The organism is Mycobacterium sp. NPDC003323, assembly GCF_053589535.1.
The window spans coordinates 1-55727 of record NZ_JBSFSB010000019.1 but is presented as its reverse complement, the minus strand read 5'-3'; the positions used below and the strand labels follow the sequence as shown (position 1 = coordinate 55727).

58 protein-coding genes and 1 tRNA gene (1 of these 59 running past the window's edge) are annotated in these 55727 nt (G+C 67.0%); 39 read left to right on the top strand and 20 right to left on the bottom strand.

The window, feature by feature from the left end; all coding sequences use genetic code 11:
• The 6 genes from ACWDUN_RS26385 to ACWDUN_RS26360 form a co-directional block, all read left to right on the top strand.
• Nucleotides 1–312 carry the 3' portion of a cysteine synthase gene (locus ACWDUN_RS26385; protein WP_449933358.1) on the top strand. 672 nt of this gene lie to the left of the window's left edge, so 312 of the gene's 984 nt are visible here — the last part of the coding sequence; its start codon lies off the left edge, out of view; its stop codon occupies nucleotides 310–312.
• A gap of 10 nt (nucleotides 313–322) precedes the next feature.
• Nucleotides 323–982 carry a rhomboid family intramembrane serine protease gene (locus tag ACWDUN_RS26380; protein ID WP_449933357.1) on the top strand — a complete coding sequence of 220 codons (660 nt, stop codon included), beginning with the start codon at nucleotides 323–325 and terminating at the stop codon, nucleotides 980–982.
• 168 nt (nucleotides 983–1150) lie between these two features.
• Complete coding sequence (locus tag ACWDUN_RS26375; RefSeq protein WP_449933355.1) at nucleotides 1151–1918, top strand: cyclic nucleotide-degrading phosphodiesterase; 768 nt, start codon at nucleotides 1151–1153, stop codon at nucleotides 1916–1918.
• Between the two features lie 22 nt (nucleotides 1919–1940).
• Complete coding sequence (gene rph, locus ACWDUN_RS26370; RefSeq protein ID WP_449933353.1) at nucleotides 1941–2723, top strand: ribonuclease PH; 783 nt, start codon at nucleotides 1941–1943, stop codon at nucleotides 2721–2723.
• Entirely contained in the window at nucleotides 2720–3319 is a 600-nt protein-coding gene (gene rdgB / locus ACWDUN_RS26365) for an RdgB/HAM1 family non-canonical purine NTP pyrophosphatase (RefSeq protein ID WP_449933409.1), read from the top strand. The genes rph and rdgB overlap by 4 nt, the downstream gene beginning before the upstream one ends.
• A gap of 134 nt (nucleotides 3320–3453) precedes the next feature.
• Nucleotides 3454–4929, top strand: a complete 1476-nt coding sequence (locus tag ACWDUN_RS26360; RefSeq protein WP_449933351.1) for an MFS transporter — start codon at nucleotides 3454–3456, stop codon at nucleotides 4927–4929.
• Here ACWDUN_RS26360 and ACWDUN_RS26355 read toward each other — a convergent pair.
• Both ACWDUN_RS26355 and ACWDUN_RS26350 read right to left on the bottom strand, forming a co-directional pair.
• Nucleotides 4877–5230 carry a DUF3817 domain-containing protein gene (locus ACWDUN_RS26355; RefSeq protein WP_449933349.1) on the bottom strand — a complete coding sequence of 118 codons (354 nt, stop codon included), beginning with the start codon at nucleotides 5228–5230 and terminating at the stop codon, nucleotides 4877–4879. The genes ACWDUN_RS26360 and ACWDUN_RS26355 overlap by 53 nt on opposite strands.
• Nucleotides 5227–5610 (bottom strand): hypothetical protein, encoded by a 384-nt coding sequence (locus ACWDUN_RS26350; protein WP_449933347.1) that lies wholly within the window; start codon nucleotides 5608–5610, stop codon nucleotides 5227–5229. Before ACWDUN_RS26350 ends, ACWDUN_RS26355 begins: the two co-directional genes overlap by 4 nt.
• A 41-nt stretch (nucleotides 5611–5651) precedes the next feature.
• Between ACWDUN_RS26350 and ACWDUN_RS26345 the strand changes: the two genes are divergently transcribed.
• Both ACWDUN_RS26345 and ACWDUN_RS26340 read left to right on the top strand, forming a co-directional pair.
• Nucleotides 5652–5984, top strand: coding sequence for a hypothetical protein (locus ACWDUN_RS26345; protein WP_449933346.1), 333 nt, complete (start codon nucleotides 5652–5654; stop codon nucleotides 5982–5984).
• A gap of 460 nt (nucleotides 5985–6444) precedes the next feature.
• Nucleotides 6445–6527: transfer RNA gene (locus ACWDUN_RS26340), tRNA-Leu, on the top strand.
• A 36-nt stretch (nucleotides 6528–6563) separates the two neighbouring features.
• On the opposite strand, the gene ACWDUN_RS26335 is transcribed toward ACWDUN_RS26340, so the two are convergent.
• Entirely contained in the window at nucleotides 6564–6788 is a 225-nt protein-coding gene (locus ACWDUN_RS26335) for a hypothetical protein (protein ID WP_449933344.1), read from the bottom strand.
• A 425-nt stretch (nucleotides 6789–7213) separates the two neighbouring features.
• Between ACWDUN_RS26335 and ACWDUN_RS26330 the strand changes: the two genes are divergently transcribed.
• A complete protein-coding gene (locus tag ACWDUN_RS26330; RefSeq protein WP_449933342.1) occupies nucleotides 7214–9535 on the top strand; it encodes a hypothetical protein in 2322 nt (773 codons plus the stop codon).
• Here ACWDUN_RS26330 and ACWDUN_RS26325 read toward each other — a convergent pair whose 3' ends face one another.
• The 6 genes from ACWDUN_RS26325 to ACWDUN_RS26300 all read right to left on the bottom strand — a co-directional run bounded on the left by ACWDUN_RS26325 (nucleotide 9536) and on the right by ACWDUN_RS26300 (nucleotide 16050).
• Entirely contained in the window at nucleotides 9536–9871 is a 336-nt protein-coding gene (locus ACWDUN_RS26325) for a DUF4333 domain-containing protein (protein WP_449933341.1), read from the bottom strand. It lies immediately after the preceding gene.
• Nucleotides 9872–10304: 433 nt separating this feature from the next.
• Nucleotides 10305–11756, bottom strand: coding sequence for a neutral zinc metallopeptidase (locus ACWDUN_RS26320; protein WP_449933339.1), 1452 nt, complete (start codon nucleotides 11754–11756; stop codon nucleotides 10305–10307).
• Between the two features lie 43 nt (nucleotides 11757–11799).
• Nucleotides 11800–12825, bottom strand: coding sequence for an acyl-CoA dehydrogenase family protein (locus ACWDUN_RS26315; protein WP_449933337.1), 1026 nt, complete (start codon nucleotides 12823–12825; stop codon nucleotides 11800–11802).
• A complete protein-coding gene (locus ACWDUN_RS26310) occupies nucleotides 12822–13991 on the bottom strand; it encodes an acyl-CoA dehydrogenase family protein (protein WP_449933335.1) in 1170 nt (389 codons plus the stop codon). The genes ACWDUN_RS26315 and ACWDUN_RS26310 overlap by 4 nt, the downstream gene beginning before the upstream one ends.
• A complete protein-coding gene (locus ACWDUN_RS26305) occupies nucleotides 13988–14908 on the bottom strand; it encodes an acyl-CoA dehydrogenase family protein (protein ID WP_449933333.1) in 921 nt (306 codons plus the stop codon). Before ACWDUN_RS26305 ends, ACWDUN_RS26310 begins: the two co-directional genes overlap by 4 nt.
• Nucleotides 14905–16050, bottom strand: a complete 1146-nt coding sequence (locus tag ACWDUN_RS26300; RefSeq protein ID WP_449933407.1) for an acyl-CoA dehydrogenase family protein — start codon at nucleotides 16048–16050, stop codon at nucleotides 14905–14907. The genes ACWDUN_RS26305 and ACWDUN_RS26300 overlap by 4 nt, the downstream gene beginning before the upstream one ends.
• Before the next feature lie 60 nt (nucleotides 16051–16110).
• On the opposite strand from ACWDUN_RS26300, the gene ACWDUN_RS26295 reads away from it, so the two are divergent.
• Together ACWDUN_RS26295 and ACWDUN_RS26290 are read left to right on the top strand one after the other, a co-directional pair.
• Complete coding sequence (locus tag ACWDUN_RS26295; protein WP_449933332.1) at nucleotides 16111–16878, top strand: FadR/GntR family transcriptional regulator; 768 nt, start codon at nucleotides 16111–16113, stop codon at nucleotides 16876–16878.
• Between the two features lie 16 nt (nucleotides 16879–16894).
• Nucleotides 16895–17620, top strand: coding sequence for an SDR family NAD(P)-dependent oxidoreductase (locus ACWDUN_RS26290; protein ID WP_449933330.1), 726 nt, complete (start codon nucleotides 16895–16897; stop codon nucleotides 17618–17620).
• Here the strand turns inward: ACWDUN_RS26290 and ACWDUN_RS26285 are convergent.
• Nucleotides 17611–18189, bottom strand: a complete 579-nt coding sequence (locus ACWDUN_RS26285) for a TetR/AcrR family transcriptional regulator (RefSeq protein ID WP_449933328.1) — start codon at nucleotides 18187–18189, stop codon at nucleotides 17611–17613. The two genes, ACWDUN_RS26290 and ACWDUN_RS26285, sit on opposite strands and share 10 nt — an antisense overlap.
• A 35-nt stretch (nucleotides 18190–18224) precedes the next feature.
• Entirely contained in the window at nucleotides 18225–18617 is a 393-nt protein-coding gene (locus tag ACWDUN_RS26280; protein WP_449933406.1) for a nitroreductase family deazaflavin-dependent oxidoreductase, read from the bottom strand.
• 132 nt (nucleotides 18618–18749) lie between these two features.
• On the opposite strand from ACWDUN_RS26280, the gene ACWDUN_RS26275 reads away from it, so the two are divergent.
• On the top strand, nucleotides 18750–19388 hold the full coding sequence (locus ACWDUN_RS26275) for a TetR/AcrR family transcriptional regulator (RefSeq protein ID WP_449933326.1): 639 nt from the start codon (nucleotides 18750–18752) through the stop codon (nucleotides 19386–19388).
• 96 nt (nucleotides 19389–19484) lie between these two features.
• Nucleotides 19485–19751, top strand: a complete 267-nt coding sequence (locus ACWDUN_RS26270) for a hypothetical protein (RefSeq protein ID WP_449933325.1) — start codon at nucleotides 19485–19487, stop codon at nucleotides 19749–19751.
• A 30-nt stretch (nucleotides 19752–19781) separates the two neighbouring features.
• Here ACWDUN_RS26270 and ACWDUN_RS26265 read toward each other — a convergent pair whose 3' ends face one another.
• Genes ACWDUN_RS26265 through ACWDUN_RS26250 form a run of 4 tightly spaced genes read right to left on the bottom strand, consistent with a single transcriptional unit; the run spans nucleotide 19782 to nucleotide 23351 of the window.
• Nucleotides 19782–20684, bottom strand: a complete 903-nt coding sequence (locus ACWDUN_RS26265) for a DUF1295 domain-containing protein (protein WP_449933323.1) — start codon at nucleotides 20682–20684, stop codon at nucleotides 19782–19784.
• Between the two features lie 27 nt (nucleotides 20685–20711).
• Nucleotides 20712–21014 carry a hypothetical protein gene (locus ACWDUN_RS26260; RefSeq protein WP_449933321.1) on the bottom strand — a complete coding sequence of 101 codons (303 nt, stop codon included), beginning with the start codon at nucleotides 21012–21014 and terminating at the stop codon, nucleotides 20712–20714.
• Complete coding sequence (locus tag ACWDUN_RS26255) at nucleotides 21011–22504, bottom strand: class I adenylate-forming enzyme family protein (protein WP_449933319.1); 1494 nt, start codon at nucleotides 22502–22504, stop codon at nucleotides 21011–21013. Before ACWDUN_RS26255 ends, ACWDUN_RS26260 begins: the two co-directional genes overlap by 4 nt.
• A 10-nt stretch (nucleotides 22505–22514) precedes the next feature.
• Nucleotides 22515–23351 carry an SDR family oxidoreductase gene (locus tag ACWDUN_RS26250; protein WP_449933317.1) on the bottom strand — a complete coding sequence of 279 codons (837 nt, stop codon included), beginning with the start codon at nucleotides 23349–23351 and terminating at the stop codon, nucleotides 22515–22517.
• Between the two features lie 218 nt (nucleotides 23352–23569).
• Here ACWDUN_RS26250 and ACWDUN_RS26245 point away from each other — a divergent pair, with 218 nt between their 5' ends.
• The 4 genes from ACWDUN_RS26245 to ACWDUN_RS26230 are packed head-to-tail and all read left to right on the top strand — an operon-like array spanning nucleotide 23570 to nucleotide 27541.
• The gene (locus tag ACWDUN_RS26245) at nucleotides 23570–25147 is read left to right on the top strand and encodes a methylmalonyl-CoA mutase family protein (protein ID WP_449933315.1); all 1578 of its coding nucleotides are present in this window, start codon (nucleotides 23570–23572) and stop codon (nucleotides 25145–25147) included.
• Nucleotides 25147–25551, top strand: coding sequence for a cobalamin B12-binding domain-containing protein (locus tag ACWDUN_RS26240; RefSeq protein ID WP_449933313.1), 405 nt, complete (start codon nucleotides 25147–25149; stop codon nucleotides 25549–25551). Before ACWDUN_RS26245 ends, ACWDUN_RS26240 begins: the two co-directional genes overlap by 1 nt.
• The gene (locus tag ACWDUN_RS26235; protein WP_449933312.1) at nucleotides 25548–26504 is read left to right on the top strand and encodes an LLM class F420-dependent oxidoreductase; all 957 of its coding nucleotides are present in this window, start codon (nucleotides 25548–25550) and stop codon (nucleotides 26502–26504) included. The genes ACWDUN_RS26240 and ACWDUN_RS26235 overlap by 4 nt, the downstream gene beginning before the upstream one ends.
• Nucleotides 26501–27541, top strand: coding sequence for a CaiB/BaiF CoA transferase family protein (locus tag ACWDUN_RS26230; protein ID WP_449933310.1), 1041 nt, complete (start codon nucleotides 26501–26503; stop codon nucleotides 27539–27541). Before ACWDUN_RS26235 ends, ACWDUN_RS26230 begins: the two co-directional genes overlap by 4 nt.
• On the opposite strand, the gene ACWDUN_RS26225 is transcribed toward ACWDUN_RS26230, so the two are convergent.
• Entirely contained in the window at nucleotides 27529–27825 is a 297-nt protein-coding gene (locus ACWDUN_RS26225; RefSeq protein ID WP_449933308.1) for a 2Fe-2S iron-sulfur cluster-binding protein, read from the bottom strand. The genes ACWDUN_RS26230 and ACWDUN_RS26225 overlap by 13 nt on opposite strands.
• Before the next feature lie 71 nt (nucleotides 27826–27896).
• Between ACWDUN_RS26225 and ACWDUN_RS26220 the strand changes: the two genes are divergently transcribed.
• A complete protein-coding gene (locus tag ACWDUN_RS26220; RefSeq protein WP_449933306.1) occupies nucleotides 27897–29288 on the top strand; it encodes a class I adenylate-forming enzyme family protein in 1392 nt (463 codons plus the stop codon).
• Between the two features lie 59 nt (nucleotides 29289–29347).
• Here the strand turns inward: ACWDUN_RS26220 and ACWDUN_RS26215 are convergent, their stop codons facing one another.
• Nucleotides 29348–30112 carry an SDR family NAD(P)-dependent oxidoreductase gene (locus ACWDUN_RS26215; RefSeq protein WP_449933304.1) on the bottom strand — a complete coding sequence of 255 codons (765 nt, stop codon included), beginning with the start codon at nucleotides 30110–30112 and terminating at the stop codon, nucleotides 29348–29350.
• Between the two features lie 108 nt (nucleotides 30113–30220).
• Here ACWDUN_RS26215 and meaB point away from each other — a divergent pair, with 108 nt between their 5' ends.
• The 4 genes from meaB (at nucleotide 30221) to ACWDUN_RS26195 (ending at nucleotide 33703) form a co-directional block, all read left to right on the top strand.
• Complete coding sequence (gene meaB, locus ACWDUN_RS26210) at nucleotides 30221–31099, top strand: methylmalonyl Co-A mutase-associated GTPase MeaB (protein ID WP_449933302.1); 879 nt, start codon at nucleotides 30221–30223, stop codon at nucleotides 31097–31099.
• 78 nt (nucleotides 31100–31177) lie between these two features.
• Entirely contained in the window at nucleotides 31178–31591 is a 414-nt protein-coding gene (locus ACWDUN_RS26205; protein ID WP_449933301.1) for a Zn-ribbon domain-containing OB-fold protein, read from the top strand.
• A 14-nt stretch (nucleotides 31592–31605) separates the two neighbouring features.
• Nucleotides 31606–32751, top strand: a complete 1146-nt coding sequence (locus tag ACWDUN_RS26200) for a thiolase family protein (RefSeq protein ID WP_449933299.1) — start codon at nucleotides 31606–31608, stop codon at nucleotides 32749–32751.
• Nucleotides 32752–32797: 46 nt separating this feature from the next.
• A complete protein-coding gene (locus ACWDUN_RS26195; RefSeq protein ID WP_449933297.1) occupies nucleotides 32798–33703 on the top strand; it encodes an enoyl-CoA hydratase in 906 nt (301 codons plus the stop codon).
• A gap of 59 nt (nucleotides 33704–33762) precedes the next feature.
• Here ACWDUN_RS26195 and ACWDUN_RS26190 read toward each other — a convergent pair whose 3' ends face one another.
• Together ACWDUN_RS26190 and ACWDUN_RS26185 are read right to left on the bottom strand one after the other, a co-directional pair.
• Nucleotides 33763–35385, bottom strand: coding sequence for an FAD-dependent oxidoreductase (locus ACWDUN_RS26190; protein WP_449933295.1), 1623 nt, complete (start codon nucleotides 35383–35385; stop codon nucleotides 33763–33765).
• Nucleotides 35386–35406: 21 nt separating this feature from the next.
• A complete protein-coding gene (locus tag ACWDUN_RS26185) occupies nucleotides 35407–36129 on the bottom strand; it encodes an IclR family transcriptional regulator (protein WP_449933293.1) in 723 nt (240 codons plus the stop codon).
• A gap of 105 nt (nucleotides 36130–36234) precedes the next feature.
• Between ACWDUN_RS26185 and ACWDUN_RS26180 the strand changes: the two genes are divergently transcribed.
• The 17 genes from ACWDUN_RS26180 to ACWDUN_RS26100 all read left to right on the top strand — a co-directional run bounded on the left by ACWDUN_RS26180 (nucleotide 36235) and on the right by ACWDUN_RS26100 (nucleotide 55313).
• Nucleotides 36235–37110 (top strand): alpha/beta fold hydrolase, encoded by an 876-nt coding sequence (locus tag ACWDUN_RS26180; RefSeq protein WP_449933291.1) that lies wholly within the window; start codon nucleotides 36235–36237, stop codon nucleotides 37108–37110.
• Nucleotides 37107–38759, top strand: a complete 1653-nt coding sequence (locus ACWDUN_RS26175; RefSeq protein ID WP_449933289.1) for a bifunctional 3-(3-hydroxy-phenyl)propionate/3-hydroxycinnamic acid hydroxylase — start codon at nucleotides 37107–37109, stop codon at nucleotides 38757–38759. Before ACWDUN_RS26180 ends, ACWDUN_RS26175 begins: the two co-directional genes overlap by 4 nt.
• Entirely contained in the window at nucleotides 38713–39651 is a 939-nt protein-coding gene (locus ACWDUN_RS26170; RefSeq protein ID WP_449933287.1) for a 3-carboxyethylcatechol 2,3-dioxygenase, read from the top strand. The genes ACWDUN_RS26175 and ACWDUN_RS26170 overlap by 47 nt, the downstream gene beginning before the upstream one ends.
• Nucleotides 39648–41363, top strand: a complete 1716-nt coding sequence (locus ACWDUN_RS26165) for an FAD-binding protein (RefSeq protein WP_449933285.1) — start codon at nucleotides 39648–39650, stop codon at nucleotides 41361–41363. The genes ACWDUN_RS26170 and ACWDUN_RS26165 overlap by 4 nt, the downstream gene beginning before the upstream one ends.
• Nucleotides 41360–42670 carry an LLM class flavin-dependent oxidoreductase gene (locus tag ACWDUN_RS26160; RefSeq protein WP_449933284.1) on the top strand — a complete coding sequence of 437 codons (1311 nt, stop codon included), beginning with the start codon at nucleotides 41360–41362 and terminating at the stop codon, nucleotides 42668–42670. Before ACWDUN_RS26165 ends, ACWDUN_RS26160 begins: the two co-directional genes overlap by 4 nt.
• Nucleotides 42671–42672: 2 nt before the next feature.
• Complete coding sequence (locus ACWDUN_RS26155) at nucleotides 42673–43485, top strand: coniferyl-alcohol dehydrogenase (RefSeq protein WP_449933282.1); 813 nt, start codon at nucleotides 42673–42675, stop codon at nucleotides 43483–43485.
• 9 nt (nucleotides 43486–43494) lie between these two features.
• On the top strand, nucleotides 43495–44481 hold the full coding sequence (locus ACWDUN_RS26150) for a cyclase family protein (RefSeq protein WP_449933405.1): 987 nt from the start codon (nucleotides 43495–43497) through the stop codon (nucleotides 44479–44481).
• On the top strand, nucleotides 44478–45302 hold the full coding sequence (locus ACWDUN_RS26145) for an alpha/beta fold hydrolase (protein WP_449933280.1): 825 nt from the start codon (nucleotides 44478–44480) through the stop codon (nucleotides 45300–45302). Before ACWDUN_RS26150 ends, ACWDUN_RS26145 begins: the two co-directional genes overlap by 4 nt.
• Entirely contained in the window at nucleotides 45299–46105 is an 807-nt protein-coding gene (locus ACWDUN_RS26140) for an SDR family NAD(P)-dependent oxidoreductase (RefSeq protein ID WP_449933278.1), read from the top strand. The genes ACWDUN_RS26145 and ACWDUN_RS26140 overlap by 4 nt, the downstream gene beginning before the upstream one ends.
• Nucleotides 46106–46225: 120 nt before the next feature.
• A complete protein-coding gene (locus ACWDUN_RS26135; RefSeq protein WP_449933277.1) occupies nucleotides 46226–46876 on the top strand; it encodes a TetR family transcriptional regulator in 651 nt (216 codons plus the stop codon).
• Nucleotides 46873–47067, top strand: coding sequence for a ferredoxin (locus tag ACWDUN_RS26130; protein WP_449933275.1), 195 nt, complete (start codon nucleotides 46873–46875; stop codon nucleotides 47065–47067). The genes ACWDUN_RS26135 and ACWDUN_RS26130 overlap by 4 nt, the downstream gene beginning before the upstream one ends.
• A gap of 1 nt (nucleotide 47068) precedes the next feature.
• Nucleotides 47069–48286, top strand: coding sequence for a cytochrome P450 (locus tag ACWDUN_RS26125; RefSeq protein ID WP_449933273.1), 1218 nt, complete (start codon nucleotides 47069–47071; stop codon nucleotides 48284–48286).
• Between the two features lie 48 nt (nucleotides 48287–48334).
• On the top strand, nucleotides 48335–49504 hold the full coding sequence (locus ACWDUN_RS26120) for an amidohydrolase family protein (RefSeq protein WP_449933271.1): 1170 nt from the start codon (nucleotides 48335–48337) through the stop codon (nucleotides 49502–49504).
• On the top strand, nucleotides 49501–50769 hold the full coding sequence (locus tag ACWDUN_RS26115) for a M24 family metallopeptidase (protein ID WP_449933269.1): 1269 nt from the start codon (nucleotides 49501–49503) through the stop codon (nucleotides 50767–50769). Before ACWDUN_RS26120 ends, ACWDUN_RS26115 begins: the two co-directional genes overlap by 4 nt.
• Nucleotides 50759–51889, top strand: coding sequence for a M24 family metallopeptidase (locus ACWDUN_RS26110; protein WP_449933267.1), 1131 nt, complete (start codon nucleotides 50759–50761; stop codon nucleotides 51887–51889). Before ACWDUN_RS26115 ends, ACWDUN_RS26110 begins: the two co-directional genes overlap by 11 nt.
• A gap of 43 nt (nucleotides 51890–51932) precedes the next feature.
• Nucleotides 51933–52892, top strand: coding sequence for an enoyl-CoA hydratase/isomerase family protein (locus tag ACWDUN_RS26105; protein WP_449933265.1), 960 nt, complete (start codon nucleotides 51933–51935; stop codon nucleotides 52890–52892).
• A gap of 3 nt (nucleotides 52893–52895) precedes the next feature.
• A complete protein-coding gene (locus tag ACWDUN_RS26100) occupies nucleotides 52896–55313 on the top strand; it encodes a CoA transferase (protein ID WP_449933263.1) in 2418 nt (805 codons plus the stop codon).
• A gap of 128 nt (nucleotides 55314–55441) precedes the next feature.
• On the opposite strand, the gene ACWDUN_RS26095 is transcribed toward ACWDUN_RS26100, so the two are convergent.
• Nucleotides 55442–55624: a hypothetical protein gene (locus ACWDUN_RS26095; RefSeq protein ID WP_449933261.1), complete on the bottom strand. Its 183-nt coding sequence runs from the start codon at nucleotides 55622–55624 to the stop codon at nucleotides 55442–55444.
• Between the last annotated feature and the right edge of the window lie 103 nt (nucleotides 55625–55727).

The window sequence follows — 55727 nt, the reverse complement described above, 5'->3', positions numbered from 1 at the left end:
AACATCGACGAGGGGTTCGTCCCCGAGCTCTACGACCCGGAGATCCTGACCACCCGGTTCTCGGTCGGCGCGTTCGACGCCATCAAGCGCACCCGCGAGATCGTCGAGGTGGAGGGCATCTTCGCCGGTATCTCCACCGGTGCGATCCTGCATGCCGCGCTCGGCATGGCGGCCAAGGCCATCAAGGCCGGTGAGCGCGCCGATATCGCCTTCACCGTGTGTGACGCCGGGTGGAAGTACCTGTCGACCGGTGCCTACGCCGGTAGCCTGGATGACGCGGAAGACGCGTTGGAAGGGCAACTGTGGGCTTAGGGAAGTGGGCATGAATCTGCCGAGCGCCCAGCAGCCGAAGAGTCGGCCGGCCTGGGTGGTCGGTGGGATCACGATCGTCGGTTTCGTGGCGCTGCTGTACGTCATGGAGATCGTCGACACCGTCCTCGGGCATCGCCTCGATCAGGATGGCATCCGCCCGCTGCAGACCGACGGGTTGTGGGGGATCCTGTGGGCACCGCTGCTGCACGGGGGCTGGCCGCACCTGATCGCCAACACCGTGCCGGCCCTGGTGCTCGGCTTCCTGATGACACTGGCCGGTATGGGCCGGTTCATCGCCGCCACGGCCATCATCTGGCTGTTGGGCGGGTTCGGGACCTGGCTGATCGGCAATATCGGCGCGCACTGTCCGTACGTCGGCGTGCAGTGCACCACCAACCACATCGGCGCCTCGGGTCTGATCTTCGGATGGCTGACGTTCCTCATCGTATTCGGGTTCTTCACCCGTACCGCCTGGGAGATCGTGGTCGGTGTCATCGTCGCGTTCGTCTACGGCGGCATCCTGCTCGGGGTGCTGCCGGGTGCCCCCGGAGTGTCGTGGCAGGGGCATCTGTGCGGTGCGCTGGCCGGATTCTTCGCCGCCTATGTGCTGTCCGGTCCGGAGCGCAAGGCGCGCGAGCGCCGCAACAGTCCCCACGCGCTGCGGTCCTGACAGCGGCGTTTGCTGATGTGCGTCGGGCCACTCGACGCCCGCTGATGCCGTCTGCGCCGCCGACGGCCGCGTCCGGTCCATACATCACGGTGCGGACGCAGAATGAAACTTGTCGCCAATGCGGTGATGCCTTCGTCGCCGCAATGCCGGACATGGCAAGCTAGAGGTGTGCGAATCACCGTACTGGGATGTTCCGGCAGTGTTGTCGGCCCCGATTCGCCCGCGTCCGGATATCTGCTGACCGAACCCGACACGGTCCCGATGGTGCTCGACTTCGGCGGCGGAGTGCTCGGCGCGCTGCAGCGGCACGCCGACCCCGGATCGGTCAACGTGTTGCTGTCGCACCTGCACGCCGACCACTGCCTGGACCTGCCCGGCCTGTTCGTCTGGCGCCGCTATCACCCCAACCCGCCGGAGGGCCGCGCCATGCTGTTCGGCCCGACCCACACCTGGGAGCGCCTGGGCGCCGCCTCCTCACCCGAGGGCGGCGAGGTCGACGACATCTCCGACATCTTCGAGGTGCAGGCCTGGGTGGACAGGCAGGCGGTGACACTGGGCGCCCTGACCGTCGAGCCGCGGCTGGTGTGCCATCCGACCGAGTCCTACGGCATGCGTTTCACCGACCGCGACGGCGTCACGTTCGCCTACAGCGGTGACACCGGAATCTGTGATGCCGTCGTCGAATTGGCCCGCGGGGTCGACGTCTTCCTGTGCGAGGCGTCCTGGACGCACTCGCCCGAACGGCCCCCCAATCTGCACCTGTCCGGCACCGAGGCCGGCCAGATCGCCGCGCGCGCAGGTGTCGGTGAGTTGCTGCTGACCCACATCCCGCCGTGGACATCGCGCGAGGACGTCATCAGCGAGGCCAAGGCCGAGTTCGACGGGCCGGTGCACGCGGTGGTGTGTGGCGAGACGATCGACGTCACGCGGCACTGACCCGACCCGTTAGGGTTGGCCCGTGTCCAGACGAGAAGACGGCCGCCTTGATGACGAGTTGCGGCCCGTGGTCATCACCCGCGGTTTCACCTCCCATCCCGCCGGTTCGGTGCTGGTCGAGTTCGGCCAGACCCGGGTCATGTGCACGGCCTCGGTCACCGAGGGGGTGCCGCGTTGGCGCAAGGGGTCCGGGCAGGGCTGGCTGACCGCCGAGTACGCGATGCTGCCGGCGGCCACTCACGAACGCTCGGGCCGTGAGTCGGTCAAGGGCAGGGTCGGCGGACGCACCCAGGAGATCAGCCGGCTGATCGGGCGGTCGCTGCGGGCCTGCATCGACCTCGGCGCGTTGGGGGAGAACACCATCGCCGTCGACTGCGATGTGCTGCAGGCCGACGGTGGCACCCGCACCGCCGCCATCACCGGCGCCTACGTCGCGCTCTCCGATGCCGTGACCTATCTGGCCGCGGCCGGCAAGCTGTCGGATCCGCGTCCGCTGTCATGTGCCATCGCCGCGGTGTCGGTGGGCGTGGTCGACGGCCGCGTCCGGCTCGACCTGCCCTACACCGAGGACTCGCGCGCCGAGGTCGACATGAACGTCGTCGCCACCGACACCGGCACCCTGGTGGAGATCCAGGGCACCGGCGAGGGCGCGACCTTCCCGCGCTCGACGCTCGACAAGCTGCTCGACGCGGCGCTGGCCGGATGTGAGGAGCTCTTCGCCATCCAGCGCACGGCCTTGGAGCTGCCCTATCCGGGCGTGCTGCCCGAGGCCACCGGTCCGGTCAAGAAGGCGTTCGGAAGCTGACCCGGTTACTGGTTGCCTCGCGCAACGCCAAGAAGCTGGCCGAGTTGCGCCGTGTCCTCGATGCGGCCGGCGTGTCGGGCCTCGAGCTGTTGTCGCTGGCCGATGTCGCCGAATTCGACGAGGCGCCCGAGACCGGCGCGACGTTCGAGGAGAACGCCTTGGCCAAGGCCCGGGACGCGTTCACCGCGACCGGACTGCCCTCGGTCGCCGATGATTCCGGGCTGGCCGTCGACGCACTCAACGGGATGCCCGGCGTGCTGTCGGCGCGGTGGGCCGGTGCGCACGGTGACGACTCGGCCAACCTGCAACTGTTGCTCGGTCAGCTGCGCGATGTTCCCGACGAACGCCGCGGCGCGGCGTTCGTGTCGGCGTGTGCGCTGGTGTCGGCGGCGGGTGAGGCCGTGGTGCGCGGGGAGTGGACCGGCACGATCGCCCGGGCCCCGCGCGGTGACGGCGGCTTCGGGTACGACCCGATCTTCGTGCCCGACGGATCCGAGCGGTCGGCCGCGGAGCTGACGCCGGCCGAGAAGGACGCCGCCTCGCATCGCGGCCGGGCGCTGACGCTGCTGCTGCCGGAGTTGCGCACGCTCGTCTAGCTCCGGCCCTGCCTGATCCTTGGCGAAACCCGCGTACCCGGGGCCCGAATCCGCGTGTGAGCCCCCGCGGGTTTCGCCATCGGGTGGGCGTCGGGAATTTTGCATAGCGCAACTAACGTGTAATGCTCGCGATCGTGGCATCCCCCGATCAGCGGCGGCCGTTGTCGGCCCACCCCGGCGTCCTCATCGCCGTGCTGTGCGCTGCCGGCATCAGCGTCTCGCTGATGCAGACGCTGATGATCCCGTTGATCCCCGAGCTGCCAAAGCTTCTGAGCGCCAGTCCTTCTGACGCCTCGTGGGCAATCACCTCGACCCTTCTGGTGGCCGCGGTCGCCACACCCGTCTTCGGCAGGCTCGGCGATCTGTACGGCCCGAAGCCGATCCTGGTGGCGTGCGCGGCGGTACTCATCGTCGGCTCCACGATCTCGGCGCTGAGCGACACCCTGGCGCCGTTCGTCATCGGCCGCGGACTACAGGGAGTGGGCATCCCCATCATCCCGCTCGGCATCAGCGTGCTGCGCGCGTCGCTGCCGGCTGAGCGCGTCGGCAGCGCGATGGGCCTGATGAGTTCGTCCCTCGGCGTGGGCGGGGCCCTCGGTCTGCCGCTGTCGGCGGCCGTCGCGCAGCAGTTCAGCTGGCACGCGCTGTTCTGGTGTGCCGCCGGGCTCGGCGGCGTGCTGCTGATGCTGTTCTTGGCGCTCGTGCCGTCGGTGCCGGCCTCCTCAAGCGATCGGCTTGATCCGCTTGGCGCACTGCTGCTGGCCGGAGGCCTGGTGACGCTGCTGCTCGGCATCACCAAGGGACGCGACTGGGGGTGGTCGTCGACGCTGACCCTGGGCATGTTCATCGCGTCGGCGGTGATCTTCACCGTCTTCGTGATCTGGCAGTTGCGGTTCGATTCCCCGGTGGTCGATCTGCGCACCTCGGTGCGACCGCCGGTGCTGATCACCAACGTGGCCTCGGTCGGCGTCGGATTCGCGATGTTCGCGCTCTCGCTGATCGCCCCGCAGGTGCTCGAGCTTCCGCCCGAGACCGGCTACGGCCTGGGGATGTCGATGCTGGAGGCCGGACTGTGGATGGCGCCCGGCGGGGTGGCCATGATGGTCATCGCGCCCATCGCTGCGCGGGTGGCCGCGGCGCGCGGGCCACGGTTCACGCTGTTCGTGGGCTGCGTGGTGATCGCTGCGTCGTATCTGGCCGGGTTGTGGCTGCTGGGTGGCGGGCCGCAGGTGCTGGCGCTGAACGTGCTGATCAGCATCGGGGTGGGTTTCGCCTACGCGTCGATGCCCGCGCTGATCAATGCGGCCGTGCCGGTGTCGGAGACGGCGGCGGCCAACGGGCTGAACGCCCTCGCGCGGTCACTGGGCACATCGATCTCCAGCGCGGTGATCGGCGCGGTGCTGGCGGCAATGACGATGACGGCCGGCGGTCACGAGGTTCCGACGCTCGACGGGTTCCGGGTCGCGTTGATCATCGCCGCCGGGGTGGCGACCGTGTCTGCTGTGGCGACCCTGTTCATCCCCGCGGTGCGTCAGTCGAGCGAAAGCGGGCCGCCGGTCACAGATCGAAGCGCTTCTTCACGTCCTGAGTCTGAAAGTGCTCGACGATGAGACCGATGAGCGGCACGGTGCCGGAGATCAGCGTGCCGAGCGTGCGGCCCAGCGGCCAGCGGACCTTGACGGCCAGGTTCGCGGTGGCGATCAGATAGGCGAAGTACACCCAGCCGTGGACGACGGCGATCCAGCTCAGGGAGTCGTCGTTGAATCCGTACTTCATCACCATCTCGTAGCAGAGCGCGATCAGCCAGAGACCGGTTGCCCAGGCCAGCACGCGGTAGCTGGCCAGCGCCTTCTGGATGGAGGCCTTCGGTACCACCGGTGCGGGCGTCTGCTGGCTTTCGGGCGTGCTCATCGATCGGTCCTGTCTTCGGGGTTCTCGGTTCGGGCGAGTTCGGCCAGGTAGGCGTTGTATTCGCGCAGGGTCGGATCGTCATCGGCCGTCGCGGCGGCCTTCGGTCGCTCGGGCAGCAGCCCGGCGGGGATCTCCTTGGCCGTATCGGCATCGGCCGGGTCATAGGTGGGCGGCGCTTCCTCCAGGCGGACGAACTTGAAGTATGCGTAGACGCAGAACCCGGCGAACATCGGCCATTGCAGGGCGTAGCCGAGGTTCTGGAAGGACCCCGAGTTCGATTCGTAGCGGGTCCACTGCCACCACGCCAAAAGCAGGCAGCCGCCCGCGGCAAGGGCGGCCAGCGCGATGAGCGCCGGTCTCCTACGGCGTGTAGTGGACATGGGTCAACTTTACCGTCCGCCGTATTCAGGCCTTGGGGCCGATGAACTGGTCGGAGTCGAGCGGTGGCGGCTTTGCGATAGACGGCGATCATGTAGCGGCTGTTCTGGGTCCAGGGGATGCCGAGTTGATCGAGGGCCGCGCAGAACAAGGCTCGGATATCGGAGGAGTGGTTGGTGAAGTGGTAGCGCACGCTCGCCACGCCGCGATCGTTGGCGACGACGCGGCAGCCGTCGCTGTGGATCAGACCGCGGACGAAGTCCTCGGTGGCGGCGTCGACGTGAGCCTGCTGCCACGGTTTCAGGACGATCGGGCGCAGGTGCTTCGGTCCCGGTCCGTGCTGCGGGAACAGGCAGGGCCAGTGTTTGGAGAATAGTGATACATCGACGCAACCGCTGAGCCGCGGGAAGACCGTTGCACGTTGGCCGAGCATGATCTTGTCGATGGCCTCGCAGCAACTGTCGATGATTCCGGGATACTTCTTGTCGAGGGTTCGTAGCCGCCAGACCCTTCGGCTGCGGCTGATGTATCCGTCGCCCAAGTAGAGGCCGAGTAGGTAGCTATATGCCTCCGAGGACAGCATGCTGAAGTCGTGGTGGCGGCAGCTGTCCCGAAGCGCGGTCGAGCGGCGGTTGTTGCGCCAATCGCAGACGGTGCGCCGAGGAATGCCGGTCCGTCGAGAGATCACGCAGTCGTCGAGGCCAGCCCCGATCGACGCCTGCACAGTGTTGAAGTCTTGGACCGAACGCATATCGCCTCCCGCTTTTATGGCCGACGATGACTTGCCCTACCGACAGCAAGTTGTCTTCGCCGAGACGGTATGGTGTTCGGCACGAGCGCGAGTGACGAAATTGGCATACGTGATGGCTTTAGGTGCCATTGTCCTTTGGGCGTGAGGGTTCGAGTCCCTCCTCGCGCACTGTGCGGGTATATCGATGCGCGAGGGCCACGCCCCTCAGCCCACGGCCGGCGGCGTTCCCCAGCACTCGACCACGTCGCCGAGGTGCCGCAGCATCACGTAGCGGTAATCCTTGTCCGGAGCTTTCGCCGACCACTCGGCGTAGTCGGCCCGCGCGCCCTCCTCATCACCCTGGTAGACGTCGGTAGGTACCGGCGGGACACCGGTGTTCTGCGGATCGTCGGCGACGCCGATCTGGACGGTCCAAGAATTGTCAGACATGGTCTTCAGGTACCCCGACCGAAGACAAGCGAACGCTCGGTGAAGAGTTTCGTGCGCGTGCGGCTTCCGGGAGTTCGAGCGGGCGCATTGCTTGACTTCGCAATCACTGCACGCATACGCCGATGTGTGCAGGTGAAATAGCTTTACGGAAATCAGCTGTCAGTCGCTGACAGTTAGCTGAAGATCGATCGGTTTTATATGGCTGTGGCGTGACGGCTCTGGTCGTCCCCCGAAAGAATTGGCGCGGTTGGTCATTCGGCTCACCCTGGTCGCAGAGGTGCGAGCGGGCCGAAATGCGCATACGCGTCGATTTAATTGCCCGTTTGCTTGCGGCGTTACTGAGCCCCTCTTACGATCTGCTCACTGGCACTTACGTCAGCGTTAATTATTCGCTCCTTCCTCCGACCCGTTGGGATGTGGTGCTCGTGGCTGTCTGGAATGAGTCCGTCGACCGATGCCGCGAGCAACACAACGTGCGTCTGTGGCTGGGCGCCGGCGCGCTGACGCTGGGCATGGGCGCCGCCATGTTCGGTGCTGCCGGAGTGGCCGCGGCCGACAGCGATACCGGCTCATCGAGCAGCACTTCGAGCTCGGGATCGGACTCGTCGAGCAGTTCCGACAAGGATGGGGCGTCATCCAGTGTCGCCGGCAGCGACGACTCGCCGGAGGATTCCGACCGCGATGCCGCGACCGGGCCGCGTACTTCGTCGTCGACGAAGGACGAGTCCGATCGCACCGAGCCGGAATCATTCTCGCGCGACGACGATTCCAATACGGGCGACGATGACGACTCCCGCATCGACTCGATCGAAGACTCGGGTACCGACGACGCCGATACGGTCGACGACGTCGAAATCTCCGATGTGGCACCGTCGGAGGATGCCGAGTTCGATGTCGCGATCACGCCCGCCGCCGAAGTCCTGGCCGAGTCATCACCGGCGGTGGTATCCGCAAAGCCCATCTCTGTCAGCGAGCATGACCTTGCGTCGGTCAGCCGTGCTGACGATTCCGCCGCCGTCGATTCGACCGGCCGCGACGTCGAGATCGTCGAGGACGTACCCGATGGCGCGGGGGCAGGACACTCTGCCGCGCAGCAGGTTTCGGGACTCGCCGGGCGTGTCGAACCGGTGGTCGCCGCGACCACGGCCGGCGCGATCCCCTCCGCCCTGCCGAACTGGGGACTGCCCACTCCGAACCAAATCCTGCGCACATTGCAGCAGTTCGGCACCGACCTGTACTACACCGTGGCCCATCAGTTCCAGGGGATGCGACGCAACCTCACGGTTCTGCGCGATGATCTGGTCCGCATGGTGGGGATCCGACAGATCGTCGTCGTCGATGACGCCCCATATGGCAACCCGGCTGCAAACCTCCAGTACTGGGCGGAGCGGGGCTACAGCTCACATACTCTGGCGACCGCCGCAATGGCCTGGGCGCAACTGACCGGTACAGCGGTCGACGTCCAGAGCTTCCTCGACATCGCTGCCGCCGCCGACAGCCTGTATGCCGACAACCAGAAGGTGTACGTGCCGGGATCCGACCGCTTCGTGAACTGGACCGATGCCTTCGAAGTCCTGCAGGGTCGCGGCGTTCGGATCTTCACGCATTTCTATGCTCAGGAGCAGAAGTCGAATGCTCTTCACGCGCTGACGGCCGGATTGCAGGATCCGACCAAGGCGCAGATGGTCGTCATGGACGATGAGGACGGCGACAGCAAGGCGGTCGTGGTGATCGGCGTCGACACCGATGCCGGCACCGTGACGGTCAACGACCCGACATCGTCGACCGGGCGAGGCGCGACCATGAACCTCGACGATTTCCTGTCCGACTGGGGCGCACAGAACTTCCGACTGGTGACCGCGCAGTTGGCCGCGACCATCGGGGCGCCACCGAGCACACCGGCGGCAACCCGGACTCGGTGGGTCTGGGAGCTGCCCCGTCCCGAGCGGCTCGGTCAGGTGCTGCGCAATCTCGGCGGTATGGTCGCCGAGACCGTGGTCAACCAGATCGACGGTGTACAGCGCAATCTCGTCGATCTCAGCGACGATCTCGCGCGCACCTTCGGCGTGGCGAACTTGATCGCTCCGGAGCCGCCGGCGCCCGGCGATGTCGAGTTCGGCGACTACACGGCCAACAAGCCGTATTTCATCTTCCAGGGTGATGCCCAATCCTGCGCAATCATGGCCAGCGCCGGCATCATCGGCCAGCTGACCGGTGTCATGCCGACACAGCAGCAGATCCTGGAGCAGGCCTGGAACACGCCCAGTGACGTCATCTCGGGCGAGGCCATCTTCGAGGGTGACGGGGACGTGCCCGGGAAGCATTGGGGAACGTACACGACCGATGTGCTGAAACTGCTGAACCTTAACGGCGTCGACGCCGATGTCACCACATTCCTGAAGAGCCAGCGACAGTTTGCCGTGGAGACGCTCAACGCGTCACTGGCGGACAAGCAGGGTGTGATCGTCTCGGTCAACGCCTCGGTCTTGTTGAAGGCTCATGAGAACACGTTCTTCCACCCCGAGCGGTACCGACCGCCGAGCCACACCCTGAACAGCAATCACATGGTGATCGTGCTGAGCGTGAACACCACCAAGAACGTCGTCTACATCAATGACAGCGCCTGGGAGAACGGACAGGGTCTGCCCGTACCCCTCGACAAGTTCCTCGATGCCTGGCAGACCGGTGGCCACACGATGGTGACCGCGCAGCTCGCCGGGGCGGCACAGCGGTCGGTGGCCGTCTGATCAGCGAGGGCCGTCGACGGCGAAAGTGCCGTTGTCGTCGATGAATTCGGCGTACACCTGCCGGATGGTGCCGTCGATCTCGACCTCGCAGGTGAAGCTGTCGCCCTTGCGTGCCGACGGGTCACGCCCGCCGTTGCACCGCATGGCGCTGATCGTGTTGGCGCCGTAGCCGTTGATCGGATCGGACAGGATGGCCCGCACGCCGGCCTCGGCCTCTTCGACGCTGATGACTGCGCTCTTGTGGAAGGCCACCTGCCAGATCCCCACTCCGACAACGACGACCGCCAGCACGGCGAGCCCGGTGAAGATCAGCGTCCGCCGGTTGGTCGGTTTCACCGATTGTCTCTGAGCGGTCGGCTGCTGGTCGGGGCGCAAGGTGTACCGGTGCGGATCCACCGGGGGGCGTTGTGGCGGTTGCGGCGTCGGCCGTTGCCTGGGCGGCTGCTGCGGTGGCAGCGGCTGACGTGGGGGAGGCGGTCCTGGCTGTGGTGGTCGTGCAGGGTGCGCCGGCGGATACGGTTGCGGTGGGTACTGGTGTCGTGGCGGCGGGGGCTGGTGCGGTGGTCCCGGCGGCGGCGGGGCGCCCCCGGGGCGCGACCACCAGGGCTGGCCGGGGGGAGCCTGATTCGGATCCGGCGGCCGTGTCATGCGACTGTCCCGCAAGCCTCGCTCGGTGCCGGTCGATTCGCTCGGCAGGCCTCGCTCGGTGCCGGTCGATTCGCTCGGCAGGCCTCGCTCAGTGCCGGTCGATTCGCTCGGCAAGCCTCGCTCATGCCGCAAACCGCTGATAGCAGGTGTCCGCCTCGCCGCGCAGACCGGCCCGGTAGGCCAAGATCCGGGTGAAACCGGCCGGTGCCGTCGCACCATTGACATCGCTGGCGGCCAGGCCGTTGGTCAACAGCCCGGAGATGGCCTCATCGGTATCACCGGCCGACAGCATCAGGGCACTATCGGGCTCGGCCATCCGGCCCTGCGCGACACCGGTCAGACATGCGGTACGCAGCGCCGTCTTGGCCGACTCCAGCGGGTAGCCGCGCTCCTTCTGCACGGCCAGCGCGTAGCGTGACGTGATGATCGACAGCGCGGTGTTGTCACCTTGCAGCAGCACGCCCTGATCCTCGGCCTTGGGCGTGCCCAACTCCTGCAGCGCGGGAAGATTGACGTTGATCGTGTTGGTCGCCGGACAGTACGACGCCGGTGAAACCGTCTGTGCGTCAGGGCAGGTCGCCATGGTCAGATTGAGCGTCGGCGGGCCGGCCGGGTTGTAGACGGCCTGCAGGGTACTCATCAGTTCGGTCAGCAACCGTTCGTCGACGGGGCTGTCCCCGGCCGACGGGTCCCCGTAGGAGTCATAGGACAAAAACTGCGGCAGATCACCCTGGCGCTCGGTGATCTCGGCCATGTCGATCGCCGCACACTGGTCGGCATTGCCCGCGAAGCCGATCTGGAACGCGCTGATGCGGTCCAGCGCGGAGCCATGCGCATCACCGGTCAGGATGGCCTCTTCCTGGGTCATCAGCGGATCACGGATGTAGATCGCGCCCGCCAGAACGTGATTGAGGCCGTCGCCGGTGCTCAGATTGAACCGCGGGGACTGGCCGGAGGCCACCCAGTGCAGGTACACCCCGGCGAAGCAGTCCGCCTGCTGTTCCTTCACCAGCACCGGAGTGGACTTCTCGACCAGATGCGCCTTCGACTGCACAGCATGGCCGAACTCGTGCGCGATCACCCCGACGACGCCCATATCGCCGAAGTACTGAGCGGCGCCCGGGATGAACTCGCTGCGGTCCCAGGCCATCACATCGTCGTCGAAGCAGTAGAACGCGTTGGCCAACTCGTAGAGATCGTTACCGCACACGACCGGGCCGTTGGGATCGGAGGCGTCATATGACACCAGGCCCGACACCGGGGTGTAGCTGCTGCCGGCCAGCGCACCCTCCCAGTTCTGCGACCAGAATTCGTCCAAGTCTTCGACGGCCTGCATCACCAGCCGGTCCACCGGCCCGTCATCGGTGTTCTCGGCGGCGCGGCTCGGCGGTGGCGCGTCCGGACGCGGACCGCTGGGCCCGTCGTGGGCGGGCAGGCCGCCGGCGCGCTGCGGGTCGAACAGCATGGACACCGCGCGCCCCTCGAGCACGGTGGAGGCACAACCACTCAGCATCAAAACCAGCGTCAACGCAGCACCCAGCCAGGCAGCACGGCGTCCGGCCCGTCGGTACATAGTCGAAGGCTAACAAGCTCGCCCCGCAGAACGCCGACCGATATCAGCGGCCGTACCGCTGCGCCAACCTGCTGCGGTGCGTGACGGGGGTCCCGAACAGCGACCGGTTCAGCGTTGCCCGCTTGAGGTAGACGTGGATTCCGCTCTCCCAGGTGTAGCCGATCCCGCCATGCAACTGCATGGCCTTTCCCGCCACCGCGACCGCGATATCGGTGGCATAGGACTTCGCCATGGCGGAGGCCGGGCCGGCGTCCACGCCTCGGACGTGCGCGTCGACGGCGGCGTCGACGAGCTGACGAGCCACCCGGATCTGCACCAGCATGTCGGCACACGCGTGCTTGACGGCCTGGAACGAACCGATCGGACGGCCGAACTGGTGCCGGATCCCGACATAATCGACGGTGCGGGTCAGCATGGCCTCGGCAACGCCCACACTGTCGGCGGCGACCATGACAGCGCCGCGCGCGATCAGGCGTTCCATCGCCACCGGGTACGGCCATACCCGCTCGGGCCGAACGTCGTCGGCGGTCACGGTTGCGAGCCGGCGGGTCTCATCGAGGACCGACTGTGCCGTCACGGTCACATCGTGTGGGGCCAGGTCGACCAGCACCGGTGCGCCGCCGGCATCGGTGGCGGGCACCAACAGCCGGGTGGCCTGCGCGGCATCCGGCACGAAATGCGCGCTGCCGCGCAGGAGTCCGTCGCCGCTCAGTACGAACCCGGACTCCGGGAGCTCGCCGGTCGGCAGCACCGCCACCGGAAGCGCTCGGCCCTCGGCGGTCTCGGCGAGCAGTGTGTCGCGGGCATGCTCGGCCGGCAGCATCAGTAACGCGCCGATCCCGAGCGTCACGCCGAGGTGGCTGGAGGGGACAGCGGCCCTGCCGAGTTCCTCGGCGACAACCACGGTCTCGGCGAAGGACACCTCCGATCCGCCCAGCGGTTCGGCAATCTCCAGACCCGGCCAGCCGGCCTGGGTGATCAGCGACCAACCCGGCTCGCCGCCGCCGAGGAGATCCCGCGCCACCGAACGCAGCTCATGGTGAAGGTCAGCGAATTCCGGCACCGTCATGCTCCCACCGGCTCACGGGGCAGACCCAGTCCGCGCTCACCGATGATGGTGCGCTGGATCTCGCTGGCACCGCCCGGGATGGTCCATTCCCAGGAGCCGATGAAGTCCAGCACCCAGGCGCCGGATTCCCAGCCGCTGGAGATTGGTTTGGTCAGCACGGTGTGACCGGCCAATCCGCTGATCTGCGCGCCGAAGTCGGTCATCCGCTGCAGCAGTTCGCTGTAGAAGAGCTTGACGATCGAGGCGTCCGCCGGCCCCGTGGAGCGGCCTTCGACGATATCGCGGCACAACCCGCGCAGTCCGGTGATCTCGATCTCCAACTGCGCCAACCGGTCGGCCACCAACGATTCCGAGAGCAGTCCGGCGCGGCGGCATTCCTGCACCAGCCAGCCGAAACCGGCGTTGCCGAGCCGCTCGGCGAGCTCCAGCATGGTCATCCCGCGTTCGGCACCCAGGGTCTCCTGCGCGACCTGCCAGCCCCTGTTCTCCGGCCCCACGAGGTTGGCCACCGGTATCCGGACGTCATTGAGGAACACTTCGCAGAAATGCGATTCGCCGGTGGCCTGCCTGATCGGTCGGACCTCGATGCCGGGGCTGGTCATGTCCATCAGCAGGTAGGAGATACCGTGCCGCTTCTTGGCAGTCGGGTCGGTACGCGCCAGCAGCAGGCACCAATCGGCGTGCAAACCTCCGCTGGCCCAGACTTTCTGACCGTTGACGACGTATTCGTCACCGTCGCGCCGCGCCGCGGTGCGCAGTGCCGCCAGGTCGGACCCGGCCTCGGGTTCGGAGAAACCCTGCACCCAGATCTCACCGTTCAGGATCGCCGGCAGGTGACGACGGCGTTGCTCGTCGGTACCCGCGGCCAGCAGCGTGGAGGCGGCGTGGTGGATGCCGACGAAGGCCAGTACCAGCCGGGGCGCATCGTGCGCGGCCAGCTCTGAGTACAGCACGATCTGCTCGGCCACCGACATGCCGCCACCCCATTCGGCGGGCCAGTGCGGGACGGCGTAACCGGCCGAATGCAGTTCGGTGAACCATGCCTTCTGGAACCGTACATACTCTTCGTCACCGACCCCGGTCTGCGCGGCACGCCAATCGGTGGGAACGTGCTCGGCGCACCAGGTGCGGACCTGACGCCGGAACTCCTCCAGATCCCCGCTCATATCGCGTCGCTGTAGAGTCCGGTCAACCCGCGGGTACCCACCACGTCGGCGAGTGCGGACTGAGTCGCCGAGCGCCCCAACGGAAGCCGCCGCAACGGCTGGCTGTACCGGGACAACCAGGACAGCACCGTCTCATCGCAGAACCCGACGGCACCGTGCAGTTGATGGGTCACCCGGAAGATCAGCTCGGCCGCCTCGATCGCTGCCAAACGCAGCGCCAGGGCATCGGCCAACGCGTCATGTCCCTCGACGCCGGACAACGCGTAGCGGGCCAGCATTTCCAGTCCGCTGCGTTCCACCTCGGCGTCGGTGAGTTGGAACTGCACACCCTGGAACGTCGACAGCGGCTGACCGAACTGCCGGCGCAGCGTGACGTGCGCGACGGTGAGATCCAACGCGCGGTCGAGCATGCCGAGCAGGGTCCAGCACGGCAGCACCAGTGCCAGTGCGATATCGGCGGCACCGGCGTCGTCGATATCGGCAAGAGCCAGTGATGTCACGAAAGCGGTGCGCGGGTCGCGCGTCTCGGTGACCCGTGAGCGGTGTCCGGTCACGGTGACCGTGGCCCAATCGCCGGTGATCCCGGCCAGCGGCGCGCACGGCGTGGGGCCGGCGACCACGACCAAGCCGTCGACGTCGATATCGGTGGGGCGGGCCAGCCGCTCGGCCAGCGGATAGGGCAATCCCCAGTATCCTGCGCTGCGACACAGTGCGGCGGCGGCCTCGGCGGAGTCGGCGTCGTTGCGCGGCTCCAGATCCCAGGCGCCCAGGCCGGTCAGGACCGGCTCGACGAGTGCGCGGCGTTGATCGGGGTCGGCTTCGGCGCGCTGCAGCAGGGTGTCACCGCCGGCGGCCGCGATGGCGCGCATCGCCTGTTCGCCGTACTCGCGCGCCTCCGGGCTCAGATCGATGTTCACGATGCCGCCAACAGGTTCCGCGCCAACAGGATCCGCTGCATCTCGATGCTGCCGGAGGAGACCGTCGAGGGTTGGGAGTAGCGCCAGTGGTCCTCGACCTCGGCTCTGAAGATGGGTGCCTGTCCCTCGGGAAGCGCGGCGATGATCTCCATCAGCACCTCGGCGCTGTCCTGGTCGAGTTTGGTGACCGCGATCCGGTAGGCGGCCGAGTCGGTCGGCCGCACCCGGCCCTCGGCCTGCAGGGCGACCAGGCGGTAGGCCATCAGCCGGGCCCGCCGGCAATGCGTCAGCATCCGCACCCATCGGCCACGGAGTTCGTCGGGCAACGCGGCCCACTGTGCGCCCAACGCTTTCGGTGCCAGGTGCAGCAATCGCTCGCAGCGGGCGTAACGGGCGATGCCGACCCGTTCGAAGGCCAGCACGCTCTGCACCACGGTCCAACCGTCGTCGACCTCGCCCAGCACGTCGGCGTCGGTCACGCGCAGGTCGTCGAAGAACACCTCGTTGAGGTGGTGCGGGCCCATCATCGTCTGGATCGGGCGCACGGTGATGGCCGGATCCGACATGGGCACCAGGAAGATGGTCAGGCCTTGCTGCTTCTTCCGGACCTCACCCTCGCCGATCTTCGTTGTCCGCGCCAACAGGAAGCACCACTGCGCCATGGTTGCGTAGGACGTCCAGATCTTCTGTCCGTTGATCAACCACCCGTCGCCGTCGCGTACCGCCGTGGTGCGCAGTGAGGCGAGGTCCGAACCCGCCTCGGGCTCCGAGAACCCCTGGCACCAGATGACCTCGCCGGCCGCGATCGGGGGCAGGTGCTGCCTCTGCTGCTCGGCGGTGCCGTGGCGCATGATGATCGGTCCCACCCAGTTGACCCCCATGTACTGGGCGCCGCGCGGTTCGTGGTGCGCCCACATCTCCTCGCGCACCACCGTCTGCTCCCACGCCGAGGACGCCCGCCCACCGAACTCCTCCGGCCAGGACATGCACAGTAGTCCGCGGTCGGCGAGCAGTCGGCAGAACGCCTGGGCCACCTCCAAATCCGCGGGGTCGTGGGTGAACGCGCCCAGATAGTCGTCGGGCACATGCTCTTGCACCAGGCCGCGCAGCTCACTGCGCAGCGCGGCGGCCGTCGCCCCCATCTCGAAGTCCACGCCAGCGATGGTAGGTCAATCCTTATAAGGATTGCTAGTATTGCGGATGTGCGAATCCCGCAGCAGCGCATCGCGGAGACCGTCGCGGCCGAACTGCGTGACCGGATCCTCGCCGGCGCGGACCGGCTGCCGACCCAGGATCAGTTGGTGACCGAGTTCGGCGTCAGCTATCCGTCGGTGCGTGAGGCGCTGCGCATCCTGGAGACCGAGGGTCTGGTCACGGTGCGACGCGGAAGCGTCGGTGGTGCCGAGGTGCACCGGCCCGACGAGTCCTCGGCGGCGTATCACCTCGGACTGGCGTTGCAGGGTGCCGCGGTGTCACTGGGTGACCTGGCATCCGGACTGCAGCTGCTGGAACCGTTGTGTGCCGCCGAGGTGGCGCGTCGCCCGGACCGGATGCGCGCCGCCGTGCCCGCACTGACGCGCAATGTCGATGCCTGCGCCGAGGTCGTCGCCGACGGCGCGGCCTTCACCCGCACCGCCCGCGAATTCCACGATCTGATGGTGCAATTCACGCCGAATGCCACGGTGCGCCATATCGTCGGCAGCCTGGTGGCGCTGTGGTCGGCGCAAGAGGAGAAGTGGGCCGACGCCGTCATCAAACGCGGTGAGTACCCCTCGCCGGCCGCGGCGCGCGGCGCGGTGCGCACCCACCGCCGCCTGGTGGACGAGATCGCGGCCGGAAACTCCGCCGAGGCCGAACGGATCGCGCGCAAGCACCTTGCGGCCACCCAGGCGGTGCTGCTGGATCGCTTCACCGACGATGTGGTGCGCGCGGCGCGTGGCGCAAAGCCGCACCAACGGCGCGGCTGCTGACCTACCGTGTCTGCCCATGGGCGCAGTGGTGGTCACCGGAGCGGCATCGGGTATCGGGCGTGCGAGCGCGCAGGCGCTGGTCGCCGACGGTCGCAGCGTGGTGCTGTGGGATATCGCACCCGAGGTCGTCGATGTCGCAGCCGAACTCGGTATGCCGGGCGCGGTCGTCGATGTCACGGATACGGCGACCGTGGCCGATTCGGTCGGATCCCTCACGGGCGTCGACGGATTGGTGCATGCCGCGGGCCGCGTCATACCGGAACCGGTCGGTGCCTATACCGAAGAGTCCTGGGATGCGGTCCTCGATGTGAACCTGCGCGCCCACGCCATGCTGGTGCAGCTGCTCCTCCCGCAGCTTGAGGCCAGCGCGCGCGACGGCGGGTCGCCCGCGGTGGTCGGCATCTCCAGTATCGAAGGGCTGACGGCGAATCCGTTCATCCCGGCCTACTGCGCGTCCAAGGCGGGATTGTTGGGACTGACGCGGTCGATGGCGGCCCAACTCGGTCCGGCCGGTATCCGGATCAACGCGGTATGCCCGGGTTTCATCCACACCCCCATGCTGCAGGTCGCCCTCGACATCGATGAGGTCCGCCAGGGTTTCGAGCAGGCCGCGCCGCTGGGCCGGATCGGCGATCCCGAGGAGGTGGCGGCGGCGGTGGCGTTCCTGATGTCGCCCAAGGCCTCGTTCATCACCGGCACGTATCTGGTGGTAGACGGGGGAGTGACCAGCCGTCACCCCTGAGGCAGATCCAGGATGCGGCGGGTGACCTTCAGGATCTGGCTGCGTAGGGTGGCGTCGTCGACATCGGTGACCAGCGGATGCATCACCGCCGCGCTGAGCGCCCCGGACATCACGGCGGCATTGACCCGCGCCTCCACGCCGGCGCCCTCGCCGAGCAGCACCTGGTAGAGCCGTTCGATGAACGCCGCGAACGGTTGGTGCTCGGCGAGCAGGCGCACGACCACGGGATCGAATTGCAGGACGCCGGTCAGTTGGCGGCGGGTGACGGCCAGATCGACCACGCGGGTCAGCAACACATCGCGCGCGCTCACCCGATCCGGCTCGGCCTCGGCGGCGTCCACGGCGTCCTGCAAGGCCGCCAGTTCGGTCTCGGCGACGGCGATGACGACCTCGTCCTTGCTCTTGAACTGATGGTAGACAGCGGCTTTGGTGACGCCGACGGCATCGGCGATCATCTGCAGTGAGGTGCCGCTGACCCCGTGCGTGCCGAACAGATCCAGGGCGGCGTCGATGACGCGTCGCTGCGCCGCGCTGTAGGTGGCGGGGGTCAGTCTGCCGGTGGTGCTCACCGCATCAGGGTAGTCGAGCGGCTAGTGCGACGATGTCACGCCGGATCCATCCGGAAGATCGGCATCCGGCCGAGCAGCGCCTCGAACTCGTCGGGGCTGCCATCGGTGACCAGTCCATCCTGCCGCAGGAACCCGACCCAGCCGGGAATCTTGCTGGGCAGGATGCGCAGCAGTGGCCGGGCTTCGTCATCGGGCAGTTCGATGGCGCGCACCCGCTCGACGCGGCGTCCGCGGCTGATCGACGCGTCGGGGTTGGCGCGCGCGTTGGCGATCCAGGACGCCTCCGGCGCCGCCGCGACATACTGCCGTCCGTCGACGAACATCGGCGTCACGGGTGTGGATCGCGGTTGCCCGGATTTGCGACCGATCACGGTGAGGATCACCGGGCCCTCTGCGCCGAATCGAATCCCGAGTCGCGACAGCGCCATGATCGCGGCATTCCCGGGCTTGATGTACCAGGGGAGTTTCACATCGCCTCCAAGTTGAGTGTATGCCTCAAGTTATTTGTCATGAGACTACCGGTATGTTGAGGGTGTGTGTCAACTTATTCGGGAGGTGTGATGACCGAGCGGCGCGCGCTGCGTGCGGACGCCCGCCGCAACGTCGAGAAGCTGCTCGATGCGGCCCGTGCGGTATTCCGCGACCGCGGCCTCGGGGCGCCGCTGGAGGCGGTCGCCACCCACGCCGGCGTCAGCATCGGCACGTTGTACAACCGGTTCCCGACCCGCCAAGACCTCATCGACGCCGCACTGCCGGAGCTGCTCGGCGAGAGCATCAGCGTCTTATCCGAGCGAGCGCTCGCGGCGGCCTCGGCGTGGGATCGCTTCGCCGCCTACGTTCTGGGCCTGAGCGAGTTACAGGCCCGCGATCATGCTTTCAGCGATGCGATGTGCCACTCGCGGCACGCCTCGCCGGCCGTCGAGCAGATCTGTCATGCAGGCTTGTCGCTCGGCGCGCGTTTGATCGCCGAGGCGCAGGCCGAGGGCGCACTACGCGACGACGTCACCGTCGACGATGTCTTCACCGCGTTGTGGCTCAACGCCAAGCTGGCCGAATGTGGCGGTGCTGAGGGTGGTGTCGTGGCGCAGCGGCAGATGGCCTTGCTGCTCGATGGAATGCGCGCAGAATCCGCCGACGGGTCGCTACCGGGTGACGCCACAGCCGCCTCAGCAGTTGCCAACAACCTCATGTGTTTATGAACCAGCTCACAGATGCCGTCCATTTGGTTTACCCGCGGGGCGTATGCGGTACCTAGCAGCCGTTCACACAGGTGCTCACCGAGGAGGAAAACTCCCATGAATCTCAAAAAGCTGATCGCCGGTGCCGCCGTTGCCGGTGGCCTGGTGGCGGGTCCGCTTGCCGCCGCCGGAATGGCAACCGCCGAGCCCATGCCGATGCCGCCGCCCGCGCCGCCCGCCGGCCCGTCCGTGGGCACCGCACCCGCGTGGGCCCCACCGAAGCCCGTCGACCCGGCGTGGGCGCAAGGCAACCCGCAGGTGTGGGACAACGGCTGGAATCACTGGGGCGTCTGGATCAACGACGTCTTCGTCCCGACCTACTGATCCGGTCTTCGTGAGCGCGCCCGCTCGGCATCACGCCGAGCGCGGCGCGCTTTCGCGTTTCGGCGGCCACGGCACGAACCGGGGCACTCGGTCGATGACGTCTTGATACGACGGCCGGCGCTGCAGGCTGCGCTGCTCCATCATCGGGATGCTGGCGCCCAGGAACATCGCCAGGATGGCCACCGCACCGATGACCGACAACCACCACAAGCCGGGATCGGCGGCGATGCCGAACAACGCCAGAGCGGCCCAGAAACTGAACTCGCCGAAGTAGTTCGGATGCCGCGACCAGCTCCACAGCCCGCGATCCATCGCCTGACCTTCTCGGCGTTCGGCGACGAAGCGGTGCATCTGGACATCGGCGACGAGTTCCACTGCGACGGCCGCCAAACCCACGACCAGCGCGATCCAGCTCAACCAGACCAGGCCCGGATCGGGTCTGGTGATCGCGACGTAGACCGGCACCATGGCCAGGAACACCTGGAACGTCGGAATCAGGTGAATGGCAACGAGGTCGGCGACGATCTCGAAACGGCCCGCCCGCTGCTTGAACATCGGGTACCGCCAATCCTCGTGATGCAGACCGGGAAAGGCGTACACCCAGTTGGCTGTCAACCGGATAGCCCACAGCACCACCACGACCGTGATGAGCCATGCCCGCAGCAGATCCACCTCCGGTGCCGCGCGATACCACCAGTAGCACAACAGCAGCGGTGGGATGACGCTCCAATAGGCGTCGTAGAAACTGGAATTCCGGTAGACCCGGCTGAACACGAAGATCACCAGTGTCGCCAGCACATCGGCGATCAGGGTGTCCAGCCACAGCCGCTCGGTGGTAGGACCCCACCACAGCCATGCCACCGCGACGGCAATCGCGACGACATAGGCCGCCGTGACCAACCAGAGTGACCGCGTCTTGCCGATGGTCGTCATCATCGGAGCCTAACCAGGCTCGCAGCGTCAGTCGCTGGCAGGCAGCGGCTTTGCCTCCTTGATCGCGAGCGGGGTGTCCCCGATGCTCAGCGTGCCCGCGCCCGCCTTCGTCACCAGGATCTCCGCGCCGCTGTCATCGACATAGCGCTTGCCCATCAGATTGCCCTCCGACAGTGCGGGATCCAGCGTCAGGCCCTCGGCGGCGGACTCGCCGACCGGGACCAGCGGTGCTCCGCCGGCCCGTAGATCGTCGAGGGCGTCGGAACTGCGCACCACGATGACCTGGGTGTCGCAGACCTGGCTCTGCAGGCGGGTGCCGTTCTTGATCATGCGGGCTCCTTATCGTTGAGTTCGCTGACGAGTTCCCGGCGCAGCACTTTGCCGGTCGCGTTGGTGGGAAGTTCGGCGCGAAAGACCACCCGATCGGGGGTGCGTGAGCCGCGCAGTTGCGCGCGCACGAAACTGCGCAACTCCTCTGCATCGGGGTCGGTGCCCACCGCGGGGACGACGACGGCCACGATGATCTGTCCCCATTGAGGATCCTCGGCGCCGACCACCGCGCAGTCCCGCACCGCCGGATGCTCGACCAACACGTCCTCGATCTCGGCCGGGGCGATGTTCTCCCCGCCGCGGATGATGGTGTCATCGGAGCGACCGCCGATGAACAGGTAGCCGTCCTCGTCGAGGGTGGCGACATCCTTGGTGGGGAACCAGCCCTGCTCGTCGAGCACCGAGCCGATGCCGGTGTAGCGGCCCGACACCTGCTCGCCGCGGACGAACAGTTCACCGGTTTCGCCTGCGCCCAGCACGGTTCCGTCCTCGGCGCGGATCTGCACCTCGATACTGGGCACCGGCTGGCCGACGGAGCCGAGCCGCCGGGCCACCGCGGCATCGTCGGAGGCCAGGGCCACGCGGTGATCGTCGGGGGTGAGCACCGCGATCGTCGAACTGGTCTCGGTCAGGCCGTAGGCGTTGACGAAACCGACCGCGGGCAGCAGCTCGAGGGCCTTGCGCACCAGCGGAAGTGCCACCTTCGACCCTCCGTAGGCCAGCGTGCGTAGCGTCGGGAGCCCGGTGCGCTGCTCCTCCAGCACCGTGACGATCCGATCCAGCATCGTCGGCACCACGGTGGCCGAGGTGACGCCCTCGGCTTCCACCAGCCGCACCCATTCGCGCGCGTCGAACTGGGGCAGGTAGACCATCTTTCGCCCGGCGTACAGATTCGACAACGCCGCCGACACTCCGGCAATGTGGTACGGCGGTACGCAGATCAGCGCCGCGTCACCGTCGGCGGCCGAGGCGAACTCGACGGTACCGGTGATATAGCTGGTCAGGTTGTTGTGCGTCAGCTCAACGGCTTTCGGCGCCGAGGTGGTGCCCGAGGTGAACAGCACCACGCCGACGGAATCCGGATCCGCGAACTCGGCCGCGGGCTCGGCCGTGCGGGCCTGGGCCAGGAATTCCTGCGAACCGATCACCCGGTAGCCGTCGCCGACGGCGTCGCGGTATTCGCCGTCGACGATCACGAGGGGGTCGGGCAACCGGTCGATGAGCGCGCGCAGCCCGTCGGCCGAGAGTCGGTAGTTCAATGGTGTCACCGCCACCCCGGCGCGTGCGGCCGAGAACAGCAGCAGCGGTAGCAATGCGCCGCCGGTCCCGACGTAGGCGACGTGGCCCGCCCCGGATGCCGCCACCACACCGGCGCCGCCATCGGCGAGCGCGCTCAGTTCCTGCACGGTCAGTCGCAGATCACCGGACACGACCGCGGTGCGGTCCGGGTCGGCCGATGACGCCATTTCCAGCAGCAACGAGATACTCATGACTTGGGGTTCATTTCTTGTCGACGAAGATATCCCAGATGGGGTCGTCCCCACCCCCGTAACGGGACAGGTCGGTGATTCCTGCATGGGCCAGTACGTCGGCGTCGATGAAGGTCTGTCCGTTGGCCTTCTCGGGTGGACCGGTCAGGATCTGCACCGCCGCGTCGGCCATGATCTCCGGGCTGCGCGAGGCCGAGGCCAGGTTGTCGCCGTCGGCCATATTCGTCACCGCCGAGGTGGCGATGTAGGTCTGCGGCCACAGGCAGCTGAACCCGATGCCCGAGTCCCGGTACTCCTGCGCCCAGCCCAGCGACAGCAGCGTCATCCCGTACTTGGACACGGTGTAACTGGGGTGCGCGCCGAGCCAGTGCGGGTTCAGGTTCAGCGGCGGAGCCAGCGTGATGACGTGCGCACCGGACGACTTGCGCAGATAGGGCAGCGCGGCCTTGGTCAGCAGGAAGGTGCCGCGCACGTTGATGTCCATCATCAGGTCGTACTTCTTGGCCGAGAGTTGCTCGGTCGGCTCGGCGGCGATGGCGCTGGCGTTGTTGACCACGATGTCGATCCCGCCGAAGGACTGCACCGCGGTGTCCACGGCGCGCGCCACGTCCTCCTCCTTGCGGACGTCGCCGACGACGGCGACGGCCTTGGCGCCGACCGCCTCCACATCGGCGACCGCGGTGTGCACGGTGCCCGGCAGCTTGGGATGCGGTTCGGCGGTCTTGGCCAACAGCACCACATTGGCCCCCTGCTTTGCGGCGCCGAGGGCGATGGCCAGCCCGATGCCGCGGCTGCCGCCGGAAACCAGCAGCGTGCGGTCGGCAAGCGGGCGTTGCTCGCTGGACATAGAGACTCCTTGGACGACGGTCGTGCTTGACCTAGATGGTATTGGCATTCTCATTTTCAGCAAGTGTCATAATCGCGCATGGCCTGCGCAGACGGTTCGGCGGGGGCGGGTTGGGCGACTCGGAGTTGCGGCCGAACATGCGCTCGCAAGCCGTTAGGGTGCATGTTTTCGGTGTGCGGTATTGGCATTCTCATTTTTTGGAAGTACGTTATCCAACGATGAGCGATGACGTCTTGACCCCGTCGGGTATCCCGCTGGCCCCGGTCTACGGGCCGGCCGACCGCGCGCAGGACCCGCCCGCGCCCGGTGAGTACCCGTTCACGCGCGGCAATTTCGCGTCCGGCTACCGCGGTAAAACGTGGACCTTCCGCCAGTATTCGGGGTTTGGTACCGCCGAGGAGTCCAATCAGCGGTATCGGTATCTGCTGGATCAGGGCGGCACCGGATTGTCGGTGGCCCTCGATCTGCCGACCCAGTGTGGTTATGACTCCGACGACCCCGAGTACGGCGAGGAGGTCGGCCGCGTCGGCGTCGCGGTGGACACCCTGGCCGACGCCGAGATCCTGTTCGATGGCATCCCGCTGGACAAGATCAGCACCAGCTTCACCATCAACGGCACCGCGGCGATCCTGCTGGCCTTTTACGTAGCGGCCGCGGAGAAGACGGGCGTGCCGCGCGAAAAGCTGACCGGCACCATCCAGAACGACATCCTGAAGGAGTACGCCTCGCGCGGTACCTGGATCTGGCCGCCGGAGCCGTCGCTGCGGTTGATCGCCGACACCATCGAGTTCTGTGCGGCCGAGGTGCCGCGCTTCAACGCGATCTCGGTGGCGGGGGCACACTTCCGCGATGCCGGCGCCAATGCCGTGCAGGAGATGGCCTTCACGCTGGCCGACGGGGTGACCTACTGCGACACCGTCGTCGAGCGCGGGCGGATGACCATCGACAAGTTCGCGCCGCAGATCTCGTTCTTCTTCTACACCCATGGCGATTTCTTCGAGGAGATCGCCAAATACCGGGCGGGACGGCGGCGTTGGGCCACCATCGTGCGGGAGCGCTACGGCGCCACCACCGACAAGGCCGCGATGTTCCGGTTCGGCTGCGTGTCCGGGGGAGCCTCGCTGTACGCGCCGCAGGCGCAGAACAACCTGGTGCGCGTCGCCTATGAGGCACTGGCCTCGGTGCTCGGCGGCGTGCAGTCGATGTTCACCGCCGCCTGGGACGAGCCGTTCGCGCTGCCGTCGGAGGAATCGGCGACGCTGGCGCTGCGTACCCAGCAGATCCTGGCCTACGAGACCGGGGTCACCAAGGTGGCCGACCCGCTGGGTGGTTCGTATTTCGTCGAGGCGCTCACCGATGCCACCGAAAAGAAAATCATCGAGATCATGCGCGATCTCGAGGACCACGGCGGAATGGTGCGCTGCATCGAGGATGGATATCTGCAGGGCCTGATCGCCGACGAGGCGTTCAAGATCCACAACGAGGTCGAGTCTGGCGTGCGCCCGGTGGTCGGGGTGAACAAGTTCGTCGTCGACGAGCCGGCCCCCGATCTGGCCACCTACGAGCTCGACGCCGAGGGGCGCGACAAACAACTCGCGCGACTGGCGAAGGTCAAGGCCGAGCGTGACGACGTCGCGGTGAAAGAGGCACTGGCCGCGCTGTCCCGGGCAGCCGAGGGAGACGACAATCTGATGCACAAGCTGATCGACTGTGCCAACGCCTATTGCACGGTGGGGGAGATGGTTTCGGCACTCAAGGCCGTGTGGGGCGAGTTCGTGCAACCGGTGGTCTTCTGATGGCGACCCGAGTGCTGGTCGCCAAGCCCGGTCTGGACGGACACGACCGCGGCGCCAAGATCGTCGCCCGCACGTTGCGCGATGCCGGTTTCGAGGTCATCTACACCGGCATCCGGCAGCGTATCGAGGACATCGTGTCCATCGCACTTGCCGAAGATGTTGCGCTCGTGGGCCTTTCGATCCTTTCCGGTGCGCATGTGGCGATGACGACGCGTACCGTGGATGCGCTGCGTGCCGCCGATGCCGGTGACATCGCCGTGGTGGTGGGTGGCACCATCCCGGAATCCGATGTGCAGAAACTGCTCGACGCCGGCGCCGCGGCGGTGTTCCCGACCGGCACCGCGCTGGACACCCTGGTGACCGAGGTGCGAGCGCTGACCGAGAAGGCAGGAGAGCCCGCATGAGACTCGGTGTGATGATCGGGGCCGAGCGCGGCGATATGTCGCGCAAGGTCAAGAAGCTGATCTCCGATATCAAATGGGCCGACTCGGCGGGTCTGGCCACGGCGTGGATGCCGCAGGTGCCCGACGATTTCGACCTGCTGAGCATGGTGGCGTTGATGGCCTCGCACAGCACACGCATCGAACTGGGCACGGCGGTGGTGCCGCTGCAAGCCCAGCATCCCATCGCGCTTGCCCGCCAGGCCCTTTCGGTGCACGCCATCTCCAACGGTCGGCTGGCGCTGGGTGTCGGGCCGTCACACCACTGGATCATCCGCGACATGCTCGGGCTGCCGTACGACAAGCCGGCCGCCTACACCCGCGACTATCTGCAGGTACTCAACGCCGCACTCGCCGGACCCGGTCCCGTCGATGTCGAGAACGACCACTTCACCGTGCACAACCCGACCGCCCTGGCCGCCGAGACGCCGATGCCGGTGCTGGTGGCCGCACTCGGGCCGGTCATGCTGCAGATCGCCGGCGAGCACGCCGACGGCACCTCGCTGTGGATGGCCGACGAGAAAGCCATCGGTGAGCACATCGCGCCGAAGATCACCAAGGCCGCCGCCGACGCCGGTAAGCCGGCACCCCGGATCGTGGCCGGTATCCCGGTGACCTTGTGCGCCAACTCCGAGATCGACGAGGCCAAGGCGCGCGCCGACCGGATCCTGGCCGAGGCCGAGACCTCCCCGAACTATCAGCGCCTGCTCGACCGCGGCGATGCGCGCACCGTCGGAGATCTCTGCGCTGCCGGTGACGAAGAGGCGATCCTTAAGCGGTTCAAGGCGTTTGCCGATGCCGGCGTCACCGACCTGTCGGTGCGGCTGCTGCCGATCGGGGACAACCGCGATGAGCTGATCGCCTCCAAGTACCGGACCCGCGAGGTGATCGCCGAGCTCGCCAAGCAGGTGTCGTGACCTCGGGGCCGCTGGCCGGCATCCGGATCATCGAGGTCGGTGTGATGCTGGCCGGCCCGTATGCCAGCATGCTGCTGGCCGATCTGGGGGCCGAGGTCATCAAGGTCGAGCCGCCCGGCGGGGAGATCTCGCGTCAGGTCAGCGACAGCTACTTCGCCAGCCTGAACCGCAACAAGCGCAGTGTGTGCCTGGATCTGCGCACGGCCGACGGACAGGCCGGCCTGGCCGAGCTGGTGGCAGATTCGCATGCGCTGCTGGTGAACATGAAGCCGTCGGCGATCAAGAAGCTGGGTCTGACCTACGAGACTCTGCGCACGCACAACCCGAAGATCGTCTGCGTCGCGCTCACCGGGTACGGGTTGCACGGCGGGGATGATCCGGCCTTCGACTACGTCATCCAGGCCGCCACCGGCGTCGCGGCCATGACCGGAGATCCCGGGGGTCCGCCGACGTTGCCCGGGTACTCGGCGGCCGACAACTCGACGGGGCTGACCGCCGCACTCGGATTGCTGGCCCAGATCATCGCCGGCCGCGGCGGCCAAGTCGACGTCTGCCTGCGTGACGTCATGCTCTCGCAGCTGAACTATCGGGCGGCGGCCTATCTGAACGACGGGGCGGCACCGACGCGGTACCCGTTCGGTGCGCATTCGTATTACGTTCCGGCGCAATTGTTCCCGACCGCCGACGGATACCTGGCGCTGTTCATCACCCACGACGGGTTCTGGCGCTCGTTCGCCGCCGAGGCCGGGCTCACCGGATTCACGACCATGGCCGAACGCGCGGCCGGCCGCGACGAGGTACTGGCCGCGGTGACCGCCGCGCTGGCCGGCGATACGGCCGTCGATTGGGAACGGCGACTCAAACCGCTCGGCATCCCGGCGGCGGCGGTCCGCTCGCTGCCCGAGGCGCTGGACGACACACCCGAGATGGTGGTGCGCGCCGGTGATTTTCGGCTGGTGGCCAGTCCGATCCGGGTCGACGGTTTCGAGCCGGAGTACCGCGCCGCACCGCTGTTCGAGGCGACTCAGTCGTCGTAGTCGACGGTCAGCGGACCGGGATCGGGTACGGCTTGGCAGGTGAGCACGTAACCCTCCTGCACCTCGTCGTCGTCGAGAGCGTCGTTGACCTTCATGCTGGCGCTGCCCTCGGTCAGCTTGGCGATGCAGGTACCGCAGTTACCGGCCTCGCACGCGAACGGCGGCGTCAGTCCGGCGCGGCGGGCCGTCTCCAGTAGCGTGTCGCCGGCGACCGGACGTGTCGTGGTGCGCGCACCGTCGAGCACGATGGTCACTTCGTCGGCGGGCACGGGTTCGGCCGTCATCAGCTCTCCTGGGCGTGTGATTCTGACAAACGGAGAATATCATTCTCCGTTGCGGATAAGATAGTCGGTCGATGGCCCTGAACAGTGCACCCGTGCTTGCCTTCGGAGACCGCCAGTACACCCTGGCCGATCTCGATGCGCTCGCCGACGGGATGGCCGCGACGCTGTCCGCTCGCGGCGTGACCGCCGGTGACCGCGTCGTGCTGATGTCCTCCAACCGGCCCGAGTTCGTCATCGCACTACGGGCCGTGTGGCGCCTGGGGGCCGCGGTGGTGCTGATCAGTTCGGCATGGAAACGCGCCGAGGTTGCACACGCGCTGGCGCTGACCTCACCGGTGCTCGGCATCGGGGATGTGGCACTGCTCGACGAACTGCTACCGGTCGTGCACCTGGACGACCCGATCGCACCGGGCGAAGGTGGCTGGGATCCGGTACCTGCCGGGGCCGATGCGCTGTTCGTCTTCAGCTCTGGTACCACCGGGATGCCCAAGGCCGTCCGGCACACGCACGCGGGTTTCGCTGCGGCCGTGCGGCATTGGCGGGATGCACTGGGGTTGACCGAGGCGGACCGCATGCAGATCATTACACCGCCGTCCCATATCCTCGGCCTGCTCAACATCGCGACGGTGCTCGACACCGGCGCTTGGATGCGTCTGCACTCCCGCTTCGACATCGACCGCATGCTCGGCCATATCCAGGACGACCGCATCACCATCGAGATGGCGGTCGCGCCCATCGCGCTGGCCATCGCCGCGCACCCGGATCTGGAGCGTTATGACCTGTCCTCGCTGCGCTACATCATGTGGTGTGCCACTCCGGTGACCCGCAGCGTGGCCGATGCCGTCACCGAACGGGTCGGCGTGCCATGGGTATCGGCCTATGGCGCCAGTGAATTACCCGTCATCTCCTGCTGCCCCATCGGAGAAGCACGTCTGGACACCGTGGGTAAGCCGGTGCCCGGTGTGCAGGTGCGCATCGGTGAGTTCGGCGAGATCCAGGTGCGGTCGGAGTCGGTGATGGCCGGCTACCTGCCCGACGACGCGACCGCCGGCGCCTTCGACGACGGGTGGTACCGCACGGGAGATATCGGCGAACTCGATGACGAGGGTTGGCTGCGGATCACCGACCGACTCAAGGAGATGATCAAGGTCCGCGGGTTCCAGGTGGCGCCCGCCGAGGTCGAGGCGGTGCTGCACGGTCACCCCGCGGTGGCCGACTGCGCGGTGTTCGGCGTGCCGCACGATGCCGACGGTGAAGCCGTGGTGGCCGCGGTCGCGGCGGCGGGGTCGGTCACCGAACAGGAACTCATCGACCTGGTGGCGCAACGGTTGTCGACGTACAAGCGGCCCCGCCGCGTCGTCTTCGTCGAAGAGATCCCACGGCTGCCGTCGGGCAAGGTGTTGCGTCGCCTGCTGCGCGACGGTCACCTTTCTTCGGGCGAGCAGACGCCAATGGCCCCGTGATCTCGTACTTTTGGGGCCCTTCACGTCTGTTCGCGGTCAGAAGGTGAGCTCGCCGAGCGTCACTTGGGCGGGAAGCGCAGTGCCCCGTCGAGTCGGATGATCTCACCGTTGAGGTAGTCGTTCTCGATGATGCTCTGCGCCAGCTGCGCGTACTCGCTGGAGCGGCCCATCCGCTTGGGAAACGGGATCTGCGGGGCCCAGTACTGCTCGAGCTGATCGGCGGCCTTGCCATAGGCGGGGGTGTTGATGGTGCCCGGCGCGATGGTGTTGACCCGAATACCCAACGGCGACAGGTCACGGGCGGCGACCAGCGTCATGCCCAGCACACCGCCCTTGGCCGCGGCATACGGCAGCTGACCGACCTGGCCCTCGTAGCCGGCGATGGACGCGGTGTTGACGATGACGCCGCGGCCACCTTCTTCCAACGGCTCGGTGCGGGCGATGGCCGCCGCTGCGAGCCGCAGCACGTTGAAGACCGCGGTCAGATAGAACTTCACCGTCGTCTCGAAACCGTCGAGGCCCAGCGGCGAACCGTCCTTGCCGATCAACCGGCCGCCGACGGCCGGGCCGCCGTGGGTGTCCACCGAGATACGCAGCGGGGCAAGCGCTTCGGCCTCGGCGATCGCGGCATTGACCGATTCTTCGGAGGTGGCGTCGGTGCGGACGTACTTGACGCCGAGTTCGTCGGCGAGCTTGGGGCCCTTCTCGTCGGCCAGATCCGCCACGACGACCTTGGCGCCGGCGGCATGCAACCGCCGGACCGTCGCTTCTCCGAGACCGCCCGCGCCGCCGACGACGAGCGCTGAGCTACCGGCGATATCCATGTGTGAACCCCTTCTTGCGACCGCCACTCTCTTTCGATGAGAATAGCATTCTCATAAGATTGCCGAAGGGGTGACGACCGTGGATCGCAGCGCCATAGAGTCGCACCGATGACCGTCACCGAACTTCTGGACGCCGCCCGTGATGGCTCGCTGCGTGCCATCGGCAGACTGCTGAGCCTGGTCGAGAGCGACCGGCGCGGTGAGGTGCTGGCCGAACTGCCGGCGGGGCAGGTGCGCACCATCGGTGTCACCGGGCCACCGGGAGCGGGAAAATCCACCACAGTGGCGGTGCTGGTTTCCGCGTACCGGGCGGCCGGTCTTCGCGTCGCCGTCCTGGCCGTCGACCCGTCCTCGCCCTACAGCGGGGGAGCGTTGCTCGGCGACCGGATCCGGATGGCCGCCCATATCAACGACCCGGGTGTCCTGATCCGGTCGGTGGCGACCCGTGGGCACCTGGGCGGGTTGGCCGCGGCCGTCCCGGCGTCGATCACGCTGCTCGGAGCCCTGGGCTATGACCTCATCGTGCTGGAGACCGTCGGAGTCGGGCAGTCCGAGATCGAGATCGCCGCGGTGGCCGATCCGACCGTGGTGATCCTCAATCCCGGCGCCGGCGATGCCATCCAGGCCGCGAAGGCGGGCCTGCTGGAGGTCGCCGACATCATCGTCGTCAACAAGGCCGACCGCGACGGCGCCGAACAGACCGCCCGCGAGCTGCACATCGAAACCGGCCTGCCCATCCTGAAGATCAGTGCCGTGCAGAACACCGGTATCGACGAGCTGGTGGCCGCCATCGACGCCCACCATCGTGCCGACACCGCCGAGCGTCGCGGCGCCCGGGCGCGACTGCAGATCCTGTCGCTGGCGCAGACGGCGCTGAGGGCGCACAACGGACTCGATGGGCTGGCTTGCTCGGTGGCCGACGGCGAGATGGATGTCTACGCCGCGGCCACGCGATTGTTGGACGGTGCGCAGGTCACACCCGAATGAGAATGTGGTTTCCGATTTGTAGAAATGCTACTGTGCGAATTCGTTAATCAATTCTTCTACAGGTAGCCGAGGAGCCTGATGCAGAAGGCGCTTGCCCCCGAGATTTCCACCTGGCCGGATGAGGATCCGCAACTCATCGGCAGCCGGTGCGGTGCCTGTGCGGCGACAACGTTCCCGCGCCAGCAGCGCTGCCCGAAATGCAGCAAGGCGCAGATGTCCGATGTGCTGTTGCCTCGGCGCGGCACCGTGGTCGCGTGGACGACGCAGGGATTCCCGCCCGGCGCGCCGTACGCCGGCCCGACCGGGAAGGACTTCGAGCCGTTCGGGGTCGGACTCGTGCAGCTGGGCGACGAGATCCGCGTCGAGGGACGCCTCACCGAGAACGACCCGGAGAAGCTGAGTTTCGGCATGGAGGTCGAGCTGGTCATGGCGCCGTTCGCTACCGATGCCGACGGCGCCGAGCTCGTCACGTTCTGGTTCAAGCCGGTTTAGACAAGGACTTTCAGATGACCAATGACGTAGCCATCATCGGCGTCGGGATCCACCCGTTCGGCCGGTTCGACAAGACCGCGATGGAGATGGGTGCCGAGGCCATCCAGGGCGCACTGACCGATGCCGGTCTGGAGTGGAAGGACATCCAGTTCGGCTTCGGCGGCAGCTATGAGGTGTCCAATCCCGACGCGGTGACCCGACTGGTGGGCCTGACCGGAATCACGTTCACCAACGTTTTCAATGCCTGTGCCACATCGGCATCGGCCATCCAGCAGACGGCCGACACCATTCGGCTGGGCAAGTACGACATCGGCATCGCGATCGGTCTGGACAAGCATCCGCGCGGCGCCTTCACCGACGATCCGGCCAAGCTGGCGCTGCCGCAGTGGTATGCCAACAACGGCCAGTTCGTCACCACCAAGTTCTTCGGCATGAAGGCCAACCACTACATCCACAAGCACGGCATCTCGGAGGAGACGCTGGCGCGGGTCGCCAACAAGAACTTCCGCAACGGTGAGCTGAATCCGAACGCGTTTCGGCGCAAGGAGATCTCCGTCGAGGAGATCATGGCTTCCCCGGTGCTGAACTATCCGTTGCGCCAGTACATGTTCTGTGCGCCAGACGAGGGTGCCGCCGCGGTCATCATGTGCCGCGCAGACATTGCGCACAAGTACACCGACAAGCCGGTGTATGTGCGCGCCAGCGAGATTCGCACCCGCACCTACGGTGCCTACGAGGTGCATGCCACCTCGGCACCATTGGACGAGGACCCCTCACCGACGGTGTTCGCCGCCAAGGCCGCCTATGAGGCCGCCGGTATCGGGCCCGAGGACGTCGACATCGCGCAGTTGCAGGACACCGACGCCGGCGCCGAGGTCATCCACATGGCCGAGACCGGACTGTGCGCCGACGGCGAGCAGGAGAAGATGCTGATCGACGGCGCCACCGAGATCACCGGGTCGATCCCGGTCAACACCGACGGCGGCCTGATCGCCAACGGTGAGCCGATCGGTGCCTCGGGCCTGCGGCAGATGCATGAGCTGGTGCGGCAGCTGCGCGGTGAGGCGGGGGAGCGGCAGGTGCCAGGCAATCCGCGGGTGGGGCTGGCCCAGGTGTACGGTGCGCCCGGTACCGCCTCGGCGACCATTCTGTCGTTGTAGTTGCCCCGAGCGGTAACGCCGTTCTCCGAGGAATAGAGTGCGATTCATGGCTGATAATCCGGACTATCGCTTCGTCACCTACGAAACCCTCGACGAGGGCACCATCGCGCGGATCATGTTGAACCGCCCGGAGGCACGTAACGCGCAGAACCGCGGAATGCTCGTCGACTTGCACGATGCGTTCCTGCGCGCCGAGGCCGACGACACCGTGCGGGTGGTGATCCTGGGCGGGCACGGTCCGATGTTCTCGGCCGGCCACGATGTCGGTTCCAAGGTGCAGATAAGCGAGTACTCTCCGGGACCGGACCAGCATCCGAGCTTCACCGTGAACGGCGGAACCCGCGACGGCGCGGAGAAGTTGATGCTGCAGGAGTGGCACCACTACTTCGAGAACACCCGCCGCTGGCGCAACCTGCGCAAGATCACCATCGCCTCGGTGCACGGCGACGTCTACGCGGCGGCGCTGATGTTGATGTGGTCCTGCGACCTGATCGTCGCGGCCGACAACACCCGCTTCACCGACGTGGTGGGCACCCGGCTCGGCATGTGCGGTGTCGAGTACTTCGCGCACCCATGGGAATTCGGCGCGCGCAAGACCAAGGAGCTGATGCTCACCGGCGACACCCTCTCGGTGGAGGAGGGCCACGCCCTCGGCATGGTGTCCAAGATCTTCCCGGCCGACGAACTCGCCGACAAGACCCTGGAGTTCGCCCGGCGCATCGCCAAGGTACCGACGATGGCCGCGTTGCTGATCAAGGAGTCGGTGAACCAGACCCAGGACAACCAGGGCTTCTACAACTCGCTGAACGCGTGCTTCACCATGCACCAGCTCAACCACAGCCACTGGTCGCAGGTGCACGAGAACAAGTTCCCGGTCGGGCTGGCCGAGGACGGACTGCTGGACTGGCGCACCGCGGGCCCGCCCGAGCCGGCGCGCAAGGACCAGCCCTAGTTTTCACTGCGATTTCGGTGAGGTTCCGTGCGATGTCCGCACGAAACCTCACCGAAACGCTATGGGATGGGGGCGGATTCGCGGGTGGCGGCGGCGTAACCGCTGCGGTACCCGAAGGTCATCGCCGGGCCGAGGGTGCCACCCGCACCGCCGTAGGCCTTGCCCGTCACACCGGCCATCGCATTACCCGCGGCATACAGTCCGGGGATCGGTTTCCCGCTGACGTGCAGCACCCGTCCGTCGCGGTCGGTGCGCGGACCGCCCTTGGTACCCATGGCGCCGATCGCCACCGGCACGGCGTAGTACGGCGCGGTGTCCAGCGGACCGAGCGTCTGCAGAGCCGGGCCGGCCGCCGACTGATCGCCCCAGTAGCCGTCGTATGCGCTGGCGCCGCGCCCGAAGTCGGGATCCTGCTCATGCTCGACACCGGTGTTCCAGGCATCGATGGTCCGGCGCAGCCCTTCGGCGGCGATGCCGGTCCGCTCCGCGAGGTCCTCCAGGGTGGCCGACTTGTTGAACCAGTCCGGTGCCTCACCACCGGGCTCGACGCCCAGGAAGCCGTAGCGCTTGAGGTGCTGATCGTCGAAGACGATCCAGGCCGGGTCGTTGAGGTAACCCGAACGCGGATCGAGGTGGTGGAACGGGCCGGCCATCGAGTTGTACTCGCCGGCCTCGTTGAGGAAGCGCTTGCCGGCGCGGTTGACGATGATGCTGCGCGGTCGGGTGCGTTCCAGACGCACGCTGCGGCTGCGTGGCTTCCCGCCCAGGGTGTCGCCGGGGATCTGCACGATGGGCACCCACCAGGCTTCACCCATATTGGCCAGATCGGCGCCGTGCGCCATCGCCATGCGCAGGCCGTCGCCGGTGTTGTTGGGCGGTGACACCGGCCCACGCATCGGCCCGCGCAGATAGGCCTCGACCAACTGGGGGTCCCATTCGAAACCGCCGGTGCCCAGGATCACGGCCTTGTCGGCCCGGACCCGGATATCGCTGCCGCCGTGCTGAATTCGTACCCCGGTGATGCCATCGGCGGATCCGTACAGCTCGACGGCGCGGGCCTCGGTGACCGGTTCGATGCCGCGGTCGAGCAGGCCCTTGAGCAGCCCCGCGATCAGCGCGGTACCCGCCACGCAGTAGTCGCCGTCCAGATCGTCGACGGCGGCGTGGATGCGGGCCCGGGTCTCGGCGTCGATGCCGACATTGCTGAAGTCCACCGGGAACGCGGTGATGCGGTCATGCCATGCACCCAGCGTGGCCAGATCGACGGGTTTGGCGTTCAGCGATCGCCCACCTTTCGGGCGTCCGCCGGGCAGTTCGGGTTTGTAATCGGGGAAGCCCTCGGCGATCTCGAAGCGCAGATCGCTGTGCTGTTCGAGATGATCCAGCATGGCCGGACCGGTGCGCACGAAGGTCTCGACGAGGTCGCGGTCCATGGCACCGAGGGACTGCGCCTCAAGGTATTTCAAGGCGTCCTCGACGGACAGCTCCTCACCGGCCATCCGCCGATGCGCCGGAATCCACACGATGCCGCCGGACACCGCGGTGGTACCACCGACGGTGGAGGCCTTCTCGTACACCGCGACGCTCACGCCGGTGGCAGCGGCGGTCAGCGCCGCCGACAGCCCGGCACCGCCACTGCCGAGGACGACGACGTCGACTTCGTGGTCCCATGAATCGGACACGGTCACAGTCCTTTCTGATGTTCAGCCGAGAATCTCGGAGAGTTGCTTCGCCGCGCGGATCACCGCATCGCGGCCTTTGAGGACGACATCCTCTCGGTGCGAGATCAGATTGATGCAGGTCGGCGGAGACGGCGGGCGCCGGCGCACGGGTACCGCGAGCCCGTAGGTGTCCGGCTCGATCTCACCGTGGGTGATGACCCAGCCCTGGTCGCGGGCCCGGCGGACCAGTTCACGTTCACCGGGCCGCGGCGGCATGCTCGCCAACAGCGCGATACCAGCGGCGCCGCGCTCGAGCGGATGGCGGCTGCCCTCGTGAAAGGACAATTGGTAGAAGACCAGGGTCGGCACGATCACCGCGATGGCCACCTGTTGGTCTCCCTCGGCGACCAGAAGCGACACCGTGGTGCCCAGGTCGTCGGCGAGCAGTCGCAGGGTCGGCATGGCGAGTTGGCGCACATTGTTGTCGAAGGATGCGCCGAGCACGGCCAGGGCCGCAGCCGGTCGATATCTGCCGTCCTCACCCTTGGTGATGAAGCGAGCCTGCGCCAGCGTGCTCAGCAATCGATAGGCGATGGTGCGGTGTACCCCGACGTGGTCGGCGACCTCGGCGGCGGTGACACCGTGGGGCGCGCTGGTGACGGCCTGCAAGGCCGAAAGTCCGCGCGCAAGCGTCTGTGAACCGGCCGCCGGACGGTCGGTCGAATCGCGCCCCGACCTTGGGTCGAGTCCCTTGACAGACGTCATCGTGAGAGTGATGCTCTATAGATAGTGCACATTGGTGTGCGATTTTAGCACAGACAGTTGGCGAAAAGCGAGAATGGCATTTCCGTCGAGACGGTGAGGAGCGGCATGGCACAGGGCCCGGTGCACGAGAGCATCTGGAGCGACCTGCAGGGCGTCTCGTTCGAGCAGGGATATCTGGACGCCGGTGGTGTGCGCACCCGGTATCTACACGCCGGGGACAACGCCAAGCCGGCACTGGTGCTGCTGCACGGTTCCGGCGGCCACGCCGAGGCCTACGTGCGCAATCTTGAAGCACACGCCGAGCACTTCTCCACCTGGTCCATCGACATGCTGGGACACGGCTACACCGACAAGCCCGGGCATCCGCTGGAGGTGCGCCATTACGTGGAGCACCTGCTCGCGGTGTTCGATGCGATCGGTGCCGACCGGGTGTACCTGTCGGGGGAGTCACTCGGCGGTTGGGTCGCCGCACGGGCGGCCGCAGATCACGGTGACCGGATCGAACGACTGGTTCTCAACACCGCCGGTGGCTCCCAGGCCGACCCGGAGGTGATGAAGCGCATCATCACCCTGTCGATGGCCGCAGCCGAGAACCCCGACTGGGGCACCGTGCAGGCAAGGATCAAATGGCTGATGGCCGACAAGAGCAAGGGCTACGACGATATCGTCGCCAGCCGCCAGAAGGTGTACCGGCAGCCGGGTTTCGTCGCGGCGATGAGCGATATCATGGCGCTGCAGGATCCCGAGATCCGGGCGCGTAACCTGCTGGGGCCCAGAGAATACGGTGCCATCACCGCCCCCACTCTGGTGCTGTGGACCAGTGATGACCCGACCGCCGACGTCAGTGAGGGCCGGCGGATCTCGGAGATGATCCCGGGCGCGCGTTTCGAGGTGATGCCCGGTTGCGGTCACTGGCCGCAGTACGAGGACCCCAAGACCTTCGACCAGTTGCACATCGACTTCCTGCTGGGGCGGGCATGAGCGACATCGACGTCCTGATCGTCGGCGCCGGCCCGGTCGGCCTGACGCTGGCCAATATCCTGGGCCAGCATGGGGTTTCGACGCTGGTGGTCGAGGATCGCGACACCCTGATCGATTACCCGCGCGGTGTCGGTCTCGATGACGAGTCGCTGCGCACGTTCCAGTCGATCGGGTTGGTGCAGGAGATCCTGCCGCACACCGTGCCGAACCAGATCCTGCGGTTCTACGACGGCAAGCGCGGGCTGCTGGCCGAAATGGCCCCGCCGGATGCCCGATTCGGGTGGCCCAAACGTAACGGGTTCGTCCAGCCGCTGGTGGACGCCGAGCTGTTGCGCGGCCTGGACCGGTTCGAGCACGTGCAGGTGCGGTGGGGCACCCGGATGGAGAACTGTGCGCCCGATGACGACGGCGTGACGGTCGACCTGCTGAGCGCCGGCGCACCGGAGAGCATCCGCGCCCGGTATGTGGTGGGGTGCGACGGCGGCCGCAGTGCCACCCGGCACCTGATGGGAGTGTCCTTCGAGGGCACCACCTCGGCGACCCGCTGGCTGGTGATCGATCTGGCCAACGACCCACTGGGACACCCCAACAGCGAAGTCGGCGCCGACCCGAACCGGCCGTATGCCTCCATCTCCATCGCGCACGGAATTCGCCGCTTCGAGTTCATGATCCACGCCGACGAGACCGATGAGCAGGTCGACCAGCCGGCCTTCATCGAACGCATGCTCGCACCCTTCGTGCCGCATCCGGACCGGGTCGACATCATCCGCCACCGCGTCTACACCCACCACTCCCGCATCGCGGGATCCTTCCGCACGGGCCGGATGCTGCTCGGCGGCGATGCGGCCCACCTGATGCCGGTCTGGCAGGGGCAGGGATACAACAGCGGTATCCGTGACGCCGCCAATCTGGGTTGGAAGCTGGCCGCGGTGGTCAACGGCAGGGCCGAGGACGCCCTGCTCGACAGTTATGACGCCGAACGCCGCAAGCACGCCCGCGCGATGATCGACCTGTCCACGCTCGTCGGCAGGGTCATCTCGCCGACGAACCGCAGGGTCGCCACCGTGCGCGACAAGGTGATCCGCGCCGCGTCCGTGGTACCCACACTCAAGCGCTACGTGTTGGAGATGCGGTTCAAACCCATGCCGCGCTATGACACCGGCGCGGTGGTGCACACCGAGTCCGCCTCGGCGATCCCACCGGCGGGTACGCTGTTCATCCAGCCGCACGTGGACACCCGGACGACACACAACGTCCTGCTCGACGAGATCCTCGGCACCGGTTTCGCGGTGCTGGCCTGGAACAACAACCCGCGCGCGCTGCTCGGTGACGAGACATACGCCCGGTGGAAGGCGTTGGGGACCAACCTGATCGAGGCACGGCCCAACACCCAGCTGCACTGGAACGGGCACGACGACGCGGCGGTGACCGTCGTCGGTGACCGTACCGGCGCGCTCAAGAAGTTCTTCGACGCACACGCCGAATCGGTGCTGTTCCTGCGCCCGGACCGGTGCATCGCGGCCGCGTCCATCGCGCAGCTGGCCGATCAGACCAGCACCGAACTGTTCGGCGTCCTGCACCTCACCGGGGGAGGTGAAGCCGATGTCCCACGTCGCCCTGTGCTGCATGTCGCACAGCCCCCTGCTTAACCTGCCCGGCCCTTCGCCGGATCTGCTCGACGACATCAACGAGCAACTGGCCCAGGTGAAGGACTTCGTGCGGGACTTCGACCCCGAACTCGTCGTGGTGTTCTCGCCCGACCACTACAACGGGTTCTTCTACCGGCTGATGCCGCCGTTCTGCATCGGCACCGCGGCAACCGGCGTCGGCGACTACGGCACCCGCTCGGGTGCGCTGCCCGTCGACGCCGACACCGCCACCGCCATGGCGGCCGCCGCATGGGAGGCCGACGTCGACATCGCCCTGTCTGCGGCAATGGACGTCGACCATGGCACCGTCCAGCCGTTGGACACCCTGTTCGGGGATGCGCTACCGCCCATCGTGCCGGTGTTCATCAACTCGGTGGCCACCCCGCTGGGACCGCTCAAACGCGTCCGTGCGCTGGGCACCGCCATCGGCGAGTACCTGGGTGGGGTGCACAAGCGGGTGCTGCTACTGGGTTCCGGTGGGCTGTCGCACGACCCGCCGGTGCCCACGCTGGCCACGGCGCCGCCGGCGGCGTTGGAGCGCATCGTGGGTGGCGCGCCGATGAGCACCGAGGCACGGGCGGCGCGGCAGGACGCCGTGATCGCCGCCGCGCATGCCTTTGCACACGGGGACAGCCCACTGCAACCGCTGAACCCGGACTGGGACCACGCGTTCCTGGATCTGCTCGACGGCAACCGGTTGGCCGAGGTGGACGGTTGGCGCAACGAGTGGATCGCCACGGAGGCAGGCAATTCGGCGCATGAGGTGCGCACGTGGGTGGCCGCGTTCGCCGCTCTGGCCGCACTGGGTGACTACACGACCGAGCAGCGCTATTACCGCGCGGCTCCTGAACTGATCGCGGGCTTCGCGATCCGGACGGCGGTACTGACGTGACTACCTTCGACCACACCGTCGACGTCCTGGTCATCGGCTCCGGCGGGGGCGGCATGACCGCCGCGCTCAAGGCCAAGGCCGACGGCCTGGACACCCTCGTCGTCGAGAAGTCCGCCAAGTTCGGTGGTTCGACCGCGCTGTCCGGTGGCGGCATCTGGGTGCCCGGCGCACCCTCTCAGCGCCGGGCCGGATACAGCCCCGACCCCGACGGCGTGTTCGAGTACCTCAAGACCATCACCGGCGGGCTGGTCAGCGACGCGCGCCTGCGGACCTACGTGGACGTGGCGCCGCAGATGATGGAATTCCTGGAGCGCTGCAGCGACTGGTTCGAGTTCGTCTGGAAGCCCGGCTATGCGGATTACTATCCCGAACTGCCGGGCGGCTCCGAACGCGGCAGCACCATCAACGTCCCCGAGATCGACCTGCGCAAACTGGGTGCGGAGGAGCAGAATCTGCTCGCCCCGTTGGCGCTGGCGCCCAAGGGAATCTGGTTCGCGCCCAAGGACCTTCGGCTGTTCTATCAGGTCCGCCAGAATTGGCGCGGCAAGGCCGTGCTGGTCAAGCTGATCTGGCGGATGTTCCGGGCCCGGGTGTTCGGGGACCGGATGGCCGCCATCGGGCAGTCGTTGATGGCCCGGATGCGCCTGGCACTCGAACAGCACGACATCCCGCTGTGGCTCTCGGCGCCGATGACCGAACTGATCACCGATGTGGACGGGCGGGTCATCGGAGCCGTCGTCGAGCGTGACGGCAAGCCGGTGCGGATCGCCGCCCGCGGCGGTGTGGTGATGGCCACCGGCGGATTCGACCATGACATGCAGTGGCGGCGACAGTATCTGCCACTGCTGCAGAAGGACTGGAGCTTCGGCAATCCAGCGTCCATGGGCGACGGTATCCGTGCGGGTGAAAAGGTCGGTGCGGCCACCGATCTGCTCGACGAAGCCTGGTGGTTCCCGGCGATGTGCTGGCCCGACGGTCGCCTGCAGTTCATGCTCAACGAGCGGATGATGCCCGCCCAGTTCGTCGTGAACGGTGCCGGCAAGCGCTTCATCAACGAGGCGGCACCGTACATGGATTTCGCGCACGCCATGATCGACGGACAGCGCAGCGGTATCGATCACGTCCCGTGCTGGCTGGTCACCGATATCAAATCGTTCCACCGCTACGTCGTCGGCGGGCACCTGCCGATCCCGAAGGTGCCCTTCGCGCCGGTGCCGACGGGCCGCAAGATCCCACCGGCCTGGCTGGATTCCGGCATCGTCGTCGCCGCGGACAGTTACGAGGAGCTCGCGACCAAGATCGGGGTGCCGCCGCAGGCGCTGCGCAGCACCGCCGACCGGTTCAATCAGCTGGCCGCCGCCGGGCATGACGACGATTTCAACCGCGGCGACAGTGCCTATGACAACTACTACGGGAATCCGAGGCTACCCAATCCGAATCTGGCCGCGCTGGGCAAGCCGCCGTATCTGGCGTTCCAGATCATCCTGGGCGATCTGGGCACCTCCGGTGGGCTGGTCACCGACGAGCATGCCCGGGTGCTGCGCGAGGACGGCAGCGTCATCGCCGGGCTGTACGCCACCGGCAACGTCTCGGCGGCGGTCATGGGCCGCACTTACGCCGGTGCCGGCGCCACCATCGGGCCCGCCATGACGTTCGGCTACGTCGCGGCACAACACATATCGGAAAGTTCCAATAGAGAGGTAACCGCATGAAGATCTCGCTGTTCTACGAGTTCGCGCTGCCGCGTCCGTGGTCCGACGACGATGAGCACCAGATGTTCCTCGACGGCCTCGACGAGGTGGAGGCCGCCGACAAGGCCGGCTTCTCCACCGTCTGGCTCACCGAGCATCACTTCCTGGAGGAGTACTGCCACGCCACCGCGCCGGAGATGTTCCTCGCCGCGGCCAGCCAGCGCACCAAGGACATTCGGCTGGGCTTCGGCGTCATGCACCTGCCGCCGCCGATCAATCATCCCGCGCGCATCGCCGAGCGGGTGTCGACGCTGGACCTGATCTCGGGAGGCCGTGTCGAGTTCGGCACCGGTGAGGGCTCTTCGGTGGCCGAACTCGGTGGGTTCAACATCGATCCCGCCGACAAGCGCACCATGTGGGAGGAGGCGCTGGAGGTCTCCATCCGCTGTATGACCGAGGCGCCGTTCACCGGCTTCAAGGGTGAGCACGTCGAGATGGCGGCGCGCAACGTCATCCCCAAGCCGCTGCAGGATCCGCACCCGCCGGTGTGGGTGGCCTGCACCCGACCGTCCTCGGTGCAGATGGCGGCCCAGAAGGCCATCGGCGCACTGAGTTTCGCCTACACCGGCCCCGAAGCGCTCAAGGACCGGGTGGACGGCTACTACAAGGAGTTCGAGGAGGCCGGCACGCCGGTCACCCCGGCCATCAACCCGAACATCCTGGCCATCGGCGGCGACCTGTCGATGATGGTGGCCCGCACCGACGACGAGGCGATCAAACGCCTCGGGATCGGCGGCGGGTTCTTCTCGTTCGGCATCATGCACTACTACCTGACCGGGATGCACACCCCCGGCCGCACCGGTGTCTGGGAACTCTACGAGCAGGCCGTCAAGGACGATCCGACGCTGGCCTACGGTCCGGGCCGTGGCGCCATCGGCGGGCCGGAGACGGTGCGTGAGTTCCTGCGCGGCTATGAGGCCAGTGGCGTCGACGAGATCATCCTGCTGCTCAATCCGCGCAGCCACGAGGGCACCATGGAGTCCATCGAGATCATGGGCAAGGAGATCCTGCCCGAGTTCATCGAGCGCGACGAGAAGGCCAGGACCGCAAAGGCCAAGCGGCTGGAGCCGGTGATCGAGAAGGTCGAGGGCCGCCGCCAGAACTGGGATGCCCCGATGTTCGACGAGACCTACTCGTTCGGCGGTCTGCCGACCGGCCGCGGTGGCAAGTTCACCGCCGGTGAGATCCCCGAGGCCATGGCCGAGATCAACGAGGGCCGGGTGAAGGCCGCGCAGCTGGAGAAGGAACAGCGCGGGGCCGCAAGCTGACCATGGGTGGCGAGCGCTGGCGCTACGACGGGCGCCGGGTCGTGGTGACAGGTTGCGCATCGGGAATCGGTGCGCATCTCGCCGCGCAACTGACCGATCTCGGTGCGCGAGTGACCGGCCTGGATCTGCGCCGGCCGGAGTCGCTCCCCGACGAGTTCGTCGAGGTCGACTTCGCCGACGAGGCGTCCATCGATGCCGCGGTGTCGGCCATCACCGGTCCGGTCGACGCGCTGTTCAACGTGGCCGGGGTGTCCTCGGGCATCGGCAAGCCGCTGCTGGTGGTGACCATCAACTTCCTCGGCATGCGGCATTTCACCGAGTCGCTGCTGCCCGCGCTGGTCGACGGGGCGGCGATCGCCAACGTCTCGTCGCTGGCGGCGGCCAACTATCGCGAGAACGCTTCGGTGACGGCGGGTCTGCTGGCCACCACATCGATGGCCGACGGAATGCGGTGGTGTGAAGACCATCCCGAGGCGTTGGCCGATGGCGGTTACCGGCTGTCCAAGGAGGCCGTGATCCTTTATGGCATGCAGCGGGCTCTGGACCTCGGGGAGCGGGGCATCCGGATCAACTGCACCGGCCCCGGCGTCACCGAGACCCCGATCCTCGATCAGCTGCGCTCGGCGTACGGACAGGATTATCTGGACTCGTTTCCCACCCTGCTCGGGCACGTGTGCGGGCCCGACGAACAGGCTTCGGTACTGGCCTTCCTGAACAGTGCAGCGGCAAGCTACATTTCGGGACAGGTGATCTGGGTGGACGGCGGTACCGTCGCCAACCGGATCGCACAAGCGACTCTGGAGGGAACCGCCTAGATGTCCACCATGAAGGATTTCCGCCGGGTCGCCGACGATGTGCGCAACTGGGGCCGCTGGGGCGACGATGACGAACTGGGCACCCTCAACCTGATCACCGCCGACAAGGTGGCCGAGGCCGCCTCGCTGGTCAAACGCGGCACGGTGATCTCACTGGGCGGTGACTTCGGATCCAACGGGCCCCAAGGGGCGTTCAAGTTCCGCATCAATCCCATCCACGTGATGACCGTCGACGGTGGCGATGCCGAGACGCTGGTCAGGTATGCGCCCGAATGGGCACGCAAATCCGTTGCCCAGGAATTGAGCTCGTTCTTCGTCGACAACCCGTTCCGGTTCAACGACGACATGATCACCATGTCGCTGCAGTCGGCGACCCAGTGGGACGCGTTGTCACACGTCTACTACGAGGACAAGCTGTACAACGGTTTCCCGGCCGATTCGGTGACCAGCTTCGGTGCCTACCGGTGCGGTATCGAGAAGGTGGACGGTAAGGGCATCGTGTCGCGCGGGGTGCTGCTCGACGCGGTGGCGCACCGCGGTGAAGAGGTGTTCTGCCAACCGGGCCGGCCCATCACCCCGGCCGAACTCGACGGTATCGCCGCCGCACAGGGCGTCGAGATCCGCCGTGGTGACATCGTCGTCGTGCACACCGGATGGTGGACGCGGTTCCTGTCCACCGGTGACGGACACGAGGCCGGATCCGGTCTGCACTGGACGTGTGCCTCCTGGCTGCACGATCACGAGGTCGCCGCCGTCGCCTCGGACAACCTGATGGTCGAGGATCCCGATCCGGCCAACGGGGTCGAGGGCACCTTCCTGCCGATGCACATGATCTGTTTGCGCGATATGGGACTGATGCTCGGCGAGTACTGGGATCTGACCGGGCTGGCCGCCGACTGCCGCGCCGACGGAGTGTATGAGTTCCAGTTGATCGCACCGCCGCTGAAGGTCGTCGGCGCCGTTGGTGCACCGGTCAGTCCGATCGCCATCAAATGAGCTTCGCGCGCAGGACGATCACCGTCGACGGCCTAACCACCGGCTATCTGGAGGCCGGCGCCGGTGATCCGGTGGTACTGCTGCACGGTGGCGAGTTCGGTGTCAGCGCCGAACTGGCCTGGGAACGGCTGATCGACGGCCTCGCCGAAGATCATCGGGTGCTGGCACCGGACATGCTCGGCTTCGGCGGTAGCGCCAAGGTGGTCGATTTCAACGACGGTCGCGGTATGCGGATCCGCCATATCGCTGCGTTCTGTGCCGCCGTCGGCGTCTCGGACGCTCACTTCGTCGGCAACTCGATGGGTGCGATCAACCTGCTGGTCGACGCCACCTCCGAGCGGCCCCTGCTGCCGGTGCGCAGTCTGGTCGCCATCTGCGGGGGCGGCGAGATCGAGAAGAACGAACACACCGCGGCGCTGTATGACTATGACGCCACCCCGGAAGCCATGCGCCGCATCGTCACCGCACTGTTCTTCGATCCGTCGTACCCGGCCGACGAGGACTATGTCCGCCGGCGCTATGAATCCAGTATCGTCCCGGGGGCATGGGAATCGTTGGCGGCAGCCAGATTCCGTCGTCCCGGTGTGGAGACGCCGGCGCTACCGTCGGCGCAACGGGCCTACGACCGTATCGGCGTGGCCGCGCTGATCGTCGAGGGCGCCGGTGACAAGCTGCTACCGTCCGGCTGGGCGGCCGCGATCGCCGCTCAGATCCCTGACGGCCGGTCGGCAGTCATCGCCGATGCCGGGCACTGCCCGCAGATCGAACAACCCGAGGCCCTGAAACAGGTGCTGCTGGACTTCTTGAAAGAGGTGCCATGACCGGCAACGAACTCGACGGCCGCGTCGCCGTCATCACCGGTGGTGCCGGCGGACTGGGTGAAGGCCTGGTGCGCCGCTTCGTGGCCGAGGGTGCGCGCGTGGTGTTCGGAGATGTCGACGCCGAACGCGGCAAAGCCCTGGCCGCCGAACTCGGCTCCGCCGCGCGGTTTCTCAGCGCCGATGTGACCGAAATCGACCAGATCGCGGCGCTGATCGGCAGCGCCGTCGACGAATTCGGTGGGCTGCACGTCATGGTCAACAACGCCGGGGTGTCGGGCACCATGCATCGCCGGTTCCTCGATGACGATCTCGCCGATTTCGACGCCGTGATGCGCGTGAACGTGCGCGCGGTGATGGCCGGCACTCGCGACGCCGCACGGCATATGGCCGAACACGGTGGGGGATCGGTGATCAACCTGACCTCGATCGGCGGTATTCAGGCGGGTGGCGGCGTGATGACGTATCGGGCCTCCAAGGCCGCGGTCATCCAGTTCACCAAGTCCGCGGCCATCGAGCTGGCGCACCACGAGGTCCGGGTCAACGCCATCGCGCCCGGCAACATCCGCACCGCGATCGTGGCGAAGTCGGCCTCGGCGCAGGACCGCGAGCGGCTCGAGGAGTTCGAGGCCAAGATCCGCGCCCAGATGCGCCACGACCGGCCCTTGAAGCGGGAGGGCACGGTCGACGATGTCGCCGAGGCGGCGCTGTACTTCGCCACCGACAAGTCGCGGTATGTGACCGGCACGGTGCTGCCGATCGACGGTGGCACGGTGGCGGGGAAGGTGCTGGTCCGCAAGTCCTGACCGGCCGCCGAGACGAACCTTTTGGCGGCTTGCACTCGTACTTTCCCGCCCGTTTGTTCGTTTCGGCGTTGTTTAAATCAAGTGCTTGACTTAATTACAAGAGGGGCGTTGACTGTAACGGTGACCGCAGCCAGACCTCTGCGGACCGAGCGGGCGAGCATCACCCGCGAGGCCATCCTGACCGCCGCCGAACGGCTCTACGCCGAGCACGGTGTGTTCGCGGTTTCCAACCGGCAGGTCAGCGAGGCTGCCGGACAAGGGAACAACGCCGCCGTCGGTTATCACTTCGGCACCAAGGCCGACCTGGTCCGTGCCATCGAGCAGCGCCACCGCGAACCGATCGAACACATCCGCCAGCGGCTGGTGGCGCAGACCGGTGCGCACACCGACCTGCGCGGCTGGGTGACCTGCCTGGTGCGTCCGCTCACCGACCATCTGGCCGAGTTGGGCGATCCGACCTGGTACGCCCGCTTCGCGGCGCAGGCCATGACCGATCCCGCCTACCGGGGCATCGTCGTCAAGGACGCGCTCAGCTCGCCGTCTCTGGTCCAGGTCATCGACGGTATCAACCGGTGCCTGCCGCAGCTGCCCGCCGACGTCACCTACGAGCGCAACATCATGGCGCGAAACCTGTTGATGCACAGCTGCGCCGACCGGGAACGCGCTGCGACCGGTCAGGTGCGGCCGTGGCACGCGGTCGGCGCCGGTCTGATCGACGCCATCGTCGGGCTGTGGCTGGCGCCGGTGACCTCGGACGGTGAGATCGCATGAGAATCACCGTCGATCAGGACAGATGCGTGTCGTCGGGACAGTGCGTGCTCAACGCCATGGAGCTCTTCGACCAGCGCGACGAGGACGGTGTCGTCGTTCTGCTGGAGCCAAGCCCGGCACCCGACCAAGCCGATAACGCGCGCGCCGCCGCGGCCGCCTGCCCAGCCCTTGCGATCGAAATTGAGGAATGAGATGTCGGAAACCCTGACCGAAGTGGACATCCCGGACTACCCCATGGAGCGCGACCTGCGTTGCCCCTTCTCGCCACCACCGCAGATGTTGGGGGGCGCCAAAGGCCTGTCGCGGGTGAAGATCTGGAACGGCACGACACCGTGGCTGATCACCGGCCACGAGGAGGCCAAGGCGCTGTTCGCCGATGCCCGCGTCAGCGTCGACGACCGGCGCGAGGGCTTCCCGCACTGGAACGAGCACATGTTGTCCACCGTCGACAAGCGTCCCCGCTCGGTGTTCACCTCCGATGCCGAGGAGCACACGCGCTTCCGTCGCATGTTGTCCAAGCCGTTCACCTTCCGGCGCGTCGAAGGACTGCGTCCGGCCATCCAGAAGATCACCGATGACTGCATCGACGAGATCCTGGCCGGTCCGCGACCCGCCGATATGGTCGACAAGCTCGCGCTGCCGGTGCCGACCGTGGTCATCAGCGAGATGCTCGGCGTCCCTTACGAAGACCACGAGTTCTTCCAGGAGCACGCCAACGCCGGGCTGGCGCGGTTCGCCGCCGCAGACGCCATGCAGAAGGGCGCGATGAGTCTGCACCAGTATCTGATCAATCTCGTCGAGGAGAAGCAGGCCAATCCCGCCGAGGACGCCGTGTCCGATCTGGCCGAGCGCGTCACCGCCGGTGAGATCGACGTGAAGGAGGCCGCGCAGCTGGGCACCGGACTGCTGATCGCCGGCCACGAGACCACCGCCAACATGATCGGTATCGGCATCCTGGCCCTGCTGGAGAATCCGGAACAGGCCGACTTCCTGCGCAGCGCCGAAGATCCCAAGGTGATCGCGAATGCGGTCGAGGAGCTGATGCGCTACCTGTCGATCATCCAGAACGGTCAGCGGCGCGTGGCCATCGAGGACATCGAGATCAGCGGCGAGACGATCCGCGCCGGCGAGGGCATCATCATCGACCTCGCCCCGGCCAACTGGGACGGCAAGGCCTACCCGGAGCCCGACAAGCTCGACCTCAGCCGGGATGCCGGCCAACAGCTCGGTTTCGGCTACGGCCGCCACCAGTGCGTCGGTCAGCAGCTGGCACGCGCCGAACTGCAGATCGTGTTCCACACCCTGCTGCGCCGGATACCCACAATGCGGTTGGCGATCCCGTTCGACGAGGTGCCCTTCAAACACGACCGCCTCGCGTACGGCGTCTACGAACTCCCGGTGACCTGGTAGGTCGCGCGAACACTCCAGCCCACAGCTCAGCCCGATCGGAGACGTGAAATGTCCACAGCCACAGCTCTCTACCCGCCCGAGGGATTCGGGGCCCCCAAGGACCGCCGCGGCCACGCGTCAGAAGGCGGCCTGGCCGGTCTGCCCGCCGGCACCGAGATCTTCTCCGCCGACAACCACATCTCGGTGGCCGACGACATCTTCTACGAACGGTTCCCCGAGGAACTCAAGGGTGCCGCACCGCGCATCTGGTACGAGGACGGCGCCTACATGGTCGGCATGAAGGGCAAGGCCTGGACCGGTGGTGACTTCGGCCGGGTGCTCATGCAGTACGACGACCTGGCCGGCGCGGCCTCCAACAACATCGAGGCACGCATCCGCGAACTGAAGGAAGACGGTATCGACAAGGAACTGGCCTTCCCGAACGCCGTGCTCGCGTTGTTCCATTACCCGGACAAGGCGCTGCGCGAGCGCGTGTTCCGGATCTACAACGAGCACATCGCCGACCTGCAGGAGCGCTCCAACGGTCGCTTCTACGGCGTCGGACTGATCAACTGGTGGGACCCCAAGGGCACCCGCAGCACGCTGGCCGAGCTGAAGGCGCTGGGACTCAAGACCTTCCTGTTGCCGCTGAACCCGGGCAAGGACGACGACGGCAACATCTACGACTACGGCGGTGCCGCACTCGACGCGGTGTGGGACGAGATCGAGGACGCGGGTCTGCCGGTCAGCCACCACATCGGCGAGACGCCGCCCAAGACCCCGTGCGAGAACAACAGCGTCGTCGTCGGGATGATGGTCAACGTCGATTCGTTCCGCGAACAGTTCGCCAAGTACCTGTTCTCCGGCATCCTGGACCGCCACCCCAAGCTCAAGATCGGCTGGTTCGAGGGCGGGATCGCCTGGGTGCCGACCGCGCTTCAGGACGGCGAGCACATGCTGGCGTCGTACCGGCACATGTTCAATCACGAACTGCAGCACGATATCCGGTACTACTGGGACCAGCACATGAGCGCATCGTTCATGGTGGATCCGCTGGGCCTGCGGCTGATCGATGATATCGGCGTGGACAACGTGATGTGGTCCAGCGACTACCCGCACAACGAGTCCACCTTCGGTTACTCGGAGAAATCGCTGGCCACCGTCGTGGACGCGGTGGGGCCCGAGAACGCCGTCAAGATCGTGTCGACCAACATCCAGAAGTTCCTGGGATTGTCATGACGACGTCGACCCGTTCCGGCGTCACCCAGATCGCGCGGACCGGCTACAGCTGGCTGGACATCCCCGACGAGCCCGATTTGACCCGGTTGCGGCGCGAGGTCGGGGCGCGATTACAGGCCGCGATGGCCGCCCACGGTGTCGATGCACTCGTGCTGTTGGGCAACAGCAACGTCATGTACGCGACCGGTATCAGCTGGCCGCTGGCAGATGCCGGCCTGTCCCATATCGAGCGCCCGGTCGCGGTGGTGCTGACCGGTGATGAGCACCCGCATCTGTTCCTGCCCTTCCGTGAGGGTTCCGCGAGTGAAACCGGACTGCCCGACGACCACCTCAACGGGCCGGTCTACCTCGAATTCGACGAGGGCGTCGCGGAATTCGCGAGGATTCTGGCCGGTCTGCTGCCGGCGGCCGCAACCATCGGCGTCGACGAACTGACCGGCTCGATGCGCCGCGCCGGTGGCGCTTTGTTTCCCAGCGAACCGGTGGATGCCGCCCCGGTGATCGGCGCGGCGAAATTGGTCAAGACCATCGATCAGATCTCCTGTATCCGGCGGGCCTGTCAGATCACCGAACAGGCGGTGGGCGAGATCCAGAAATCCCTGGCGCCCGGGGTGCGTCAGATCGATCTGTCCGCCGAATTCGTGCGCCGCACCTTCGAACTCGGCGCCACCACCAACATGTTCGACTCCATCTGGCAGGTCATGCCGGCCTCCAAGGCCGAGGGCACCTGGACCACCACCGGTGACCTGGCGCTGCCGCTGCTGACGACCGAGCGTGAGGTCGCGCAGGGGGATGTGTTGTGGACCGACGTGTCGATCGCCTATCGCGGATACTGTTCCGATCACGGACGCACCTGGATCGTCGGTCAGGACCCGACCGCGGCACAGCAGGCGCAGTTCGACAAATGGCGGACGATCGTCGATGCCGTGCTGTCGGTGACCAAGGCCGGCGCCAGCTGCGGTGATCTCGGACGGGCGGCAACCGCCGCCGCCGGCGGTGAGAAACCCTGGCTTCCGCACTTCTACCTGGGCCACGGCATCGGCACCAGCGCCGCCGAGATGCCGATGATCGGCACCGATCTCGGCCAGGATTGGGATGACAACTTCGTCTTCCCGGCCGGGATGTTGCTGGTGTTCGAGCCGGTGGTCTGGCAGGACGGCACCGGCGGCTACCGCGGTGAGGAGATCGTGGTGGTCACCGAGGACGGTTGGATGCCGCTGACCGAATACCCCTATGACCCTTATGAGGTGTCCGATGGGAACTGAGATCGAGGCCGACGGCCGGGCGCTGCGGATCAGCCGACGGGAACGCGCCATCGCCCAGATGCAGGCCCATGACCTGGACATCCTGGTGCTGGGGCGGCAGGCCAACGTGCGCTACATCTCGGGTGCGCCACAGCTGTGGGTGGTGGGGACGCGGCCGTTCGGGCCGATCTGCTCCTACGTCCGGGCCACCGGTGAGATCCATCTGAACAGCACCTGGGATGAGGGCATCCCCGAGGAGATCCCGCACGAGAATCTCTACGGGTTCGCCTGGAATCCGATGACCCTGGTCGGCATCATGCAGAAGATGAAGGGCGCCGAGGCCGCGCGGCGGGTCGGAACCGATGCGCTGACACCGATGTTCGCCAAGCTGTTGCCGATGGTGTTTCCCAATGCCGAGCTCGTCGACGCCGAGCCGGCGATGCGCGCCGCGCGGCGGGTCAAGACCGGCGAGGAGATCACGGCCCTGCGCCGGGCGTTGAGCGTCGCCGAGAAGGGTTTGGCCAAGGGTACTGCCGAGCTGAGCCCGGGTACGACGGAGCAGCATCTCGCCGGGGTGATCCTGGAAGCCGAGGCCGCCGGCGGGGTGAGCACCCCGGCCACGCAGGACGCGGCCTGGGTGACCGCGAAGGATCATCCGTGGCGCCGCGTTAACGGTGACGGCCGGGTCCGCGAGGGTGATCTGGTGGCCCTGTCGGCCGGGGTGCTAGCCGACGGCTATGTCGGTGAGGTCGCGCGCACCTTCCACGTCGGCGAACCGACCAATGCTGCTCGAGCCCTGTTCCGGCGCCGGGATGAGCTGTGGGACAGGTTGATCGACGCCTGCCGCCCGGGGAATCCGGCCAGCGCGTTGCTCGACGCCTACGACCGGGCGGGGGAGCCGCTGCCTGCGATGCCGGTGGCGCACGGCCTCGGGCTGGGCTTCGACCCGCCCGTGGTGACCCCCAGCCTGCGCGCCACCGCCGAGGACGAGGTGCTCGAGGAGGGCGTCGTGCTCGCCGTGACCAGCTACGTCTGGGAGTCCGGGGTGGGTGCCGTCTTCACCCGCGACGCCGTCGTGATCGGCGCCGACGGACCGCAGATTCTGACCACGGCCCATTCGGCCAGTGTCGCCACTGCCTGATGCTCTACCCACGACTTCGTCACTGCTGCAAAGGAGCCCGTTGATGGCGGACCGTCCGACCCCGGAAGAGATCATCCTCTACGAAAAGGACCGCAAGACCAAGATCGCGACCGTCACCTTCAACCGGCCGGAGTTCCTCAACGCGCCGACGTCGATGGCCCGGCTGCGTTACGCGGACATCCTGCGGGCGGCCAATGCGGACAACGACGTCAAGGTGGTCGTGATCCGCGGTGTGGGGGACAACCTCGGTAGTGGTGCGGATCTGCCGGAGTTCATGGAGGGCAACGACAATCCGGCGGCCCGGCTGGCCGAGCTGCGATTGGAGGATGACGGGGTCGGCGAGGTCACCTACCCGCCGAAGGGAACCTTCCGCAACGGTGCCACCATCAGCTCGTGGTATGCCAACTCGCAGGCCGGTAACCGCGCCCTGCAGGACTTCAAGAAGATCAGCATCGTCGAGGCCAAGGGTTACTGCTACGGCTGGCACTTCTATCAGTGTGCCGACGCCGATCTGGTGATCTCCAGCGATGACGCGTTGTTCGGGCACCCGTCCTTCCGCTACCACGGCTGGGGGCCGCGGATGTGGACGTGGGTTCAGATGATGGGGCTGCGAAAGTTTCAGGAGATGGTCTTCACCGGGCGGCCGTTCACCGCTGCGGAGATGTACGACTGCAACTTCCTCAACAAGGTCGTCGCGCGGGATCAACTCGAGGCCGAGACGCAGAGGTACGCGCTGGCATGCGCGCGCAACCGGCCGGTGGACACCGTCTTTCAGCAGAAGATGTTCTTCGAGATCTTCAAGCAGCAGCAGGGTGAGTACATGGGCAGCCTGCTGAGCGCCTTCTTCGAATCGATGGGCAACGGGGTGGCCAACGACAGCGATGACGACCTCGACATGTTCGAGTCGATCGACTCCGGGCTGTCGGCCGCCGTCAACGACAATGACAGCAAGTTCCCACCAGACTTCAGGTTGTCGAAGAAGAACCGGGCGAAGCCCGAGTAGGTCATGACCGCACCGCTCACCGGATACCTCGTCCTCGACCTGTCCAGCGGCGTCGCCGGCGCTTACTGCACCAAGCTGCTGGCCGACGGCGGCGCCGACGTCATCAAGATCGAATCACCCGAGGGCGACCCGCTGCGCCGGTGGTCGGCCTCGGGTGCCGAGATCGCGCCGGGGCAGGACGGCGCGCTGTTCCAGTTTCTGGCCGGCGGCAAACGCAGCGCGGTGATCGACCCGGCCGGTGACACCTTGCTGCTGGATCGGCTGCTGGCCGCCGCCGACGCCGTCATCTGGTCACCGGAATCGCAGGTGGCCGCGACCATCGCACCGGCGCTGCTGCGTCGAGCTCATCCGCACCTGATCATCACGGCGATCACCCCATTCGGGTTGGACGGCCCGTGGCACGACCGCGCCGCCACCGAGTTCACCCTGCAGGCGTGGTCCGGTGGTGCGATCGGTATCGGCCGCGGATGCCAGGACCGGGCACCGGTGCATGTCGGCGGCCGGATCGGTGACTGGGTGACCGGCGCCTATGCGGCGGCGATGACGCAGGCGTTCCGGGTGCGCGCGCTGCGGGACGGGCACGGCGAGCTGATCGACCTGTCCGCGCTGGAGGCCCAGATCCTCTGTCTCACCTACTATCCGGTGACGTATTTCGAGATGCTCGACCGTCCATGGCGGACCGAACGGCGGCCCACCGTTCCCGGTGTCGCCGAAGCGGCCGATGGCTTGGTGGCATTGGGCTGCGGCACCGCCCAGCAGTGGCACGACCTGTGCGCGATGTCCGGTCACGACGAATGGATCGACGAGGACACCGAACTGACCATCACCGAACAGGCGAACCTGCATGCCGAGGAGCTCTATGCCTGGCTGCGGGACCAGAACGTGGACGACATCCGGGATTTGGCGTCGGCATTCCGGATTCCGAACTCGCCCGTCGGCAACGGTGCGAATGTCACCGAGATGGACCATTTCGTGCATCGCGGCGTCTTCGTCGAGAACCCCGCCGGACATTTCCTGCAACCGGCGCATCCGTATCGCATCAGCGGCGTGCGGTTGCGGCCGCCGAGCGCCGCCCCCGGGTTGGGGGCACACACTGCCGAGATCGCCGCGCAGGTGTTGGCACCGCGCGCGGCGCCGGAGGCCGCCGACCGGGACCGGTTGCCGTTCAGCGGACTTCGGGTCCTGGACATGACGACCTTCTGGGCCGGCCCCTCCTGCACGCACCTGCTGGGAATGCTCGGCGCCGAGGTGATCCATCTGGAGTCCACCGCCCGCCCCGACGGAACCCGCCTCATCGCCGGTATCCCGGCGACCGAGGAACTGTGGTGGGAGCGTTCACCGATCTTCTCGGCGCTCAACACCAACAAGAAGGGCCTGACGCTCGACTTCCAGACCGAGCAGGGCCGGGATCTGCTGCGCCGCCTGATCGCCACCTGCGATGTGGTGGTGGAGAACTTCACTCCGCGTGTCATCGACCAGATCGGACTGGACTTCGAGACCGTGCGGTCGCTGCGCGAGGGTGTGATCATGCTGCGGATGCCCGGGTTCGGCCTGGACGGGCCGTGGCGGGACAACCCTGCCTTCGCCTACATCATCGAGGACGCCACCGGGCTGAGCTGGCTCACCGGGTTTCCGGATCGGACACCTTTCGAGCCGTACTCGGTGGGGGATCCGAACGCCGGCATCCACGCGGTGAACGCGCTGCTGCTGGCGCTCGAACATCGCCGCCTGACCGGCGAGGCGGTACTCGTCGAGTCCGCGATGGCCGATGCCGCGCTCAACGTCGCCGCCGAGCAGGTGATCGAGCATTCGGCCTATGGCGCGCTGCTGCAGCGCGCGGGCAATCGTGGACCGGGCGCCGCGCCGCAGAACATCTATCGCTGCGCCGATATCGACGAGTTCGATCGCCCCGACAGCTGGGTCGCCATCGCGGTGGCCACCGATGAACAGTGGGCGGCGTTGCGCGCTGCGCTGGGTGATCCCGACTGGGCAGCGAGCGCGGTGCTGGACGGCCATGCGGGCCGGGTGGCGCAGCACGACGTCATCGACGAACACCTCGCTGCCTGGTGTGCTACCCGCAGCGGCGGCGAGATCGTCGACACCTTATGGCCGGTTGGGGTTCCGGTGGCCAAGGTGATGCAGCCGCACCGGCAGACCGAGCTGAGCCAGCTCCGACACCGCCGGTTCTTCGAATTCGTCGGTCATCCGGTGAATCCGGCCGCGCCGCACAGCACCCTGCCGGTCGTGTTGTCCGACGGTCCTTCGGAGCTGCATCGGTCGGCGGCGCCGATGCTGGGGGAGCACAACCACGAGCTGCTCACCCAGCTGGGACTGTCACCTGACGAGATCGCCACGCTGGAAGAGGTCGGCGTGATCGGCACCGAGCCCGGTGTGGGCGGACGGAAAAAAGCCGTCCGCTAGTGTCCTGAATCGTCGAGTGCCGACGCTTGTCGGTTAGTCGACGCAGGCCCGTCCCGAACGGCGATTCAGGACACCAGCGGATCCGCGGTTCACTGTGTAGTTGTCAAGGTACGTAACAGAATTGGTGGTTATGCGGCGGTCGGTAGGTCGGTCATGGTGCGTCGGGCGTGCGAGCGCAGGTGCGCTGGTTCGGGTCCGGTCGGGTCGTGTGGTGGGATGAACCAGGGGTGCCGATCGGGGCCGAGGTAGACCTGCCAGCCACCGTGGTGGATCTGGGTGTGGTGGTAGCGGCACAGCAGAGGGTGTCGCATGAATCCGTGCATGAGGTGGCCGTCGTAGTGTCGTATCGCATGAAAGATGCTGTTGGATGCGATGATTGGAGGTGTCGGTGAATCTGCGTGTCGGCGATGTTGA

Bases quoted from the DNA above. Each gene is read 5' to 3' on its own strand.
- ACWDUN_RS26350 (WP_449933347.1), bottom strand. From the start codon at position 5,610: ATGTCCACTACACGCCGTAGGAGACCGGCGCTCATCGCGCTGGCCGCC.
- ACWDUN_RS26280 (WP_449933406.1), bottom strand. From the start codon at position 18,617: ATGGCGCTGTCGCGACTCGGGATTCGATTCGGCGCAGAGGGCCCGGTG.
- ACWDUN_RS26380 (WP_449933357.1), top strand. From the start codon at position 323: ATGAATCTGCCGAGCGCCCAGCAGCCGAAGAGTCGGCCGGCCTGGGTG.
- ACWDUN_RS26220 (WP_449933306.1), top strand. From the start codon at position 27,897: ATGGCCCTGAACAGTGCACCCGTGCTTGCCTTCGGAGACCGCCAGTAC.
- ACWDUN_RS26275 (WP_449933326.1), top strand. From the start codon at position 18,750: ATGACCGAGCGGCGCGCGCTGCGTGCGGACGCCCGCCGCAACGTCGAG.
- ACWDUN_RS26140 (WP_449933278.1), top strand. From the start codon at position 45,299: ATGACCGGCAACGAACTCGACGGCCGCGTCGCCGTCATCACCGGTGGT.
- ACWDUN_RS26175 (WP_449933289.1), top strand. From the start codon at position 37,107: ATGAGCGACATCGACGTCCTGATCGTCGGCGCCGGCCCGGTCGGCCTG.
- ACWDUN_RS26335 (WP_449933344.1), bottom strand. From the start codon at position 6,788: ATGTCTGACAATTCTTGGACCGTCCAGATCGGCGTCGCCGACGATCCG.
- ACWDUN_RS26240 (WP_449933313.1), top strand. From the start codon at position 25,147: ATGGCGACCCGAGTGCTGGTCGCCAAGCCCGGTCTGGACGGACACGAC.
- ACWDUN_RS26160 (WP_449933284.1), top strand. From the start codon at position 41,360: ATGAAGATCTCGCTGTTCTACGAGTTCGCGCTGCCGCGTCCGTGGTCC.
- ACWDUN_RS26290 (WP_449933330.1), top strand. From the start codon at position 16,895: ATGGGCGCAGTGGTGGTCACCGGAGCGGCATCGGGTATCGGGCGTGCG.
- ACWDUN_RS26130 (WP_449933275.1), top strand. From the start codon at position 46,873: ATGAGAATCACCGTCGATCAGGACAGATGCGTGTCGTCGGGACAGTGC.
- ACWDUN_RS26310 (WP_449933335.1), bottom strand. From the start codon at position 13,991: ATGAGCGGGGATCTGGAGGAGTTCCGGCGTCAGGTCCGCACCTGGTGC.
- ACWDUN_RS26120 (WP_449933271.1), top strand. From the start codon at position 48,335: ATGTCCACAGCCACAGCTCTCTACCCGCCCGAGGGATTCGGGGCCCCC.
- ACWDUN_RS26270 (WP_449933325.1), top strand. From the start codon at position 19,485: ATGAATCTCAAAAAGCTGATCGCCGGTGCCGCCGTTGCCGGTGGCCTG.
- ACWDUN_RS26225 (WP_449933308.1), bottom strand. From the start codon at position 27,825: ATGACGGCCGAACCCGTGCCCGCCGACGAAGTGACCATCGTGCTCGAC.
- ACWDUN_RS26215 (WP_449933304.1), bottom strand. From the start codon at position 30,112: ATGGATATCGCCGGTAGCTCAGCGCTCGTCGTCGGCGGCGCGGGCGGT.
- ACWDUN_RS26110 (WP_449933267.1), top strand. From the start codon at position 50,759: ATGGGAACTGAGATCGAGGCCGACGGCCGGGCGCTGCGGATCAGCCGA.
- ACWDUN_RS26195 (WP_449933297.1), top strand. From the start codon at position 32,798: ATGGCTGATAATCCGGACTATCGCTTCGTCACCTACGAAACCCTCGAC.
- ACWDUN_RS26115 (WP_449933269.1), top strand. From the start codon at position 49,501: ATGACGACGTCGACCCGTTCCGGCGTCACCCAGATCGCGCGGACCGGC.
- meaB (WP_449933302.1), top strand. From the start codon at position 30,221: ATGACCGTCACCGAACTTCTGGACGCCGCCCGTGATGGCTCGCTGCGT.
- ACWDUN_RS26260 (WP_449933321.1), bottom strand. From the start codon at position 21,014: ATGATCAAGAACGGCACCCGCCTGCAGAGCCAGGTCTGCGACACCCAG.
- ACWDUN_RS26355 (WP_449933349.1), bottom strand. From the start codon at position 5,230: ATGAGCACGCCCGAAAGCCAGCAGACGCCCGCACCGGTGGTACCGAAG.
- ACWDUN_RS26185 (WP_449933293.1), bottom strand. From the start codon at position 36,129: ATGACGTCTGTCAAGGGACTCGACCCAAGGTCGGGGCGCGATTCGACC.
- ACWDUN_RS26315 (WP_449933337.1), bottom strand. From the start codon at position 12,825: ATGACGGTGCCGGAATTCGCTGACCTTCACCATGAGCTGCGTTCGGTG.
- ACWDUN_RS26200 (WP_449933299.1), top strand. From the start codon at position 31,606: ATGACCAATGACGTAGCCATCATCGGCGTCGGGATCCACCCGTTCGGC.
- ACWDUN_RS26155 (WP_449933282.1), top strand. From the start codon at position 42,673: ATGGGTGGCGAGCGCTGGCGCTACGACGGGCGCCGGGTCGTGGTGACA.
- ACWDUN_RS26235 (WP_449933312.1), top strand. From the start codon at position 25,548: ATGAGACTCGGTGTGATGATCGGGGCCGAGCGCGGCGATATGTCGCGC.
- ACWDUN_RS26245 (WP_449933315.1), top strand. From the start codon at position 23,570: ATGAGCGATGACGTCTTGACCCCGTCGGGTATCCCGCTGGCCCCGGTC.
- ACWDUN_RS26345 (WP_449933346.1), top strand. From the start codon at position 5,652: ATGAACTGGTCGGAGTCGAGCGGTGGCGGCTTTGCGATAGACGGCGAT.
- ACWDUN_RS26320 (WP_449933339.1), bottom strand. From the start codon at position 11,756: ATGTACCGACGGGCCGGACGCCGTGCTGCCTGGCTGGGTGCTGCGTTG.
- ACWDUN_RS26205 (WP_449933301.1), top strand. From the start codon at position 31,178: ATGCAGAAGGCGCTTGCCCCCGAGATTTCCACCTGGCCGGATGAGGAT.
- ACWDUN_RS26180 (WP_449933291.1), top strand. From the start codon at position 36,235: ATGGCACAGGGCCCGGTGCACGAGAGCATCTGGAGCGACCTGCAGGGC.
- ACWDUN_RS26105 (WP_449933265.1), top strand. From the start codon at position 51,933: ATGGCGGACCGTCCGACCCCGGAAGAGATCATCCTCTACGAAAAGGAC.
- ACWDUN_RS26125 (WP_449933273.1), top strand. From the start codon at position 47,069: ATGTCGGAAACCCTGACCGAAGTGGACATCCCGGACTACCCCATGGAG.
- ACWDUN_RS26150 (WP_449933405.1), top strand. From the start codon at position 43,495: ATGAAGGATTTCCGCCGGGTCGCCGACGATGTGCGCAACTGGGGCCGC.
- ACWDUN_RS26145 (WP_449933280.1), top strand. From the start codon at position 44,478: ATGAGCTTCGCGCGCAGGACGATCACCGTCGACGGCCTAACCACCGGC.
- ACWDUN_RS26265 (WP_449933323.1), bottom strand. From the start codon at position 20,684: ATGACGACCATCGGCAAGACGCGGTCACTCTGGTTGGTCACGGCGGCC.
- ACWDUN_RS26300 (WP_449933407.1), bottom strand. From the start codon at position 16,050: ATGGGGGCGACGGCCGCCGCGCTGCGCAGTGAGCTGCGCGGCCTGGTG.
- ACWDUN_RS26255 (WP_449933319.1), bottom strand. From the start codon at position 22,504: ATGAGTATCTCGTTGCTGCTGGAAATGGCGTCATCGGCCGACCCGGAC.
- ACWDUN_RS26095 (WP_449933261.1), bottom strand. From the start codon at position 55,624: ATGCGACACCCTCTGCTGTGCCGCTACCACCACACCCAGATCCACCAC.
- ACWDUN_RS26100 (WP_449933263.1), top strand. From the start codon at position 52,896: ATGACCGCACCGCTCACCGGATACCTCGTCCTCGACCTGTCCAGCGGC.
- ACWDUN_RS26170 (WP_449933287.1), top strand. From the start codon at position 38,713: ATGTCCCACGTCGCCCTGTGCTGCATGTCGCACAGCCCCCTGCTTAAC.
- ACWDUN_RS26250 (WP_449933317.1), bottom strand. From the start codon at position 23,351: ATGTCCAGCGAGCAACGCCCGCTTGCCGACCGCACGCTGCTGGTTTCC.